General features: G+C 65.6%; 53 protein-coding genes (2 of these 53 running past the window's edge). 30 read left to right on the forward strand and 23 right to left on the reverse strand.

From position 1 onward, the window contains the following. The 6 genes from AC5P78_RS10810 to AC5P78_RS10835 all read left to right on the forward strand — a co-directional run. On the forward strand, positions 1–430 hold the 3' portion of the coding sequence (locus AC5P78_RS10810) for a hypothetical protein (protein WP_138969989.1). It extends 302 nt beyond the left edge of the window; only the last 430 of its 732 coding nucleotides appear in the window; its start codon lies off the left edge, out of view; the stop codon is at positions 428–430. Positions 431–698: 268 nt separating this feature from the next. Next, positions 699–1346, forward strand: a complete 648-nt coding sequence (paoA, locus tag AC5P78_RS10815; protein ID WP_188247414.1) for an aldehyde dehydrogenase iron-sulfur subunit PaoA — start codon at positions 699–701, stop codon at positions 1344–1346. Continuing rightward, positions 1343–2293: an FAD binding domain-containing protein gene (locus AC5P78_RS10820; RefSeq protein ID WP_071305195.1), complete on the forward strand. Its 951-nt coding sequence runs from the start codon at positions 1343–1345 to the stop codon at positions 2291–2293. The genes paoA and AC5P78_RS10820 overlap by 4 nt, the downstream gene beginning before the upstream one ends. Next, positions 2293–4497 (forward strand): aldehyde oxidoreductase molybdenum-binding subunit PaoC, encoded by a 2205-nt coding sequence (gene paoC / locus AC5P78_RS10825; protein ID WP_414498213.1) that lies wholly within the window; start codon positions 2293–2295, stop codon positions 4495–4497. The genes AC5P78_RS10820 and paoC overlap by 1 nt, the downstream gene beginning before the upstream one ends. 9 nt (positions 4498–4506) lie before the next feature. Next, on the forward strand, positions 4507–5568 hold the full coding sequence (locus tag AC5P78_RS10830) for an XdhC family protein (protein WP_099473262.1): 1062 nt from the start codon (positions 4507–4509) through the stop codon (positions 5566–5568). Next, the gene (locus AC5P78_RS10835; protein ID WP_099473264.1) at positions 5544–6170 is read left to right on the forward strand and encodes a nucleotidyltransferase family protein; all 627 of its coding nucleotides are present in this window, start codon (positions 5544–5546) and stop codon (positions 6168–6170) included. The genes AC5P78_RS10830 and AC5P78_RS10835 overlap by 25 nt, the downstream gene beginning before the upstream one ends. A gap of 104 nt (positions 6171–6274) precedes the next feature. On the opposite strand, the gene AC5P78_RS10840 is transcribed toward AC5P78_RS10835, so the two are convergent. Together AC5P78_RS10840 and AC5P78_RS10845 are read right to left on the reverse strand one after the other, a co-directional pair. Beyond that, entirely contained in the window at positions 6275–6745 is a 471-nt protein-coding gene (locus AC5P78_RS10840; RefSeq protein WP_099561590.1) for a hypothetical protein, read from the reverse strand. Beyond that, positions 6746–7102 carry a hypothetical protein gene (locus tag AC5P78_RS10845; protein ID WP_099473267.1) on the reverse strand — a complete coding sequence of 119 codons (357 nt, stop codon included), beginning with the start codon at positions 7100–7102 and terminating at the stop codon, positions 6746–6748. It lies immediately after the preceding gene. A 589-nt stretch (positions 7103–7691) separates the two neighbouring features. Here AC5P78_RS10845 and AC5P78_RS10850 point away from each other — a divergent pair. Continuing rightward, entirely contained in the window at positions 7692–8216 is a 525-nt protein-coding gene (locus AC5P78_RS10850) for a transporter (protein WP_099473269.1), read from the forward strand. A gap of 60 nt (positions 8217–8276) precedes the next feature. On the opposite strand, the gene AC5P78_RS10855 is transcribed toward AC5P78_RS10850, so the two are convergent. Further along, positions 8277–9032: a tetratricopeptide repeat protein gene (locus AC5P78_RS10855; RefSeq protein WP_133050534.1), complete on the reverse strand. Its 756-nt coding sequence runs from the start codon at positions 9030–9032 to the stop codon at positions 8277–8279. A gap of 166 nt (positions 9033–9198) precedes the next feature. Between AC5P78_RS10855 and AC5P78_RS10860 the strand changes: the two genes are divergently transcribed. The 3 genes from AC5P78_RS10860 to AC5P78_RS10870 all read left to right on the forward strand — a co-directional run bounded on the left by AC5P78_RS10860 (position 9199) and on the right by AC5P78_RS10870 (position 12709). Next, positions 9199–9915: a hypothetical protein gene (locus AC5P78_RS10860; protein WP_133050535.1), complete on the forward strand. Its 717-nt coding sequence runs from the start codon at positions 9199–9201 to the stop codon at positions 9913–9915. A 135-nt stretch (positions 9916–10050) separates the two neighbouring features. Beyond that, positions 10051–10647: a hypothetical protein gene (locus tag AC5P78_RS10865; RefSeq protein ID WP_208719682.1), complete on the forward strand. Its 597-nt coding sequence runs from the start codon at positions 10051–10053 to the stop codon at positions 10645–10647. Positions 10648–10966: 319 nt separating this feature from the next. After that, on the forward strand, positions 10967–12709 hold the full coding sequence (locus AC5P78_RS10870; RefSeq protein ID WP_414489412.1) for a hypothetical protein: 1743 nt from the start codon (positions 10967–10969) through the stop codon (positions 12707–12709). A 34-nt stretch (positions 12710–12743) separates the two neighbouring features. Here the strand turns inward: AC5P78_RS10870 and AC5P78_RS10875 are convergent, their stop codons facing one another. Then, complete coding sequence (locus tag AC5P78_RS10875) at positions 12744–12866, reverse strand: DUF3653 domain-containing protein (RefSeq protein WP_240791832.1); 123 nt, start codon at positions 12864–12866, stop codon at positions 12744–12746. 306 nt (positions 12867–13172) lie between these two features. Between AC5P78_RS10875 and AC5P78_RS10880 the strand changes: the two genes are divergently transcribed. Then, on the forward strand, positions 13173–14291 hold the full coding sequence (locus tag AC5P78_RS10880; protein WP_414498223.1) for an ATP-binding protein: 1119 nt from the start codon (positions 13173–13175) through the stop codon (positions 14289–14291). Between the two features lie 22 nt (positions 14292–14313). Here the strand turns inward: AC5P78_RS10880 and AC5P78_RS10885 are convergent, their stop codons facing one another. Further along, positions 14314–14793 (reverse strand): GNAT family N-acetyltransferase, encoded by a 480-nt coding sequence (locus AC5P78_RS10885; protein ID WP_049396943.1) that lies wholly within the window; start codon positions 14791–14793, stop codon positions 14314–14316. A 133-nt stretch (positions 14794–14926) separates the two neighbouring features. Here AC5P78_RS10885 and AC5P78_RS10890 point away from each other — a divergent pair, with 133 nt between their 5' ends. Continuing rightward, positions 14927–17122, forward strand: coding sequence for an AsmA family protein (locus AC5P78_RS10890; RefSeq protein WP_065183796.1), 2196 nt, complete (start codon positions 14927–14929; stop codon positions 17120–17122). An 84-nt stretch (positions 17123–17206) separates the two neighbouring features. After that, complete coding sequence (locus tag AC5P78_RS10895; protein WP_044571331.1) at positions 17207–17692, forward strand: TspO/MBR family protein; 486 nt, start codon at positions 17207–17209, stop codon at positions 17690–17692. A 10-nt stretch (positions 17693–17702) separates the two neighbouring features. On the opposite strand, the gene AC5P78_RS10900 is transcribed toward AC5P78_RS10895, so the two are convergent. Then, positions 17703–17996: a hypothetical protein gene (locus AC5P78_RS10900; protein WP_033835164.1), complete on the reverse strand. Its 294-nt coding sequence runs from the start codon at positions 17994–17996 to the stop codon at positions 17703–17705. A 250-nt stretch (positions 17997–18246) separates the two neighbouring features. On the opposite strand from AC5P78_RS10900, the gene AC5P78_RS10905 reads away from it, so the two are divergent. Genes AC5P78_RS10905 through AC5P78_RS10915 form a run of 3 tightly spaced genes read left to right on the forward strand, consistent with a single transcriptional unit; the run spans position 18247 to position 23343 of the window. Continuing rightward, positions 18247–20484 (forward strand): ATP-binding protein, encoded by a 2238-nt coding sequence (locus AC5P78_RS10905; RefSeq protein ID WP_138970002.1) that lies wholly within the window; start codon positions 18247–18249, stop codon positions 20482–20484. Continuing rightward, positions 20481–20951: a response regulator gene (locus AC5P78_RS10910; RefSeq protein ID WP_005409633.1), complete on the forward strand. Its 471-nt coding sequence runs from the start codon at positions 20481–20483 to the stop codon at positions 20949–20951. The genes AC5P78_RS10905 and AC5P78_RS10910 overlap by 4 nt, the downstream gene beginning before the upstream one ends. Further along, positions 20944–23343, forward strand: coding sequence for a hybrid sensor histidine kinase/response regulator (locus tag AC5P78_RS10915; RefSeq protein WP_138970003.1), 2400 nt, complete (start codon positions 20944–20946; stop codon positions 23341–23343). The genes AC5P78_RS10910 and AC5P78_RS10915 overlap by 8 nt, the downstream gene beginning before the upstream one ends. A gap of 2 nt (positions 23344–23345) precedes the next feature. Here the strand turns inward: AC5P78_RS10915 and AC5P78_RS10920 are convergent, their stop codons facing one another. From AC5P78_RS10920 to AC5P78_RS10930, 3 genes are read right to left on the reverse strand one after another with little or no spacing between them, the layout of a single operon-like run. Then, entirely contained in the window at positions 23346–24038 is a 693-nt protein-coding gene (locus AC5P78_RS10920) for a Rossmann-fold NAD(P)-binding domain-containing protein (RefSeq protein WP_099497880.1), read from the reverse strand. A gap of 11 nt (positions 24039–24049) precedes the next feature. Continuing rightward, positions 24050–24724 (reverse strand): ChrR family anti-sigma-E factor, encoded by a 675-nt coding sequence (locus AC5P78_RS10925; protein WP_005413310.1) that lies wholly within the window; start codon positions 24722–24724, stop codon positions 24050–24052. Then, complete coding sequence (locus AC5P78_RS10930) at positions 24721–25344, reverse strand: sigma-70 family RNA polymerase sigma factor (protein WP_005409629.1); 624 nt, start codon at positions 25342–25344, stop codon at positions 24721–24723. The genes AC5P78_RS10925 and AC5P78_RS10930 overlap by 4 nt, the downstream gene beginning before the upstream one ends. Positions 25345–25478: 134 nt before the next feature. Here AC5P78_RS10930 and AC5P78_RS10935 point away from each other — a divergent pair, with 134 nt between their 5' ends. The 11 genes from AC5P78_RS10935 to AC5P78_RS10985 all read left to right on the forward strand — a co-directional run bounded on the left by AC5P78_RS10935 (position 25479) and on the right by AC5P78_RS10985 (position 36606). After that, entirely contained in the window at positions 25479–26246 is a 768-nt protein-coding gene (locus tag AC5P78_RS10935) for a hypothetical protein (RefSeq protein ID WP_065183793.1), read from the forward strand. Between the two features lie 80 nt (positions 26247–26326). After that, entirely contained in the window at positions 26327–27277 is a 951-nt protein-coding gene (locus tag AC5P78_RS10940; protein WP_043033535.1) for an acyl-CoA desaturase, read from the forward strand. Position 27278: 1 nt separating this feature from the next. Beyond that, a complete protein-coding gene (locus tag AC5P78_RS10945) occupies positions 27279–28556 on the forward strand; it encodes an NAD(P)/FAD-dependent oxidoreductase (RefSeq protein ID WP_414498224.1) in 1278 nt (425 codons plus the stop codon). Further along, a complete protein-coding gene (locus AC5P78_RS10950) occupies positions 28553–29320 on the forward strand; it encodes a DUF1365 domain-containing protein (protein WP_049450233.1) in 768 nt (255 codons plus the stop codon). The genes AC5P78_RS10945 and AC5P78_RS10950 overlap by 4 nt, the downstream gene beginning before the upstream one ends. Then, the gene (locus tag AC5P78_RS10955; RefSeq protein WP_282253976.1) at positions 29317–30576 is read left to right on the forward strand and encodes an SAM-dependent methyltransferase; all 1260 of its coding nucleotides are present in this window, start codon (positions 29317–29319) and stop codon (positions 30574–30576) included. The genes AC5P78_RS10950 and AC5P78_RS10955 overlap by 4 nt, the downstream gene beginning before the upstream one ends. A gap of 1 nt (position 30577) precedes the next feature. Beyond that, positions 30578–31123, forward strand: a complete 546-nt coding sequence (locus tag AC5P78_RS10960; protein ID WP_414498225.1) for a DUF2878 domain-containing protein — start codon at positions 30578–30580, stop codon at positions 31121–31123. Next, positions 31120–31905 (forward strand): DUF1295 domain-containing protein, encoded by a 786-nt coding sequence (locus tag AC5P78_RS10965; protein ID WP_414498226.1) that lies wholly within the window; start codon positions 31120–31122, stop codon positions 31903–31905. Before AC5P78_RS10960 ends, AC5P78_RS10965 begins: the two co-directional genes overlap by 4 nt. After that, the gene (locus AC5P78_RS10970; RefSeq protein ID WP_111151186.1) at positions 31902–32975 is read left to right on the forward strand and encodes an SAM-dependent methyltransferase; all 1074 of its coding nucleotides are present in this window, start codon (positions 31902–31904) and stop codon (positions 32973–32975) included. Before AC5P78_RS10965 ends, AC5P78_RS10970 begins: the two co-directional genes overlap by 4 nt. Before the next feature lie 8 nt (positions 32976–32983). After that, entirely contained in the window at positions 32984–33517 is a 534-nt protein-coding gene (locus tag AC5P78_RS10975; protein ID WP_005413302.1) for a lipocalin family protein, read from the forward strand. Positions 33518–33550: 33 nt separating this feature from the next. Beyond that, the gene (locus AC5P78_RS10980; protein WP_414498227.1) at positions 33551–34297 is read left to right on the forward strand and encodes a LuxR C-terminal-related transcriptional regulator; all 747 of its coding nucleotides are present in this window, start codon (positions 33551–33553) and stop codon (positions 34295–34297) included. A 2-nt stretch (positions 34298–34299) separates the two neighbouring features. Beyond that, the gene (locus tag AC5P78_RS10985) at positions 34300–36606 is read left to right on the forward strand and encodes an ATP-binding protein (RefSeq protein ID WP_138970008.1); all 2307 of its coding nucleotides are present in this window, start codon (positions 34300–34302) and stop codon (positions 36604–36606) included. Here the strand turns inward: AC5P78_RS10985 and AC5P78_RS10990 are convergent, their stop codons facing one another. The 9 genes from AC5P78_RS10990 to AC5P78_RS11030 form a co-directional block, all read right to left on the reverse strand. Then, a complete protein-coding gene (locus tag AC5P78_RS10990) occupies positions 36607–37362 on the reverse strand; it encodes a SapC family protein (RefSeq protein ID WP_005409617.1) in 756 nt (251 codons plus the stop codon). It lies immediately after the preceding gene. 110 nt (positions 37363–37472) lie between these two features. Next, positions 37473–37745: a hypothetical protein gene (locus AC5P78_RS10995; RefSeq protein WP_005409616.1), complete on the reverse strand. Its 273-nt coding sequence runs from the start codon at positions 37743–37745 to the stop codon at positions 37473–37475. A gap of 252 nt (positions 37746–37997) precedes the next feature. Further along, complete coding sequence (gene fusA / locus AC5P78_RS11000; RefSeq protein WP_012480150.1) at positions 37998–40034, reverse strand: elongation factor G; 2037 nt, start codon at positions 40032–40034, stop codon at positions 37998–38000. 468 nt (positions 40035–40502) lie between these two features. Then, on the reverse strand, positions 40503–41252 hold the full coding sequence (locus AC5P78_RS11005) for a hypothetical protein (protein ID WP_076738928.1): 750 nt from the start codon (positions 41250–41252) through the stop codon (positions 40503–40505). Between the two features lie 64 nt (positions 41253–41316). After that, positions 41317–42078 carry a heme ABC transporter ATP-binding protein gene (locus AC5P78_RS11010; RefSeq protein WP_076738927.1) on the reverse strand — a complete coding sequence of 254 codons (762 nt, stop codon included), beginning with the start codon at positions 42076–42078 and terminating at the stop codon, positions 41317–41319. Then, a complete protein-coding gene (locus AC5P78_RS11015; protein ID WP_076738926.1) occupies positions 42075–43118 on the reverse strand; it encodes a FecCD family ABC transporter permease in 1044 nt (347 codons plus the stop codon). The genes AC5P78_RS11010 and AC5P78_RS11015 overlap by 4 nt, the downstream gene beginning before the upstream one ends. Then, entirely contained in the window at positions 43115–44164 is a 1050-nt protein-coding gene (locus tag AC5P78_RS11020; protein ID WP_060380375.1) for a heme/hemin ABC transporter substrate-binding protein, read from the reverse strand. The genes AC5P78_RS11015 and AC5P78_RS11020 overlap by 4 nt, the downstream gene beginning before the upstream one ends. A 51-nt stretch (positions 44165–44215) precedes the next feature. Continuing rightward, positions 44216–45592, reverse strand: a complete 1377-nt coding sequence (locus AC5P78_RS11025) for a YncE family protein (RefSeq protein ID WP_076738925.1) — start codon at positions 45590–45592, stop codon at positions 44216–44218. 122 nt (positions 45593–45714) lie between these two features. Beyond that, positions 45715–46743 (reverse strand): alpha/beta hydrolase, encoded by a 1029-nt coding sequence (locus AC5P78_RS11030; RefSeq protein WP_059034410.1) that lies wholly within the window; start codon positions 46741–46743, stop codon positions 45715–45717. Between the two features lie 321 nt (positions 46744–47064). Between AC5P78_RS11030 and AC5P78_RS11035 the strand changes: the two genes are divergently transcribed. Further along, positions 47065–47439 carry a hypothetical protein gene (locus AC5P78_RS11035; protein WP_049397465.1) on the forward strand — a complete coding sequence of 125 codons (375 nt, stop codon included), beginning with the start codon at positions 47065–47067 and terminating at the stop codon, positions 47437–47439. Positions 47440–47512: 73 nt separating this feature from the next. Here the strand turns inward: AC5P78_RS11035 and AC5P78_RS11040 are convergent, their stop codons facing one another. From AC5P78_RS11040 to AC5P78_RS11060, 5 genes are all read right to left on the reverse strand, one after another. Next, positions 47513–47902, reverse strand: a complete 390-nt coding sequence (locus AC5P78_RS11040) for a DUF805 domain-containing protein (protein ID WP_005413291.1) — start codon at positions 47900–47902, stop codon at positions 47513–47515. A gap of 144 nt (positions 47903–48046) precedes the next feature. Next, the gene (locus AC5P78_RS11045; protein WP_224481979.1) at positions 48047–49345 is read right to left on the reverse strand and encodes a replication-associated recombination protein A; all 1299 of its coding nucleotides are present in this window, start codon (positions 49343–49345) and stop codon (positions 48047–48049) included. Between the two features lie 364 nt (positions 49346–49709). Continuing rightward, complete coding sequence (lolA, locus tag AC5P78_RS11050) at positions 49710–50348, reverse strand: outer membrane lipoprotein periplasmic chaperone LolA (RefSeq protein ID WP_005413289.1); 639 nt, start codon at positions 50346–50348, stop codon at positions 49710–49712. A gap of 111 nt (positions 50349–50459) precedes the next feature. Next, on the reverse strand, positions 50460–52403 hold the full coding sequence (locus tag AC5P78_RS11055) for a DUF3857 domain-containing protein (protein ID WP_099562509.1): 1944 nt from the start codon (positions 52401–52403) through the stop codon (positions 50460–50462). A gap of 39 nt (positions 52404–52442) precedes the next feature. Next, positions 52443–54803, reverse strand: coding sequence for a DNA translocase FtsK (locus AC5P78_RS11060; RefSeq protein WP_005413288.1), 2361 nt, complete (start codon positions 54801–54803; stop codon positions 52443–52445). Positions 54804–55036: 233 nt separating this feature from the next. Between AC5P78_RS11060 and trxB the strand changes: the two genes are divergently transcribed. Next, positions 55037–56008, forward strand: a complete 972-nt coding sequence (trxB, locus tag AC5P78_RS11065) for a thioredoxin-disulfide reductase (RefSeq protein WP_005409600.1) — start codon at positions 55037–55039, stop codon at positions 56006–56008. Positions 56009–56110: 102 nt separating this feature from the next. Further along, on the forward strand, positions 56111–57017 hold the 5' portion of the coding sequence (locus tag AC5P78_RS11070) for a GNAT family N-acetyltransferase (RefSeq protein ID WP_138970229.1). It continues 218 nt past the right edge of the window; the window shows 907 of its 1125 coding nt (coding positions 1–907); its start codon is at positions 56111–56113; the stop codon falls past the right edge of the window.

Here is a 57017-nt window from a genome sequence, read left to right on the forward strand (position 1 = left end):
CATTCGCCAGTTCATCCAGCCGCGGCTCTCGCACGCCCGGGAGATGGATGAAGACTTCGCTCACTGGCAAGCGGTGGTGACCGAGCTTCGCGGATTCCCGCGCGTCCAGCGCGAGCGGCGACTCAAGTTCGTCAGCACCTTGCGCACAAACATGATTGAGCGCATGGGCATGATGTATGGCGGCCTGCAGCGGCTGGGACCATTCCCGCTGTTGATTGCCCTCTACCTGCAGTTCCGCGGATGGAAATGGGGCGACTGGGCGGGCGCTTTCGATGTTGGCCCGCTGGGTGCACTACTGATCTTCGCCATGGTGCTGCTGTACCTGCTGGGCTGGATGCTGATCGGCCTTCGCACCAGGCTTGATACCTACGTTGCCTTGTTGGAGGGCTCCATCCACGAACCCGAGCCCTCCCAGCGAACGCCTTTGTAGCGTCGGGCCATCATGTTCCTCATGCTGAGGGACAAACAGGACTGTGAGTCATCCAGTGAGGCATACGCATGGCTCAAGAGTGCCGCGCTGTGGCTGGATGCAGCCGATTTCTTCGGGCTTGCTGCATCATGTTCGTACATTTCGCCGACTTCACAGGCCTGTACCCCGCAGAGGGGCATAGTAGCCCTTCGGTAGTGTGAGCGCGTCCATCCAGCCACGGGGTTTCCCCGAACGCCAGGAGGTCACTGTGCCAAGTTGTGATGAAGGAATGAAGTTGACGCGTCGCCAGGTGATCGCCGGCGGCGTCACGACCGTGGCGATGTCCGCCGCACCGGGGGCGTCATCGCTCGCCGCCGAACTGGCGGCGCCCCCGCCGCCCAGGCCGCCGGTCATCAGCACGGTGGCCTTGACCGTCAACGGCAAGCGGCGGGAACTTGAACTCGACACCCGGACCACGCTGCTCGATGCCCTGCGCGAACATCTGAAGCTGACCGGGACCAAGAAGGGCTGCGACCACGGTCAATGCGGTGCCTGTACCGTGCTGGTCAACGGTGAGCGCATCAATGCCTGCCTCAGCCTGGCGGTACAGCACCAGGGCGATGCCATCACCACCATCGAAGGCCTCGGAACCCCCGATGACCTGCATCCGATGCAGGCTGCCTTCATCAAGCATGATGGCTACCAGTGCGGGTATTGCACGCCGGGGCAGATCTGTTCGGCGGTGGCGGTACTGGACGAGATCAAGCGGGGTGTCCCCAGCCATGTGCAGGCGGATGTCAGCGCACGGCCCCAGGCCACCAACATGGAAATGCGCGAACGCATGAGCGGCAACCTCTGCCGCTGCGGCGCCTATTCCAATATTGCCGAGGCGATGGCAGAGGTCGCTGGCGTAACCTCCGCAGGGAGGCGCTCATGAGGGCCTTCAGTTACGAACGCGCGAAATCCCCGGCCGAGGCCGCCAGGGCCGTCGCCGGTACCGAGGGCGCGAAATTCCTGGCTGGAGGGACCAATCTGCTCGACCTGATGAAGCTGGAGGTTGAGACGCCAGCGCACCTGGTCGATGTGCAGGACATCGGCCTGGACAGGATCGAACCCACCGACGAGGGCGGCCTGCGCATCGGCACGCTGGTCACCAATACCGCGCTGGCCTCGCATGAGCGCGTGCGCCGCGACTACGCGGTGCTGACCCGCGCGATCGTGGCAGGTGCCTCCGGGCAGTTGCGCAACAAAGCCACCACCGGCGGCAACCTGCTGCAGCGCACGCGCTGCCCGTATTTCTACGACCCCAATCTGCCTTGCAACAAGCGCCTGCCCGGATCCGGCTGCGGCGCACTCGAGGGGTTCTCCCGGCAAATGGGCGTGATCGGCACCTCGGACAGCTGCATCGCGACCTATCCGGGCGACATGGCGGTGGCCCTGCGGGTGCTGGACGCCTCGATCCAGACCGTCAGGGGTGACGGCAGTACGCGCAGCATCCCAATTGCCGATTTCCATCGTTCCCCCGGCGACAAGCCGCAGCAGGACAACGTGCTGCAGCGCGGCGAGCTGATCACCCACGTCACGCTGCCAGAACCCCTGGGCGGTCGGCACGTGTACCACAAGGTACGTGACCGCGCGTCCTATGCGTTCGCACTGGTGTCGGTCGCCGCGGTCGTGCAGCGTGACGGCTCGGCGCGGTTCGCCTTCGGTGGGGTCGCGCCGAAACCGTGGCGCGTCGAGGCAGCCGAAACGCTGCTGCGCGACGGCGTAAAGGCCGCGACCCGGCAGGTGTTCGCCGGTGCCCGTCCGACGCCGGAGAACGCGTTCAAGATCGCGCTCGCCGAGCGCACCCTCGCAGCGGTGCTGGTGGAAGGAGAGCGCTGATGCCCCTTGAATTCAACGCCCCCGCCGGCGACAACCTGTTCGACAAGGCCAAGGTCGTCGGCAAGTCGACGCCGCGCATCGACGGTCCACGCAAGACCACCGGCACCGCCCCCTATGCCTACGAGCGCCATGACGTGGCGCCGAACCAGGCCTACGGCTACATCGTCGGTGCGGGCATCAGCAAGGGGCGCATCATTTCGATGGATGCGTCCCGCGCACGTGCCGCGCCTGGCGTACTGGCGGTCATCACCGCACCGGAAACCAAGCCGGTCGGCACATCGAACTGGAACAATGCACCGTTGTTCGGCGGAGCCGAGGTGGCCCACTACCATCAGGCCATCGCCTGCGTGGTGGCAGAGACCTTCGAGCAGGCCCGCGCCGCCGCGGCGCTGATCCGCACCCGCTACGAGCGCGGCAAGGGCCGCTTCGATTTCCCGGCCCTGGCACCGTCCGCGCCGCTGGCAAAGGGGCGCGGCGGCAAGCCCGACCGGCAGACGCTCGGCGATTTCGACACCGCTTACGCGAGCGCGGCGGTCAAGCTCGACGAGACTTACCACACCTCCGACGAAAGTCATTCGATGATGGAGCCGCACGCCACCATCGCCGCCTGGGAGGGTGACACGCTCACGTTGTGGACGGCGAACCAGATGATCGACTGGGCCAAGCAGGGCATGGCGGCGATCCTCGGCATCGATCCTGCCAAGGTGCGTGTGGACTCGCCCTATATCGGCGGCGGCTTCGGCGGCAAGCTGTTCATCCGTGCCGACGCGGTGCTGGCCGCGTTGGCGGCCAAGCAGGTCGGGCGACCGGTGAAGATCGCGCTGCAGCGCCCGTTGATGCCCAACAACACCACGCACCGGCACGCCACCCTCCAGCGCGTGCGGATCGGCTGCGGAAAGGATGGCCGGATCTCCGCCATCGCCCATGAGAACTGGTCGGGCAACATCAACGGCGAGGACGGCGAAAACGGCACCCTGCAGACGCCCAAGCTCTATGCGGGCGCCAACCGCCTGGTGGCCAACTACATCGCCACGCTCGACATGCCCGAAGGCAATGCGATGCGCGCACCGGGCGAAGCACCGGGCCACATGGCGCTGGAAGTAGCGATGGACGAAATGGCCGAGAAGCTGGGCCTTGACCCGATCGCGTTCCGCATCCTCAACGAGCCCGAGGTCGTGCCCGGCGATCCGTCCAAGAAGTTCTCCGACCGCAACCTGGTGCGCTGCCTGCGCGAAGGCGCGGAGCGCTTCAACTGGAGCAAGCGCAACCCCAGGCCGGCGCAGGTCAGGGAAGGGGACTGGCTGGTCGGCATGGGCGTGTCTGCGGGCTATCGCGGCGCACCGACGATGAAGTCGGCGGCGCGGGTCCGGCTTGACGGCCAGGGCGGAGTGATTGTCGAGACCGACATGACCGACATCGGCACCGGCTCCTACACGATCATCGCGCAGACGGCAGCCGAGACCATGGGCGTGCCGCTGGACCGGGTCCAGGTGACCCTCGGTGACTCCCGTCATCCCGCCTCCGCCGGCTCCGGCGGCCAGTGGGGCGCGGCGAGCTCCACCGCAGGCGTGTACGCGGCGTGCGTCAGCCTGCGCCGCAAGGTGGGCGAGAAACTGGGCTTCGACGGCGACACCGCAGACTTCGCCAATGGCCGCATCCAGGCGGGTGGGCGGACGATCAAGCTGGCGGAGGCGGGCACACTGTCGGCGGAGGACGGCATTGCCTTCGGCGACTTCAAGCAAGGCTACGACGTCGGCACCTATGCAGGGCATTTCTGCGAGGTTGCCGTGCATGCCTACACGGGAGAGACGCGCATCCGCCGCATGCTTGCCGTATGCGATGGCGGCCGGATTCTCAATCCGCTGTCCGCACGCAGCCAGGTCATCGGCGGGATGGTGATGGGTGCGGGCGCGACCCTGATGGAGGAGCTGGTGGTCGACAAACGGCTTGGCTTGTTCATCAACCACGACCTGGCCGGCTACGAGGTTCCCGTGCATGCCGACATCCCGTACCAGGAAGTGGTCTTCCTCGACACGCTGGATCCGGTGATCTCGCCGATGAAGGCCAAGGGTGTGGGTGAACTGGGCATCTGCGGGGTCGGCGCCGCGATCGCCAATGCGGTCTACAACGCAACCGGCGTGCGCGTGCGCAACTATCCCATTACCCTGGACAAGCTGCTGCCCGGCTTGCCCGACGTGGGCTGACCCTTGCGCATGGACCGTCCCGCAGCCTCGACCACTCTGGAGGCCGCCGCCGCAGGCGGAGGGGAGCCCGGCGATCTTGCCGAGCACCTGTCCGCAGCGCCGGGTTTCCTCGCCGAAGGCAGCCCGCGCGGCGTACTCGAGACGGCCTTGACGCGCGTGCGCGCGGGGGAGCACGCCGTGCTCGCGCTGGTGCTGGAAACCGATGGCTCCACCTACGCCGGTGCCGGCGACATGGTGCTGTTCTGCAACGGCAGCCAGGTCGGCTGGCTGAGCGGCGGATGCCTGGAGCCCGAGCTCGCGCGACGCGCGGAGCAGGTGAGCGCTGCAGGCCGGGTCGACTGGATCGAGATCGACACCCGCAGTGACGACGATCTGTTGAGTGGGTCCGCGCTCGGGTGCCGCGGCCGTCTGCGGATTGCGCTCCTGCCATTGCGTGCCATGGCCGGCATCGACGTTGTCATCGAGGCATGGCTGCGCGAGGGTGTGCCACTACAGCGCGAGCTTCGTGCATCGGGGCAGATCGTTTTCCGCGCCAGCAATCGCGAGCAGGCATGGCAGCTGCGTCCGATGGACGGGGCGCAGTCCTTTGGCGAGGGCGCATGGCATTTGCCGTTGCTCCGGCTTCCGCGGGCCCTGGTGTTGGGGGGCGGTCCCGAAACGCCCTTCCTGGTTCCGTTGCTGCGGGGCCTGGGGTGGCGGGTCAGCGTGGCCGAACGGCGAGCGCGCTGGGCCTCAGCCGGGCAGTGCGCGGATGTGCATCTTCAGACCAACCCTGCAGAGGTCCTTCATGGCGACCCGTGCGACGCGGCACTGGTGATGCATCACGATTTCGAACTGGACCGGGAGGCGCTGGTGGCCCTGGCTGATACCAAAATTGCGTTCATTGGACTGCTGGGTCCGCGGCGAAGGCGTGAGGACCTGTTCAAGCTGCTGACACCGGATCAGCGCCACCACCTTTCCCCGAGACTTCGATCACCGGTCGGCCTGAACATCGGCGGTCGAGGGCCAGAGGCGATTTCGCTCAGCATCGCCGCGCAGCTGCAGCAATGGCGAAGCGCGCACGGCAGGTGACTGACGCGCATGCGGTCGTCGTGCTTGCTGCGGGCGGGAGCACCCGGCTCGGCCAGCCCAAGCAGCTTCTGACCCGGCAGGGCGAGACCCTGGTACATCGCGTGGTGCGGTTGGCGCGGGAGCTCGCGCCAGCGCAGGTCCTGGTCGTGGTGGGCGCGAACGCACAGGCCGTGACGTCCAGCATTGCCGGGCTGGAGGCCACCCCGGTAACCAACCACCACTGGGAACGCGGCCTGGCGAGCAGCCTGCAGGTTGCCGGCGCGCACCTGCTGCCCACGGTGACCGCGGTGATGGTCGTGGCATGCGACCAGCCCGCAATCGAGCGCTCCCATCTGCAGGCGCTGCTTTCGGGTGCCCGCGCCTCGGCGTCAGGGTGTGCGGGTACCCGTCATGGAGACGCGTTTGGCGTTCCTGCAGTGGTGCCGCGCGCATGGTTCAATCAGGTGGGTGCAAGCGGTGACCGCGGCTTCGGAGCGCGCTTGAGGCAACTTCCTGCCGATATGGTGCATGTCCTACAGGCACCGGAACTGGGCCTGGATGTCGATACGCCAGAAGACCTTGCGCGTGCGCGCGATGCGGGCTGGATCGATGCCGGGAGGTGACTCGCATGATCACTGAGCCAATGCCTGTGGCGCAGGTGACGAGCGGCAGGGCTGGAGCCCGAACCCTCGCTGCCCGCAGCCCTGTAGAGTCGGGCCATGCTCGGCTACGGCACGCCACATCGCGCCCCATCAGGCACATCACCAGCAAGACTCTGCAGCACGCGATCCAACAGAACAGGTTCCGGCACGCCGGCCAGTACCTGCTCCAGGTAATCCAACGGCTCCAACTGCCATTGGAGGAGCGCCCGCAACCGCACAACGGCGGGCGCCCGCTGCTCCGCGTCCAGTGAGACCTGCAACAGCAGATGTTGCGAGCGACTCTCCAGCCACAGCACTGGAACGCCTCCACAGTGAATCTGGAATCCGGCGTTTTGATGCCGCTCGACGAACTGGAAGCCCTGTCGTGGCCGAGCCTCCACGAACTGAACGGCTTGGCGGCGCAGTTGTGAGAAACGATCGTCGTTGATGCTTTGGAACGCGACAGGCGAGGGCACTTTTGGCGCCGACCACCAGGGTTGTGCCGCGACCACCGCCACGAGGCACAGCAGCGTGACCGCCCAGCAGTACCGCGCCACTCAGCCCTCCGGACGCACTCGATCGATGGCGTGCGCAGTGAGGCCCAGCCCAGCCATGATCAGCCCCTCCATCACGCGCGGGCCGACGTATTGCTCCAGCTCGCCGTTCTCGCGGGCGCGCTGTGCGGCCAGCAGGATCTCCAACACCACGCGAAGGCCCGCCAGCGAGCAATCGGTATCTGCCAGGGCGATGCGTCGGCCGGGCATCTGATGGCGTTCCGGCCACGGCTGGCCATCGGAGGCGGCGCCGGAGCCGATGCTGTGCAGCAGGGCGATGAGGGTGTTCGGGTCCAGCGCAGGGCCATTCGCAGGCACGTCGTGGATGGGGTGCGGGGCAGGGGAGTGGGGCTGGGTCATGGCTGGGCTCCTTGCGTGCATGCAGAAGCCGCCACCGATAAAGGTGGCGGACGGTGCGTGGTTCGAAACCCCGTGTGTGGATGACCGGGCAGGCGCAAGGCCTCCACGCACCGCCCGCCATAGCCGGCTGACGGATTGCCAGCCGGCACCGCGCGAAGCAGTGCCGGCTGGCAAGTGCGAGCAACATCCACACAACCGGGGTTTCGAATCCCGACCACCGATGCACGGTGGCAGGGCAAGGAATACGCGGACCTATGCGTGATGCCAATGCAGTAGGGCTGATGACGTCACTACTTTCAACATTTTCAGAATCGTTGCATACGACGAAACCAAGCTGGAGCCTTGCGCTGCAACGCTATCGACCATGTCGGTGGTGCAGCTCTGCGCGCTGTCGGCATCCGCCCGGTGGGGCTGTGAGCAAGGCGAATGCGACATGCCTGTCCAGCAATGCGCTTCCGATTGCGTGTGACGCGTCACGTTAATACGTGAAATCTGCGAAGCAAGGCGCTGCATGTCACCATGTGGCGGACGAATCATCTGCACAATGCCCCTTGGTACCTAATGGACGCACCCGCCCAAGAAGGTTTTCATGTCTGGCATGACTGACGGGCAGCAACTACGCAACGCGCAATGGGGCAAGGTGTCGCGCTTGTTCAAGCCTGCGATGATCATCAGCGCGGCGCTGGCCGCAAGCGCAGAAACGCTCTATCGCACAGGCGTATACCCGCGAGCCATCTTCGAGGCGGGCAGCGCTGATGCTCGAACCTGGTTGTATGTGGCATTGATGTACCTGATCGCCTTTCCAGTACTGTTTCTTTGGATGAGGCGACTGCTCGCAGGCTACCCCATGCCATGGAACCCGCCACTCAAGCGCTGGTTGCTGGGCGCGTTCTCCCTGATTCTCTGCAGCGGAATGATCATGCTGCCGGTCATTGTGCTGACTGTTGGAGGCGGCGCTGCAGGTCGCGGCAAAGGGCTGTATCAGCTGTTCACCGGCAGCCTCTTCGGCACATTCCTTGTGGGAACGGTGCTCGCCTACGGAGCGGCCCTGGGTGCATGGCTGCTGTTTATCGGAACCCCCAAGCTGCTCTTCCCCAAGCTGGGCTCGCGCTAGGCCGGCTGCGATAGTTTCCTGGAAGTGCAGGTGTTCGAGCCCACACCTGCTGCCGGGTCGTCAGTAGCCCTTCAACGCCGCCTTGGTTCGCTCCAGCCATGCGGCATTGTGGCTCCGCGCGTGGCGCGACCAGTGCTGGGCATCGTCGATGATGCTGGCGAACAGGCTGCGGGCCTGCTCGCGGTCGTCGGGTTGCGGCTGCGCCATCAGCCATTCGGCGTAGAGGCAGCGGGCAGCCGCATCGTTTCCGCATTCCAGGGCGCGCTCGAATGCGGCGCGGGCTCCGGGGGCTTGCGCGGTTGCCAGTGCCTGCGCGTACAGCAGGGTCTGTTCCGGCTTGCGGCGCACGTCCGGGTGGCTTGCGAACAGGCCGTCCAGCGTCTCCACCGCAAGCTCGGGCTGCCCGGAATCGAGGCGGGCACGGGCAAGGCCGGTCAGGATGTAGGGATCGTCGCCCAGCGGCGAGCTGGCTGCCTGCTCAAGCAAGGTTCTGGCTTCCTCGGCCCGGCCGGCATCCAGCAGCGTCATGCCCAGGCGAACCCGATTCTGCACGGTGGGCGTGCGCGCCAGTTCGGCACGGGCGTTGCGAAGGTCCTGGCCCGGGTCCATGAGCTGCTTGGCGGAGCGGACGACCTGCCGGGCGCCGCGCGAGTGACGGACTTCCGGGAAGTAGATCGCCAGGAAGTAGACGACGCTGCCGAGCAGTGGGAACGAGAAGAGCAGGATGAGCCAGTAGAGGCTCTGGCCCGAGCGGATGGCGTGCACCGCGAAGTAGATGGCGGCCAGTACGTGGAGTCCGATTCCGATATAGGGCATGTGTGCCGCCTCGTCCTTGTGAGGGGTGGAACTATAGTTGGGGAGGGGTGGGGCGCCAATGGGCGGGGTGATCGGGCGTGACGCGTCACGTTAATAGAGTGGATTCTGCAGAGCGGAGCGCAGCATGCCACTATGTGGCGGGGCTGCATCGATGGAAGGGGGGTACATGGAACGTACGAAAAAGACACTGACGATGGCCGATGTTGCTGGATGGAGTTCGGCGCTCGTCACCTTTGGATTGATTCAAGGGGCCTTCTATCTGAAGGCGTATTGGGGACACTTCGGCCTGGATCCCTTTCAGTTTGTTGCGGTGAGTGAGCTTGCGCTGGCAGGGCTTGCTGGGATCGGCATGGTGTTGTTCTTCATACTGATTGCGCTGCTGCTCGGAGGATGGGTCGAGGGGAAGGTGACAACGACGCCGTCCCAAGCCAATCTGCTGATGTGGCTGATCCTTGCTCTTTGTCTTGTTGGAATGGGTGCCTTGCTTTGGTGGTCCAATGCCTGGCCCGTTTTGATAGGTGTGGCGCTGACGGGCATATGTGCAATGGCAGTACGCCTGTCCCCAGTGTTGCCGGCCGCCGTGAAGGACTCGCCGTGGCTGGTCTATGCGCTCGAGATGATTGTCTATGTCCCGATCTCGTCAAACTGGCTTGGCTTCGAGCGCGCAAAGGCGATTACTTCTGGCGGCAGCAAGTACACGGTCAATGTGACTGTTGATGAGAGGGTGCAAGGTAGCATGGGCCTAGTGGGGCGTTTGGGTGACAGCTATGTGCTGTGGGACCCGGTACAGAAAGCTGCAGTTCTTATGCCAGTGGACGACGTGAGTAGGCTGGAGATTGCGCAAAAATCCGTTCTGCCTGCCAAATCAGTTCAGTCGCGATAAGGGATTTTATTGGGAGTGTCGAAGACATCATTTCCTTGTTTCAAGCCGACTGCGCTGGTACGGGGAATAGGCCAGAATCAAGGCTTGAGATCGCACTTGGCCGACGGCCCCACTGACTGATGGCATTTCCCGTTGATGAACTCTGCAATGGGTGACAATCTAGCTGGAACTACCTCAGGCCTCAAGCGGATGATCGAGTCAACTTGTTGGCGGCAAGAGCTGCGCGCAGAAGTGCTGTGGCTTAAGCGGCATCGAAATTATCGAAGATGGTCCGAGAAGCAGCTGGTCCTGTATGAACGCCGCCTAATGCTAGTAGCCTTCCAGGTCCGCTCCTTGCTTGAGCGCTCTAAGGTCAACGATTGTGCTCGAAGCGTTCGACTACCTGCAATTCGCTACAAGAAGATCGGCATCAAGCCATTCACATTTTTAGGCGCAGGATTCCCGGAAGATCAATTTGATATTGCGAACCCTGAGGCTGTTGACCTAGGCGTTCTCGACGTTTGCAATCAGCTTATTCACTACTATTGGATGCAGACATGGTCAGAGGGCACTGAATTCAAGGGCATGCTCGTCTTCTCCGACTACATGCGGCACAAGTGGGCCTACGAATTCTTGATCGAAGACCTTATATGCATCTTCAGCGTATTTGCTGATGAATCGTCTGCGGCCACCAGTATCAGCTTTGAGTGGAACGATAAGAGGCAAGACTACGTGACTCACTTCGCTCGTTGATGGCGAATGGCACGGAACCTAGCCATTGCTCCGCAGCATCTCTTCTTTACGCACCTTTAAGGCAATAGGCTCTTAGCTGGGCAGGGAAGTCCTGGCCGGGCAGGGGGTTAGCAATATCTATCGGGGCAGGTAAGGGGTTCTGCCGAACCGTAGCAGACAGGCCACTCTGGGGTCTCGAGGCGATCGGCGTTTTGGGGATGAGCGCCTATCGCGCCCTTGAGGAATTTATGGCGGCGCGTCCTGGCTATCTTTTGTTGCAATGAAGGCCTGACACGCGATAGTTCGACCGAAGGGTTACGTCATTCACAGAGAGGGGGCGATGATTAAATCTATAGCCATAGAGAACATTAGGGGCATCAAGGACTCCACGTTTCAACTCGACATTATTCCTAACAAGCCGTCACTCCTTGTCGCTCCAAATGGATTCGGCAAAAGCTCGCTTGCCGCGGCGTTCGCCGCGCTCAAGACCAAGAGGTTAGAGCTTCCAAAAGATCAGATCCACCTTGGAGATGAATCGCTCGCCCCAAAACTGACCCTCACAATTAGGAAGAATGGCGAAATTTCCACCTTCGTTGCAGATGGGGGCTGCAACGGAATTGCGGCATCCTTTGATGTCCATGTGATCGCCAGCCGCCTTCGGGCGAAGGTCACCAAGCACAACTTAGGCAGGTTCACGACCGCAACAGCGTCACTGGATATCAGCGACTTGGTGCTGGTCCAGACGATTCCCGCCAAGGCAAAACACGCCTACGACGTAATGGAGATGCGCACTCGCTTTGGGTCATCCGGCAAGGCCTTCCAAAACCTCAGCAAGACACTCGGGAACCCAGCGCTAGCCGACGGCTTGATTGATCTGTATGGCGTGATGGACAAGATGACGGGCGTTCGCATTCAAAAGGACATTGAAGAGGTGACTGCATTGCTTCAGGCTCAGGCCGGAACCGTCGACGAAATACGAGCATGGGCTAGTGATGCCCTCGCGCTCCGCCTTGAAGCGATTGACGCCGTCAAGGCGTTGGCTGATCTCTTGGCGATGGCTGCCGGCCCCGCCCAAGCCCGTATCGACGCTCTGCTCTCGGGCCTGCAAGTGGCGCTGACCTACCTGGGTAACAAGAAGGCGTTCAAGGAAGCGTGCAGGTATCTCTCGTATGTCAACGAAAAGGAGAGCTTTGACGACATCATCAAGGCGTTCGGTTCCACATGGAAGAGGGTCAGGCCTGCTGAGCGCAATGGGAGTCTCGTCGTCTCTTTCCCGCCAGCCCTGCATATATCTAATGGCCAGCGTGACTCTCTGTGCTTTGCGGCGGAGCTGAGGAAGATTGAACGATCCATCTCGTCGCGCGACATCATCCTCGTCATTGACGAGGTGTTTGACTACCTGGACGACGCCAATCTCGTAGCGGTCCAGTACTACATCACCAGGCTTATCAAGAAGGTTCGCGAGAAACAAAGGAACATGTATCCATTGATTCTTACGCACCTGAATCCTTACTACTTTAAGAACTTCACGTTCGCTAGTCAGAAGATCTATTTCCTAAAGAAGTCCAAGCCGACCATCAACAAGGACTTTCGCGCCCTTATCGCAAAGCGTGAAGATCCATCCATTAAAGAAGACATTAGTCGCCACTATCTGCACTATGATCCGTCGCCGGTTGACGTAACGGCACAGTTCCAGGCTCTCGGCCTGAAGGAGCTCTGGGGAGATTCGAGCGCATTTCATGCTTACACAGAAGCGGAGTGGAACAAGTACGTCAACGAATCGGACAACTATGATCCATTTGCGGTCTGCTGCTTTGTTCGTGTCAGAATTGAGAAGATTGCCCATGACGCGATCCAAGGTCAGGCTCAGAAATCGGATTTCATCGACAAGTCCATGACAAAGAAGAAGCTGGATTTTGCCGTCGAGAACGGTGTCGACGTTGACGACACGATCTACCTCCTGGGAATTATCTACAACGAAGGCATGCACATTCACGAAAACGTAGATGACAGTAGCCCCATTGTTTCTAAGCTGGAGAATCGGACCATTCGCCATATGCTCATCGAGAGCGTAAGGGAGTAAGCCGCTCTTGTGCCTGACAGGCGGCGAGCGACAGCTAGGCCAGATCTTCGGGAGGCAGCTCGCGGCCTTCGGGTGTGATCAGGCGATCACCGAGGAAAGAAAAACCGGCCCAAGGGCCGGTCAAGTTGATACGGTGGTGCGGGTCGAACTCAATCATGCCGCGATCTCATCCTTGGCCGGGGACTGAGGACGCAGGCAAGAGCCGAGCCAGAGGCTCAGCCATTGCCACGCCGAGGACACGAACGCGGCCGCAGCCCGGCACAGCATTTCGCATAATGTATATTATGTTATGAGGGGATCTGCCCATGCGAACCCCAGCCAGTCCAGTCCTGGCCGCAAGCTGTTCCCCTTCAAGCAACCCTCCCAACGCGCGCAGAACCAGGCTCCACGGCGCCAACCTTCTCACCCAGCATGCAGGCCCACCGGTGTAGGCTCGACGCACCATTTAAGGACGGGTTTGGCGATGCGCCTGGCTGATTTTATCGAACGGAATGCGCGGGAAATCCTGGAAGACGCGGTGGCATTCGCCGAGACGCAGGCACCCGATACTGTCGAGTTCAGCGCAAAGCAACTTCGGAATCATCTTCCCCAGATTCTTCAGGCCGTTGTAGACGATCTCAGATCGCCGCAGACAGCCTCCCAGCAGCTCGCAAAGTCCCACGGGCTTGCACCGTTGAAACCCGGCCCCGAGTCCGCCGCGTCCTATCATGGCCGAACCCGCGCCATCGCCGGCTTTGGTCTCAACCAGATGGTGGCCGAGGATCGAGCACTCCGGGCTTCGGTACTTCGGCGATGGGCATCCGACCAGCAGCTGATCACTTCATCGATCGATGACATCCTTCGTTTCAATGAGGCCATCGACCAGGCGGTCGCCGAATCCCTTGCTCAGTTCTCTGCCGAGGTCGAATCCTGGCGGCAGATCTTCCTGGCAGCGCTCGGGCATGATCTCCGAGGCCCTTTGGCAGCGGTCATGTTCTCGGCGGACACTCTGGCCAGTGGGCTGCAGGATCCGGCATTGTCCAGGCAGGCCGAGCGGATCATCAATGGCAGCATGCGCATGAACAAGCTGCTCGACGACCTGCTGGCTTACAGCCGCAGCAAGCTGGGCGACGGGATGGCCATTCATCCGGTGGACTGCGATCTTGCCCAATCGCTTGGCGAGGAAGTCGAATTGCTTCGCGCTGCCCTGCCCCACGTCCCCATCAAGTATGAGGCTGAAGGCGATGCCCGCGGTTGCTTCGATGCCTCTTCGTTGCGCGAGGCGGTTCACAACCTCACGACCAACGCTGCAAAGTACGGCGAACACGGCACCGATGTGCGGATCAGCCTTGAGGGCCTCGTCGACCAGATCATGATCACGGTGAGCAACACCGGCGCCGAACTATCGGACGAAGCGTTCAACAGTCTGTTCGATCCCTTGCGCAGAGGCTCGCACAACGCGTCACAAGGCGAACACGCGAGCTTGGGCCTCGGCCTGTTCCTGGTGCGGGAAATCTGCCACGCGCACCGCGGCACGGTCCATGGACGATGGCGGAATGGTCGCACTTCATTCGTCATCACGCCCCCAAAGAACGCTGATTGAGGCGACCGGCCCGGCGACGGCACTACAGGAACCTGTGCATCACCAAGACATCGACCAACCCCAACTGACCGTGCCGGAACGCCTTCGGTAACGTCCCGACCACATCGAACCCCAGCTTCCGGTACAGCGCCACCGCCGGGCCATTGGTACTGACCACGTAATTGAACTGCATGGCCAGGAATCCTTCCGCCCTCGCCCGCTCCAGGCTGTGTTCCACCAGCGCCCGGCCCACGCCTTGCCCTTGTGCCGGCGCATCCACCACATACGTGGCGCTGGCCACATGCGCCCCCAGATCAGGGAAGTTCGGGCCCATCTTGTACATGCCCACCACCCGGCCCTCCAGCACAGCTACATGAGGCGCCTGGGCCTGGAACCAATGCGCGCGAAACGTCTCGACGGCGAAAGAGCCGGCAAAGGGCAGCGCATCCTGCGTCGCAATGGCCGTCTTGAACATGCCCCACATCACGTCGAAATCGCCTGCGCGGGCGGGCCGGATCTCCATGCGTCTCCTGCAGATCTGTGGTCATGACCAGGCCGCACACTACCAGAATCGAGCTCCGGCCCCGTAGCTGCTTCACGCGCCACCGCCATCCGCTCCGTAATAGTTGAGGAAATTCCAACCTTTTGAGCAGTAGATGACCCCTGTTTCCGCGCACATCCCGCACCGGCTTCGTCGATGGCGCGTTCCTGCCTACGTCCTGCTGGGCATCTACCTGCTGTATCTGCTGGCCGGCAACATCTTCCTCAACACGCCCCTGTTCGACCAGGTCACCAACCGCAAGCCGCACAAGTTCGTAATGACCACTGGGCCGGCCATTACGCTGTTGCCCGGCCACGTGATCGCCTGGAACGTGCACATGCGCGGCCACGTGAACCACACCGTCTACGTGTTGCATGCAGACCGCGCCAGCGCCCGATTGGCGGTGCTGCCCCTGTTCCAGCGCGAGGTGCGGGTGCCAAGGCTGCAGGCCACCGGAGTTTCCGCCGAGATCAGCCGCGTCGAAGAAGCCATCCCTTCACCGCCGCGCAGCGACCAGGGCTGGACCTTGCGTTTCGACGCCATCCACAGCGACAGCATCCGCAGCGCACGCTTCGGCAAGCTGCTGATCATCGGCAAGGGCCAAGGTACTGTGGGGTTCCTAAAGCAGCTGCGTGGCGGCCCATCCGAACTGTTCGATTCCGAAGTCTCGTTCAGCAAGGCAGACACCAGCTATGACGGCGTGCAGCTGTTGGGCGACATGGATCTCACCGCGCGCTTCAGCTATCCGCGCCATTATCGGGACCAGGCGCCCGGCCTGGCCAAGTTGAAGCTGCTGCATGCCCAGCTCGAGGTGGAGGCCCGCAGCCAGGGCCTGCGCATGGACACCGATGCCACAACGCCGAAGATCTCCAGCGCGCCCGTGCCCGGGCGCCTGCAGCTGGCGCTCCACCTGATCGATAGCCAGCTGCAGCCCGGCGACCACGCGCTGTGGCAGGTGCCGCTCCATCTGGGCGATGGCGCCCCCGATCGCGGCGTGCTGGCACTGCAGCTCAATGTGGCCAAGGACCTGCGCCTGCAGGCCCGCCTGCCGCCAAAGCCCGGTACAGGGAGCGAGGTGGATGCCGATCTGCATATCAGTGGCCGGGACCTTCCCTTCCAGCAGCCCGCACAGCTGCTGGAACGCAGCTCTGGCACTGTGCGCGGCGAATGGACGTTCACCTCGCTCAACTGGATCCCTGCCCTGTTCGTCCGCAAGCCGTGGCTGCAACTGGACGGCGGCGGCACGCTGAAAGCCGATCTGCGCCTGCGCAATGGCGAACTGATCGAAGGCAGCACCGTGGACATCCCGGCTGCCGAGGCCGTGGCCGAAGTCGCCGGCGTACGCCTGGCGGGCACGGCCAGCGCCCATGGCGAGTTGAAGGCCGGCAGCCCCAGCCAGGCCCAGCTGGCCGTCCGGCTGCCGCGATTCACTGCGCGGCCAACCGATGCCAGGGACGTGCGCCTGTTCGACGGCCGGGATCTGGCCCTGGACCTGACCGGCGATGGCCGCCTGCAGGAACTGCGCAAAGGCGTCCGCGCGCAGCTGCGCTTCAGTGAAGCCACCATCCCTGATCTGACCGCCTACAACCGCTACCTCGGCTCACCGCAGGTGCGGCTGCTGCGTGGCACTGGCACCGTCAGCGGTGATGCGACCCTCGATACCGACGGGCGCGTCGGCCATGGCACGGCCCGGCTGTTGGGGCGCAACGCCAGTGCAAAGGTGGCAGGGTTGGACATGGGCGGCGATATCGACGTGAACGCAACGCTGCGCCGCGGTGACTTCAACCAGCGTCATTTCGATCTGTCCGGCACCACGGTCGAGCTGCGCAACGTGCAGGTGGCGGACACGCAGGGCTCGACGGCATGGAAAGGCCGCGTCGCCTTCAAGCGTGGCCGTATCGATGCGCAGTCTCCGTTTCAGGTGGATGCCACCACGGACCTGGATCTCAGCGATGCGCGACCGTTGCTGGCGCTGTTCGCAGAGCGCACCGACTATCCGCGCTGGACCTTGTCCCTGCTGGATTCCGGACAGGTACAGGCACAGGCGACGCTGCGCTGGCGCCCTGGCCATCTGGTCATCGATGGCCTGCAGGCCGAGAACGATCGGCTGTCGGTACGCGCGCGGCTGGATCTGCTGGAACAGCGCAAACGCGGTGATCTCTATCTCCGGTGGGGGCTGCTGGGTGCGGGCATCGAGCTGGACGGCGATCAGCGCCAATGGCATCTGGCCAAGGCGCGCGAGTGGTTTGATCAACGGCCTTCCCTGCTGCCAGCAAGCCAGGGATCGTCTGCCGCCGGATCTTCAGACTGAAGGCCCGCGACCTGCATCCATTCGCGGCCTCTGTGCGTACACGGGATCATGCGCATCAGGGAGCTGGACGGTATGAAGCGGAGTATGAAGCGGAGTTCGCAGGTTTTCGGGCTGCTGGGATGGGTGGCGATCACCTTCGTCGCGGCCGCCCTGGGCGCGTGGGCGTCCACATCCGCAGCCAGCTTCTACGCCACCCTCGATCTTCCCCCGTGGGCACCACCGGCCAGTGTCTTTGGTCCGGTGTGGACCCTGCTCTACGCCATGATGGCGATTGCCGCGTGGCTGGTGTGGCGCGAACGCGGCTGGCGCGGGGCACGACCGGCGCTGATGCTCTACCTGGTGCAGCTTGCCGTCAATGCGCTGTGGAGCTGGCTGTTCTTCGGCTGGAAGCTGGGCGCCCTGGCCTTCGTTGACATTCTTGTATTGATTGCGCTGGTTTGCGCAGCGATCGTCGCGTTTGCGCGCATCCGTCCGACTGCGGCGGCGCTGCTGCTTCCCTATCTGGCCTGGATCTCGTTCGCCTCGGCGCTCAACTTCGCGGTATGGCGAGCCAATCCCGGGCTGCTGTGATCTCCGCCGCTTACGCCTGGGCAACGGCCTGCGGGCGCCAGGTCCGCAGCAGGGCCGGCTTGAACGCCTGCTGCCCGCAGCCGGTAGGGCATCGCACCACCCGCGCCGCAGTATGGCTGACCAGGCCCTGCCCTTCTTCGGCCTTGAAGATCGTCTCGCAGGACAGGCAGCGGGCAACCAGCGAATACAGGTGCAGCAGCCGGCCACTGGCCGGGTCCTGCAGCGCGTCCACATCCAGCAGTTCAAACTGGCAGCTGTCAGCCAGCATGCGGTACGGGGACAGGGGCGCGGGCTGCAGGTTCACGGGGCGGTCGCTCAGGGAAGTGGATCCACTCTAGGCAATGACCTGTCGAGCTGATGTGCAGCGGAGATGTATTCTTCGCGAAAACCTCAAGTGCTCGACCTCGTCCCTACATGAAGAATTCAGCTTGGACAGAAGCACGCTTCATACGCATACACTGGTAGGCGAATGCACGATTTTGCTTCACCATTGATGGGTACCGGATGTACCACTGGGCCTTCCAGCCATCCACGAATGATGAGTCCCGCCCTTGATGCCTTCTGCTGAGTCCGCGCACGACACTGCCTTGTCCAGTTGCGCGCGCGAACCGATCCACACCCCCGGCGCGATCCAGCCCTATGGTGTGCTTCTGGTCGTTGAACCGCAGTCCCTGCAGGTGCGCGAACGCGCCATCAGCCAGCCCGGGCTGCTGCAGCAGTTCGGCGAACCGTTGATGCGGCACGTCAGTGAGGTGTTCGGCGGCGTGCTGGCGCCGTTCCAGGGCTTGTTCCAGCAGGCCGTGATCGGCAGCAGTGCCCATGTCGGTGCCGTGCATCTGGACGGCCACGGCCGGCATCAGCTGCTGGTGCACCGTTCCGCCACCGATCTGCTGGTCGAGCTGGAAGCACCGGTTCCGGGCCAGCCCGGCTCGCTGGAAGAGCTGTATCCGGCCATCCGCGAGCTGATGGCCGGCATCGAGTCGGCCAGCACCGTGGAAGACCTCTGCCAGCTGGCTGCCGCGCACATGCGCCGGCTGACCGGCTTTGACCGCACCCTGGTCTATCAGTTCGATGCCGGCTGGAATGGCATCGTGGTGGCCGAGGATGGCAACGGCCTGTTGCCGTCCTACCTTGACCTGCGCTTCCCCGAATCGGACATTCCTGCGCAGGCCCGCGAACTCTACCGCCGCAACCGGGTGCGCCTGATCGCGGACAACAACTACACCCCCGCGCCGTTGATGCGGGCCGACGACCATCGCGACGCACCAGCCACCGACCTGAGCCTGGCCGTGCTGCGCAGCGTCTCGCCGGTCCACCTGCAGTACATGCGCAACATGGGGACCGGCGCATCGATGTCGGTATCGCTGGTGCATGAAGGCCGCTTGTGGGGGCTGGTGTCTTGCCACACCGTGCAGCCACGGCGCCTGCCCTACCACGTGCGTACCGCCTGCGAGCTCATGGGCCAGATCCTGTCGCTGCAGATCGCGTTGAAGGAGCGGGCGCGTGCGGTCGAAGAGCGCGTCGCGCGGCGCTCGATACTGGTCAAGCTGCTGGGTCGCATGGCTGGCGACGAGGACTTCATGGCGGCCCTGCGCCAGGACGAGGCCAGCCTGCTGTCGCTGACCGGCGCGGCCGGCGCGGCGATCGTTCACAAAGGCGATTGCCTGCGTGTTGGCCAGTGCCCTTCCGCCAGCGACGTGCTGGCCCTGGCGAACTGGTTGGCCGCGCAGCAGGCCGGTCAGGAAACCTACTGCACCGATCACCTGGCAGCCGACTGGTCGCCTGCCGCGCACCTGGCCGATGTGGCCAGCGGCCTGCTGGCGGTGTCCATTTCGCAGTTGCATGACAGTTATTTGATGTGGTTCCGGCCGGAAGTGGTGCGTACCGTGCGCTGGGGTGGCGATCCCCGCAAGGAAGCCGCACCGGGCGTTGCGCTGTCCCCGCGCAACTCGTTCGAGGCCTGGAAGGAGACCGTGCAGCAGCGCAGCCTGCCGTGGAGCGACGCTGACTGCGAAGCGGCACACGAAATGCGCACGGCCATCGTCGATATCGTGTTGCGCAAGGCCGAGGAAATGGCCGAACTGAACGAGCAGCTGCTCCGCAGCAACAAGGAACTGGAAGCCTTCTCCTATTCGGTCAGCCACGACCTGCGCGCTCCGTTCCGTCACATTGTCGGCTATTCCGAGCTGCTGGGCAGCTCGGCGGGCGAGCGCCTGAACGATACCGAGCGCCGATTCCTGGACACGATCGTGGAATCGGCCAAGTCCGCCGGAACACTGGTGGATGACCTGCTCAGCTTCTCGCAGATGGGGCGCTCCACGCTGGGGCGTGTGCGGCTGGACATGAGCGCGCTGGCCGAGGATGTGCGCCGGAGCCTGGCCCTGGACTACGCCGGCCGCGACGTGCAGTGGACGCTCGCACCGCTGCCGGAGGTCGAGGCCGATCCCACAATGCTGCGCCTGGTATGGCAGAACCTGCTGGCCAACGCGATCAAGTTCACCCGCGAGCGCGAACACGCGGTGATCGAGGTTGGTCACGAGCGAAACGACGACGAAGACCACTTCTTCGTGCGCGACAACGGCTGCGGCTTCGACATGCGCTACGTGGACAAGCTGTTCGGCGTGTTCCAGCGCCTGCACCACGTCGAAGAGTTCGAAGGCACCGGCATCGGCCTGGCCAATGTCCGCCGCATCATCGGCCGCCATGGCGGCCGTACCTGGGCCGAGGGCGAGCCCGGCAAGGGCGCCACGATCCATTTCACCCTACCCCGCTTCACAGGAGAACACCCATGAGGGACCTGCGGCCGATCCTCCTGGTAGAGGACAGCCCCAAGGATGCAGAGCTGACGATGGCCGCGCTTGCGCGCTGCCAGCTGTTGAACGATGTCATCCATGTACGTGACGGCGCCGAAGCGCTGGATTACCTGCGCTGCGAAGGCAAGTTCGCCGGCGCCATGCACGGCGGCCCGGTGGTGGTGCTGCTGGACCTGAAGCTGCCCAAGGTCAATGGCCTGGAGGTGCTGGAACAGGTGCGTGGCGACCCGCAGCTGAGCAGCACGCCGGTGGTGATGTTGACCTCCTCGCGCGAAGAACAGGATCTCGTGCGCAGTTACGAACTGGGCGTGAATGCCTTCGTGGTCAAGCCGGTCGACTTCAAGGAATTCTTCGACGCCATCCAGGGGCTGGGCATGTTCTGGGGCATCACCAACCAGCCACCACCGCATCGGCCCAATGGCTCGGGGCAGCACAACAATGCGTGATGGATCGCGCCGCAGCGAGCGCCTGCGCATCCTCATGCTGGAGGACAGCGCGCTTGATGCGGAGCTGATCACCGCACAGCTGCGGCGTGCCGGCCTGGAATTCGAGGCCGAGCGCCTGTGGACCCGCAACGCGTTCATCGAGGCCATCGACAGCCGTGCGTTCGACGTGATCCTCGCCGACCACGTGCTGCCCGGATTCGATGGCGATGCGGCCCTCGCACTGGCACGCGAGCGGACTCCGCAGACCCCTTTCATCTTCGTCTCCGGCACGCTGACCGAAGAGCTGGCGGTGCAGGCGCTGACCCGTGGCGCGCGCGACTATGTAGTCAAGCAGCGCCTGCAGCGCCTGCCGGATGCGATTCGCCGCGCCCGCCAGGAAGCCCATGAGCGCAACCAGCTGCTTCATGCGCAGGCTGCGCTGAATGAGAGCCAGGCGCAGCTGCAGCAGGTGACGGATGCCGTACCCGCGCTGATCGCCCAGCTCGACAACGCGCATCGCTACCGGTTCGCCAACAAGGCGTTCCTGGACTGGCATGGATTCAGCCTGGCCGAGCTGCTGGGCCGGACAGCGCGCGAGGTCAGCGGCATTTCCGCCTTCGAACACGCCCTGCCGAGCCTGGAACGGGTACTGCAGGGCGAGCGCACCAGCTTCCAGGTCGAACTGGTGCACCGCAGCGGGCAATCACGATTCGTGCAGATGGACTGCGTGCCTGAGCATGCGGCCGACGGCAGCGTGGCCGGCTACATCTGCCTGGGTAGCGACGTCTCGCAGCTGAAACAGGCCGAGCTGGCCCTGCGCGAGGACAACCAGCTGCTCGAGCAGCAGGTGCAGGCGCGCACGGCCGAGTTGCGCGCCAGCAAACGGCGCCTGCAGGCGATCTTCGAATCCAGCTTCCAGCATCAGATGCTGCTGGATCTGTCCGGGCGCGTGGTGGATGCCAATGACGCGTCACTGGCCGCAGTGCTGGCGGAAAAGAAGGACGTGCTTGGCCAACGCTTCGGTGAATCGCTCTGGTTCGCCACAACCGATGGCATCGGCGCGCTGATCGATCGGGCCGTCGCTGCAGCCGTGCAGGGCCGGAGTTCGCTGCATTCATTGGAGCTGGAACTCCCGACCGGGCCGCGCAGCTTCGATTTTTCGTTCCGCCCGCTGCTCGATGCCGAAGGCGTGGTCACCGCCGTGGTCTCCGAGGCCGTGGAAACCACGGCGCGCCTCCAGGCCGAACATGCACTGCGCCAATCACAGAAGATCGAGGCGGTCGGCCAGCTCACCGGCGGCATCGCGCATGATTTCAACAACATCCTGACGGTCATCTCCGGCAACGTCGAGCACGCCATGCTGCTGAATGAGCGCGCGGGGGAAGCCGGGGCGATGGTCAGCCGGGCGCTGGACAACGCGCTGAAGGGTGTCGGGCGTGCCGCCAGCCTGACCCAGCGCCTGCTGGCGTTTGCCCGACGCCAGCCGCTGCACAGCCAGGCCGCCAACCTCCACGAGCGCCTGCTGGACATGCACGACATGCTGCAGCGTGCACTGGGTGAGCTGGTGCAGCTGGAGATCCGCAGCGCCGAGGACATCTGGTGCGTGGAGATCGACATCAGCCAGCTGGAGGCCTCCGTACTGAACCTGGCGGTGAATGCCCGCGATGCGATGCCGCACGGCGGGCGGTTGGTGATCGAGGTCGACAACAGCCACCTCGACCACGACTACGCCGCCCTGTTCCCGGATGCAACACCAGGCCAGTACGTGATGTTGCGGGTGCGCGACAACGGCCATGGCATGGACGCGGCCACCCTGGCCCGCGTGTTCGAACCGTTCTTCACCACCAAGCAGGTCGGCCGCGGCACCGGGCTGGGACTGTCGATGGTGCATGGGTTCGTCAAGCAGTCCGGCGGCCACGTGTTGATCGATTCGGTGGAAGGCGGCGGCACGAGCATTACCATGATGTTTCCGCGCTCGCCGCTGGCCCTGCCCCGCGAAACACGCATCCCGCAGACTGGCCTGGCCGGCTACTCGCCGCGCGAGGAAACCATTCTGGTGACCGAGGACAACGACGATGTCCGCGCCTACACGGTGGATTCGCTGCGGCTGCTCGGCTACCGCGTGCTGGAAGCCCACGATGGCCCCTCCGCGCTACGGTTGCTGGAGCGCCCCGACACCAGGGTGGACCTGCTGTTCTCGGACGTGGTGATGCCCGGCATGTTGGGCTGGGAGCTGGTCCGTCAAGTCCGCGAACGCTGGCCGGAAGTCGCCGTCCTGTTCACGTCGGGCTATCCACGTGACCACGATCAGGCGGGCAGCCAGGGACGCGCGGTTGCCCTGCTGCCGAAGCCGTTTACGCGAAGTGACCTGGCGCTGGCGGTACGCACTGCGCTGGAGGCCGCGCCGCACTGAGCTCAGGAGGCCGGATCGCCTAGGCCAGCGGCGATCCGGTTGATGTCCGCGCACTCCACCGTGGCCGGCGGATGCTCCCTGCCGGCCAGTGCAATCATCGCCTGACCGAGAGCCAGATTGCTGGTCATCAGCGATGGCGCAATCGCGCTGGCCAGCTTCATCAACGGCGCACCGCCCCAGTACAGGGGCTTCAACAGGGCATGACGGGTGCCGGTGCCCGGGACCGGCCTGACACCGCCCGGGCGCAGCATCACGGTGCGCACCGGCAGGCCCTGCAATGCGACCTCGGTCTCGCCCTTGATCCTCAACGGCATCAGCCGGCTCCGAGGGTCCGCGCCGGCACCGGATACATACAGAAAGCACCCTTCGGGATTCGCAGCCGCCCAGGCACGGGCCACCGCCAGAGTGGTGTCCAGGGTCACGCGTCGGTACTCGGCCTCTGCCGTGCCGACCGGTGGCGCCCCGGCACAGTAGAAGCAGGCATCGAACCCGGCCAGTTCATCCGACCGGTCCTGGATACGCAGGAAGTCCGGAACGATCAGTTCGCTGCCGGCGCCGCTCAGACTTCCTGGATGGCGGACCAGCGCTGTCAGGCCGGACACCTGCGGTGAGCGTTGGCAGGCCAGCGCCACACCCTGCCCGACCAGGCCTGCGGCACCGGTCAACAGAATCCGTAATGCGCCCGTCCCGGCCATCGTCATCCCCGCTAGAGTTTCACGAAACGCTGGATCTTCCGCGCCAGCCAGCCACTGAACACCAGCGGCGCATCCAGCGCTGACACGCAGATGCAGGGGACACCGGGCGCGGTCACCGGTTGATGTTCCACGTCTTCGTCCAGATCTGCCACGTCACCCGGTGCGAACAGCCCCAGCGCATCGTTGTACGAACCCCGCAGGATCTGGGTCAGTTCGCTGCGGCCATGGCTGTGCATGGGCAGGCATTTGCCCGGGGCGATCTTCAGCATGATCAGCGAAGGCATCTGCTCTGCACGGATGCAGTGCACGCCCGGCGCCATCCAGCGCCAGCGCAGGTCGCTGAGCGAGGCGCCGAAGTACGGATGCAGCGATGCAGGCAGATGGTCCGGATTGGCCTCAGGGCGCTCCTTCGGCACGGGGCGTGCGACCCCAGCCATGGGCACCGGCGCTTCCGTGGCCAGCTGCATCAGCATCGCCTCGCGCAGTTGTTCGCGTCGCGTCTCCGCTGCAGGTGGCTGGGTCTGCTCCAGCAGCACCGAGCCGATCGCTTCGGCGTCGCGCAGGCGCTGTCGGCAATGGGGGCACTGCTCCAGATGGGCACCGGCGACGATGCTCAACGGCGCCGGCAGCGCGCCGGCGGCATAGCTCATCAGGGTCGATTCGTGCAGATGGTGGTGCGGGTTCACAGCGCACCTCCCACTTTGGCCTGAAGCTGCAGAAAGGCGCGGCGCAGGTGCGATTTGACCGTTCCCAGCGGCATTCCCAGCGCCTCTGCGATCTCGCTGTGGCTCTTGGCCTCGAAATAGGACATCCGCACCAGCCGCGCCTGTACTGCGGGCAGTTCGTTGATGCGCTGGCGCAGACGCGCCTGGTCGGCGAACTGCTCGGCACTGCTGCGCTCGATCACATCCAGCGTTGCAGCGTCCTCCACCGCTGCCTGCACCTGCATCCAGCTGCGCTCGCGACGGATGCGATCGATATGCAGGTTTCGCGCAATCCGGTACAGCCACGTACTGAGGGCGCCTTGGGCTGCGTCGTAGTCGGCGGCCCGCAGCCACAGGCGCAGCAGGCATTCCTGGGCCAGTTCCTCGGCGACGCCGTCGGGTGCACCCAGGCCGCGCAGGTACACGCACAGCCGCGGCATGAAGTAGTCATAGATCCGCATGAAACAGTCGCGGTCGCGCAGGCGCGCCACGCCGTCCATGTCACCGGCCCAGTTCGTCGGCTCGCTGCTCGGCTGCTGGGAACTGGACACGGTGCGTGCGCTATCGAAGTTGAGGAGTGTGCTGGCGGCGTCAGGGTACATCCGGGTTCGCGGCGGGCGGGTGAAGGTCTGTCCTCTGTACGCGCAGGGGCAGCAATTGGATGCAGACGGCACGACGCATCCAACCGGCCGCCCCCGCCGTATGACCTGGGCCCTCCTCTTCCGGATGAAGACCCATGCGCACTGCCTGGCTGCTGCTGTGCCTGCCCCAAGCCGCGCTGGCGGCACCCTGGTTGCGAAGCGAGGGCGTGGCCACCTCCGCGCAGGGCGACCTCCTCTACCGTGAAGTGCACTGGCGACGCGAGGCAACGGAGGGCGCCGAGCGCTGGGTGCTGTACCAGTGCCCGGATGGCCAACCCTTCGCCCGCAAGCATCTGCCCGCCAGCGCCCGCCCACAGGCACGGGGATATTCGCTGGAGGACCGCCGCAGCGGCCAGACCGCCGAGGTCGACGCCGCCGGCGACTCGGTGTCGATTGCATGGAAGGAGGATGCCGCCAGTGAGCTGCGCAGGCGCCGGCTTGAACAGCCGCCGGACGCGGTGATCGATGCGGGGTTTGATGCCGCAGTACGCCTGCACTGGCCGGCGCTGCTGCGCGGCGAGCGCATCACACTGCCGTTCCTGGTGCCTGCACGCCAGCGCTACTTCCCGGTGCAGGTACGGCGCATCGGCCCGGTACGCTGGCAGGGCATCGACGCCCAGGCCATCGAGGTCAGCCTGGACACCTGGTACGGCGGCATCGCGCCGCGCCTGGCCCTGGTCTACGCCACGGCCGACCGTCGCCTGCTGGAGTTCCGCGGCACCAGCAACCTGCGCGATGCGCGCGGCACTTATCCGCAGGTGACGGTGCGCTTCCGCTCGCCAGCTGCCGAGCGACCGGCAGGTGACTGGCAACAGGCGTGGGCGCAGCCCCTGGCCGAGCGTTGCGCCGTGACGCCCAGGTGAAGCGAAATTCAGTTCGAAGTGGCGCATCCATTGCGCACCCTGCTGCGTAAAGGAAGACACGACACCCGCCGAGATCCGCCATGGCCTCTGTAGCGCCCCTCCCCCGTCGACGCTGGCGCCTGCTGCGTACGTTGCAGCGGTGGGTGGATACCAGCAACGCCACAGAGACCACCGGCGAACAGCCAGGACGCATCGACTGGGTGCGCGCGGTACCCTTTGCACTGATGCACCTGGCCTGCATCGCGGTGATCTGGGTGGGCGTGTCATGGACGGCGGTCGTCGTGGCCACGGCGCTCTACGCCGTGCGCATGTTCGCCATCACGGCGTTCTATCACCGCTACTTCTCGCACCGCACCTTCCAGGCATCGCGTCCGGTGCAGTTCGTGTTCGCAGTCATCGGCGCGTCCAGCGTGCAGCGCGGCCCGCTGTGGTGGGCCGCCCATCATCGCCACCACCATCGGCATGCCGACCAGCCACTGGACCCGCATTCGCCGCGCGAAGGCGGCTTCTGGCGCAGCCACATGGGCTGGTTCCTCACCCGCGAGGCATTCGCGACCGATCTGTCGCGGGTACCTGACCTGGCGCGCTTCCCCGAACTGCGCTGGCTCGACCGTTTCGATACCGCCATTCCCGTGCTGCTGGCCGTCGGACTGTATGCATTGGGTGCAGCACTGGAACGCTGGGCGCCCGGCCTGCACACCACGGGCCCGCAGTTGCTGGTGTGGGGCTTCTTCATCTCCACCATCGTGCTGTTCCATGCCACCGTCACCATCAATTCGCTGGCCCACCGTTTCGGCCGCCGCCGCTTCGAGACCCGCGACGACAGCCGCAACAACCTGTGGCTGGCGCTGCTCACCTTCGGTGAGGGCTGGCACAACAACCATCACTTTTTCCCCGGCACCGTGCGCCAGGGCTTCCGCTGGTGGGAGGTGGACCTGACGTGGTACGGACTGCGCGCGATGGCGGCGCTGGGCCTGGTCAAAGGGCTCAAGCCCATCCCCGAGTGGGTCCTGGCCAAGGCGAGGTACTGAGATGCGCATCGCGGTCATCGGCTCGGGTATCGCGGGGCTGGCCAGTGCCTGGTGGCTGGATGGCCAGCACGAGGTCACGCTGTTCGAGGCCAACGATTACCTCGGCGGCCACACCCATACCCACGACGTGCAGGTGGCGGGCCGAGGCATGGCGGTGGATACCGGTTTCATCGTCTTCAACCCCCAGCACTATCCCTTGCTGTCGGCGCTGTTCGACGAGTTGGGCGTGGCCTCGCAACCGACCACGATGAGTTTCTCCATGCACAGCGAGCGCAGCGGCGTGGAGTACAACGCCACCTCGCTGGATGGGCTGTTCTGCCAGCGCCGCAACCTGGTATCGCCGCGCTTCTGGGGCATGCTGGCCGATCTGCGCCGGTTCTATCGCGACGCGCCGTTGCTGCTGGCCGAAGAAGACGGTCCCACGCTCGGCGAGTACCTGCGCAGCCAGCGCTATGGCGAGGCGTTCATCGACGAGCACCTGCTGCCGATGGCCTCGGCGCTGTGGTCCTCGCCGACGGCCACCGTGCAGGCGTTCCCGGCGCGCTACCTGGCCCAGTTCATGGCCAACCACCAGATGCTGCAGATGACCGGGCGGCCAAGCTGGCGGGTGGTCAGCGGGGGATCGACGCGCTACGTGGATGCGCTGCGTCGCCGCTGGCGCGTGCATGAGCGGCTCCAATGTCCGGTCAGCAGGGTCGAGCGCATGCCCTGGGGTGCACGCGTGCACAGCAGCGCCGGCGTGGAGGCCTTCGACGAAGTGATCCTGGCCTGCCACAGCGACCAGGCACTGGCGTTGCTTGCCGACGCAGATGCCGTCGAGCGTGAGGTCCTCGGCGCCATCCGCTATCAGTCCAACGAAGCGGTGCTGCATACCGATGCGTCGTTGCTGCCGCGCAACCGCAAGGCGTGGGCGGCCTGGAACGCGCACGTACCACGGGATCGCGCGGCGCCCTGCACGGTCAGCTACTGCATGAACCTGCTGCAGGGCCTGCCGGGCGACATCCCCCTGGTAGTGACCCTCAACCGCAGCGAGGCAATCGATCCGGCCAAGGTGCTGCGGACCCTGCATTACGCGCACCCGGTACACGACCACGCTGCAGTGCGCGCACAGCAGCGCTGGGCGGAACTGCAGGGCCGCCGCCACACATGGTTTGCAGGCGCCTATTGGGGCTGGGGATTCCACGAGGATGGCATCCGCAGTGCCCGCCACGTGGTCGATGCCCTGCAGGCCTGCGCTCCACATCGGAACGTATCCGCCTCGGATGAGGTGGCGGCATGAGTGCCAGCGCGCTCTACATCGGGCAGGTGATGCATCGCCGGCATCATCCGCATCCGCATGCATTCCGTTACCCCATCGCGCAGCTGCTGCTCGACCTGGATGAACTCGACACGGTGTTCGCCGGGCGCTGGTTGTGGTCGGTCAATCGCCGCAACCTGGCCGAGTTCCGCCGCAGCGACTACTTCGGTGATCCCGCGCGGCCGCTGGCCGATGCGGTGCGCGACCACGCTGCAGGCACGCTTGGCTACCGGCCAGCCGGTCCGGTGCGCCTGCTCACCCACCTCCGCTTCGCCGGGCATGTCTTCAACCCGGTCAGCTTCTACTACTGCTACCAGGCCGACGGCAGCACGCTGGACTGCATCGTGGCCGAGATCACCAATACCCCCTGGAAGGAACGGCACGCCTATGTGCTGCCGGTCGCCACGGCCCTCCACGAAGGGGCGTCATTGCGCTGGCAGTTCGACAAGCGCTTCCATGTCTCGCCGTTCATGCCGATGGATTGCCGCTACGACTGGCGCTTCAACCGCCCGGACCAGGACCTGCGCGTACACATGCAGGTCTGGCGCGACGGGGTGCGCCAGTTTGATGCCACCCAGGCCATGCAGCGACATGCCTTGAACGGCCGTGGGCTGGCCCGGGTGCTGGCCTGCTATCCGCTGATGACCACCCAGGTGGTGGCCGCCATCCACTGGCATGCACTTCGGCTGTGGATGAAACGCAACCCCGTGCACGACCACCCTGCTCTTGCCGAGAAACCACGATGAACTCGATGACCCCTCTGGTCGCCCTGCCGCGCCCCGGCGCCCTGGATGCGTTCCTGCGCCGCCGCCTGCTGGCCCAGCTTGCCCCCATGCGCGACGGTCGCCTGTGCGTACGTGACGCATTGGGCGAGGTCTGGCTGGGCGATGCCTGTGGCGAACTGCATGTCACCGTCACCATCGATGACCCGGGGTTCTATCGCAAGGTTGCAGCGCAAGGCAGTGTGGGCGCAGGTGAAAGCTACATCCAGGGCGAATGGCACTGTGATGATCTGGTGGCACTGATCCGGCTGCTGGTACGCAATCGCGACCTGCTGGACGGCATGGAGCGTGGCCCGGCCCGCGTGGGTGGCTGGCTGCTGCGGGGCTGGAACCGCCTGCGCCGCAACAGCCGTGAGGGCAGCCGCCGCAACATCGCCGCGCACTATGATCTGGGCAACGATTTCTTTGCCCTGTTCCTGTCGCCGGACCTGATGTACTCGTCGGCGTTGTTCGCCAGTGAGTCCGAACCACTCGAATCGGCCTCGCGGCGCAAGCTGGACCGCATCTGCCAGCAGCTGCAGCTCAAACCCGGCGACCGCGTGCTGGAAATCGGCACCGGCTGGGGTGGTTTCGCGGTCCATGCCGCCCGGCACTACGGCTGCCATGTCACGACCACCACCATCTCTGCGGAACAGCATGCGCTGGCCGCCCGGCGCGTACGGGAGGCGGGCCTGCAGGACCAGGTCACGCTGCTGATGCAGGACTACCGCGACCTGCAGGGCCAGTTCGACAAGCTGGTGTCGATCGAGATGATCGAAGCGATCGGCGCCGAATACCTGGACACCTACATGGCCACGCTGCAGCGCCTGCTCAAGCCTGATGGCGTTGCCCTGCTGCAGGCCATCACCATCGAGGACCACCGCTACGAACAGGCCCGGCGCAGCGTCGATTACATCAAGCGCTATGTATTCCCGGGCAGCTTCATCCCATCGATCAACGCGATCATGGCCGCCAAAACGCGCTCCAGCGACCTGCAGCTGATCGCCCAGCAGGATTTCGGCCACTCCTACGCATTGACCCTTCGCGCCTGGCGCCAACGTTTCCTGGCCCAGCTGCCGGCAGTGCAGGCGCAGGGTTTTGACGCGCGCTTCTGCCGACTGTGGGAATTCTACCTGGCCTATTGCGAGGGTGGCTTCCTGGAACGTTCGATCGGCGTCTCGCATCTGTTGCTGGCCCGTCCGGACCACCGGCCCATTTTCGCTGCAACCGGCAGCCACTGACATGCATCGCTTCTGGGCCAATCTGCTCGGCAACCAGCTGGTCTGGCTGTGTGCCGTGGTCGGCGCGGGCCGCGGCTGGCAGTGGCCCGCGCTACTGGCCGCTTCGCTCTACATCGGCAGCCAGCTGTTGACCTCACCGCGCCCCCGGCTGGATCTGCGGCTGTTGATGTTGGCACTGGCCTGCGCATGGCTGGTCGACGCCAGTGCCGCCGCCAGCGGCACGGTGCGCTACGCGGCGGCCCCACTGGGTTGGGCGCCACCGCCGTGGATCATGGCGTTGTGGGCGGCGTTCGCGATGACGCTGACCACGTCGATGCGCTTCCTGCAGCACCACCCGGCCCTGCCGGCCCTGTTCGGCCTGCTGCTGGCACCGCTGGCCTATCTGTCTGCCGCACGCGGTTTCGACGCAGTGCGGTTCGCAGATCCCGTATGGCCAGGACTGCTGGTGCTGGGCGCGGGCTGGAGCATTGCGCTTTCCCTGCTGTGCCGGACCGCCCGTCGCGGCATGCACATCCCGAAGTCGCCCTTCGCAGGAGCGTCGTCATGATCAATCTGATGTGGGTCCTGCTGTACGCCGTACTGGTGATGAGCTGGGGCTGGGCCTGGCAGCGCCGCCACCACAACATCGGCGTGGTTGATGTGCTCTGGGCAAAGGGCGTGGGCGCCTCGGCGCTGTTGCTGGCGCTGCTCGGCGACGGTGCGGTGATGCCGCGGATCGCGCTGGGCGTGCTCGGCGGCCTGTGGGGCAGTCGACTCGCCCTGCACCTGTGGCACCGGGTCCGTCACGAAGAAGAGGACGGACGCTACCGCTACCTGCGCCAACACTGGCACGGCCACCAGGGCAAGATCTTCGGCTTCTTCATGGCGCAGGCGCTGCTGATCGTCCTGTTCGCCCTGCCCTTCGTGGCGGTGGCTGCCAATCCTCGGGCCGACCTGACCCTGTGGGTGGTGGCCGCAGCGCTGGTCTGGCTGCTGAGCGTCGGCGGCGAAAGCCTGGCCGACCGCCAGCTGGCGCGTTTCCGCGCCGACCCGGCGAACAGGGGCCGCACCTGCCGCGTCGGACTCTGGCGCTATTCCCGCCACCCCAACTACTTCTTCGAGTGGCTGCACTGGTTCACCTATGTCCTGCTCGCGGTCGGCTCGCCACTGTGGTGGCTGGCCTGGGCCGGCCCGCTGCTGATGTACGTGTTCCTGCGCTATCTGAGCGGCATTCCATTCACCGAGAAACAGGCGCTGCGCAGCCGCGGCGACGACTATCGCGCCTACCAGCGCAGTACACCGATGTTCTTTCCCTGGTTTCCCCGTTCTTCCAAGGAGCATGCCGCATGAGCGCGATCCCGTCACTGAACCCAGCCGAAGATGCGGAAACCGGGCTGATCGCCTGGGCCGAACGCGGGCTGGTCCCCGATGCGGCGCTGCGTGCGGGCATCCGCCGCTTGTGCGCGCAGCGCCTGCATGAGGAAAGCGAGGGTGGCATCGAAGGCCAATCGGCACGCTTCAGCCGGCGCATCGCCGAGCTGGCCGACAGCCCGCTCGCGTTGCATACCGACGCAGCCAACCGCCAACACTATGAAGTGCCGGCAGCCTTCTTCCAGGCCTGCCTGGGCAAGCGACTGAAGTACAGCAGCTGCTACTACCCCACCGGGCGCGAAACGCTGGACCAGGCGGAGGACGCCATGCTGGAACTGTACGGCCAGCGCGCCGGACTGGCCGATGGCCAGCAGATTCTTGAGCTGGGCTGCGGCTGGGGCTCACTGACCCTGTGGATGGCCGAACGCTACCCGCAGGCGCATATCACCGCCGTCTCCAACTCGCACAGCCAACGCCAGCACATCATGGCGCAGTGCCAGGCGCGCGGCCTGGACAACGTCGAGGTGCTGACCTGTGACGTCAACCAACTTGATCTGCCGACAGCCCGGTTCGACCGCTGTGTCTCGGTGGAGATGTTCGAGCACGTACGCAACTACGAGCGCCTGCTGGCAGGCATCGCACGGTGGCTGAAACCGGATGGCGCGTTGTTCGTGCACATCTTCGCCCATCGCACACTGATGTACCCGTTCGAGACAGACGGCGGCGACAACTGGATGGGCCGCCACTTCTTCACCGGCGGCCTGATGCCGGCCGCCGACACGCTGCTGCATTTCCAGCGCGACCTGCGCCTGGACCAACGCTGGTTGCTGGACGGCACCCACTACCAGCGCACGGCCGACCACTGGCTGGCCAACCAGGATGCCGCCCGCGAGCAGGTGATGCCGGTGCTGATCGCCACCTACGGCCAGGCTGCAGCGAAGGTCTGGTGGCAGCGCTGGCGGATGTTCTGGATGGCATGTGCCGAACTGTTCGGCTACGACGACGGCCAGCAGTGGCTGGTCGCCCACTATCTGTTCCGACCCCGCTGAGGTGCCCCATGCGCATGTTCTCGCTGCTTCCGCTGATCGCAGTCGGCCTGTTCGGCTCGGGCTGCTCCTCCAGCGACACCCGGCCGCTTCCGCGTGCGCCGTCGGTGGATGTGCCACGCTTCATGGGCGACTGGTACGTGATCGCCCATATTCCGTCCTGGCCCGAACGCGATGCCTACGATGCGGTGGAAAGTTATGCCTTGAAGCCCGACGGGCGCATCCAGACCACCTTCACCTATCGCAAGGGCAGCTTCGATGCACCGCAGAAGTCGATGCACCCCATTGGCCGTGTCGAGAAGGAAGGCAATGGCGCGATCTGGGGCATGCAGTTCATCTGGCCGATCCAGGCCGAGTACGTGATCGCCTGGCGGGATGACGACTACCGCCAGACCATCGTGGCGCGCAGCAAGCGCGACTATGTCTGGTACATGGCGCGTACGCCGCAGGTGTCCGACGGCGACTACCAGAAGGCCGTGCAGCGCATCGCCGAGATGGGCTACGACATCCGCCGACTGCGGCGTGTGCCGCAATCCGTCCGGTAGCATTCGATCCCATCAATTGACAGCTCCGAATCGATGGATGCAGCGAATCACTTCTTAGGAATATTCGCAAAAATCAAGCAATTTCGATGTTCGCCGCGACAGCAGCGCCAGAATGGTCATCACGCCCCATGGGCGCCGATCACCTCCCTGCGCATGAATGGACCTCCTGCCCCGCGCCCGCTGCGACTGGCACTACTGGACGACCACGAAGTCGTCCGTCGCGGCACTGCCCTGCACCTCTCCCGCGACGCCCGCTTCCGTATCGTCGCCAGCCACGCCCGCAGCGACGAACTCATCGACAGCCTCCAGCAGATGCGGGTGGATGTCGCGATCATCGATCTGACCCTGGCCCGCGACGATCGCAGCGCGGCCGAGCTGACCCCGCTGCTGCGCGAGCACTTTCCTCGCGTCACCCTGCTCGCTTTTGCGACCCTTTCACCCTCGATCCACATCAACCAGCTTATCGCCACTGGTGTCGGTGGCGTGGTCAGCAAGGCCGAACCACTGCCGATGCTCTCGGACGCAATCGTGCGCGTATCGCAGGGCCTTCCGCGACTGCCACCCGATTGCACGCTGCCGGGAGACTGCGAAGAGCTCAGCCGCAACGAGCGCGAAGTACTGGAGCTCCTGCTGGCGGGCCTGACCGTTTCGGAAATCGCGCTCCGCCGCCATCGCAGCATCAAGACCGTCAGCACACAGAAGGTTGCGGCCCTGCGCAAGCTCAGGCTGCGCAACGATGCCGAGATCTACGCCATGCGGCAGCAGCTGGAATCACCGTGAAGATGCGTGATCGAATGCGTACATCCACCCTCCTGCTGTTGGCGCTCATCCTGCTTCCCGCCGCGTCGGCCGAGGATGCGTCATCACTTGAATGGGGGCCCGGGCGCGAAGTCCGGGTGGCGACCACGCCGTCGCTGCACCCGGTACCCGCTGCACTCGCTGGCGGCACGACGTTGCCAAGTCTGGCCCATGGCTACGCCAATCTGGTTGCACGGCGTTCGCAGCTGCAGTTCCAGGAGCACCAGCATCCCAGCACCGGCGCATCGGTGGCTGCCGTCTGCAGACGCGAAGCGGATCTGGTACTGGTGATTGGCAACCACCTGCAGCCACCCTGCCCCGGCCTGGTGGCATCCAGCACGTTCCGCGGTGGCAAGACGATGCTCGCCGGCCGCAGCGGCGAACGCCTGCCACGCGATATCACGGAGCTGGACCACCAGGTCCTGGCCGTGCTCGAAGGGGGGCCGTATGCGGAATGGCTGGCCGCGCGCCATCCGCACGTCCGCCTGCTACACCTGGCCGATCGGCACGCCACGCTGGCAGCTGTTGAAAACGGCACCGCCGATCTGGCAATCGGCCTGGAAACGACCCTGCGGCCCCTGATCCGTCGGCATTTCGCCGGGCACCTGCACCTGCAGCCTTTCGACAGCGATTTCTCCACCGACCTGCACCTGCTTGCGCGCCACGAAGATCGCCAGCTGCTGGAGCGCATCGAGCGGGCATTGCACGACATTACGCTGGAGGAACATGCCGGCCTGTTGCAGCTATGGGCCCAACAGGCGGCCCCCGCCTCGCTGGAGCACGTCCTGGACTGGATGCGTCAGCTGCCCCCGCAGTGGCTGCCGGCCCTGGCTGCCGCATTGGCAGTCGCCCCGTTCCTGTGGCATGCCTGGCACAGGCGCCTGCGTGCTGAAGGCCGTGCCCGCGCCCGCGCGATTGGCATGTTGAGCCACGAGGTGCGCAATTCGGCCCAGGCAGTCCTTGCCTCGATCGACCTGCTCAGCCAGCCGTCGGCGCCCATGGGGCGGCGAGAAGCACTGGCGGCTGCACATGCCGCGGGCTCCTCGCTGCGCAACCTGCTCAACCGCTCGCTGGAGTTCTCACGCCTGGCCAGCGGCACCTTCAAGCCGCACGTAGAACCTTGCGACATTGCACGACTCTGCCGCCACTCGCTGGATGCAATTCGTCCCCAGGCTCGGCAGCGCGGGCTGGCGCTTCGCTTCGACTGCCTCCCCGAGCCCTGCCCCATTGTCGCCATCGATCCGGAAGGACTGCGCCAGATCATCGACAACCTGCTGGGAAACGCACTCAAGTTCACCGACGTCGGCGGCATCGAGCTGCGCCTTCAACTGACACCGGGCAACCACCCTCGTGAGCTCATGCTGGATGTGATCGACAGCGGTATCGGCATCACTGCAGAGCAACTCACCGTGCTGTTCCAGCCATTCCAGCAGGGCGAAGACGGCAAGGAGCGCGGAGGCAGCGGATTGGGACTGATGATCGCGCATGCGCTTGCCCGCGCAATGGGCGGCAACCTGTCAGTACACAGCGTCCCCGGGCGCGGCAGTCGCTTCACCCTGCGCCTGCCGGTACGCCCCGCCAAGGCCAAGGTGGGGTCAGCCGCCAGCGCCGGCGCGGGAACGCCGCTGGGCGGGGTTGAGCTGCTGCTGGTGGAGGACCACGCCCTCAATCGCCGGGTCATCAGCGAGCAGCTGCGCCGCCTGGGTGCCGATGTACACGCGTCTGGCGACGCCGCCAGCGCGCTTGCCGAGCAGGCCGTGAGACCGCGCAGCGTGATCCTGCTCGACATCGGGCTCGGGGACATGGATGGCTATGCGCTGGCCATGCAGTTGCGCAGGCAGGCGCGTGCCCCACTGCGACTGATCGCGCTGTCGGCACGCCGCGATCGTCGGCATGTGGCGCGCTGCCGGAAAGCAGGGTTCGACGCCACCCTGACCAAGCCACTACAGCTTGAGTCACTGCTGCGGGCGCTGGAGCTGCCGGCGACCGGACAGGCCATCGCAACGGGCACAGCCGCAGGCGACCCCGCCTACATCACGGACATCGGCCACGAGCTGCTGCGGATCGAACAGGCCATCGATGCCGCCAGTGCCACTGACCTATGCCATCACGCGCATCGGCTTCAGGGGGCCCTGCAGATATACGGGGCTGCCGCAGAGGCGGACACGGCGGGCGACCTGTGGGAGCTGGGTCGCGACGCCACACCCGACTGGGCCGATGCGCGACGCCTGTTGCGCGTCCTTCAGCAATGGCATGGCTCCCGCGCTGCGGAAGCCATGCCCGGGGCCTGATCAGGCCGCCAGACGCTCGACCTGGCGACGGGTCAGATCGTTGAAGCGACCCAGCGACATCAGATGCTGGTGGATCAGCGCCAGCCAACCACTGCGATGCCACTCGATCACAGTGGCTTCCGGCAGCGCGACGAACTTCTCGACGTCGACGACCTGGAAACCATTGAGATTGAACTCACGGCCATCCGGGGTACGCACGGTGGCGTTGCGCTCGACCAGCAGGCCGTTGTCGATCAGGGCCTTGGAGAAGGCCTGGGTCTGTTCGTGCTCACGGGTGAACTGGCCACAGAACTCCAGCGCCTGCTGCACCATGTCGGTGGCCTTGCCATCGACGAACAGCGGCTGGCCTTCGTCACCGCCCTTGACCACGCGCGAGCTCTCTTCGTCGATGCCCAGCAGGAAATCATTGTCCGAGCCGGTGTCGATGAAGATGAAGGGGTGGCGACGCAGGTAGGCCGGGATATAGGCCTCGTCTTCCCACAGGCCATCCTTGATGAACAGGTTCTGGTCGGATACACCAACGGCAGCCATCGGCACTGCGGTCGGGCCAGCGAAGAGGATCGGGAAGTGGTGCAGCGCCAGCGAGAACTCGCCGAGCACCAGCGGAATGGCGTTGTTGCCCGCGGCAAACTCGAGCCTGCCCGGCAGGATGCGCAGGTCGGCGTGCACATCGGCCTGCAGCGGCACCGGACGGGTGTAGAACAGGGGGGCGTTGCTCGGCGCCGCTTCGGTGGTGGTGTCGCTGGTGGTGGTCATCTTGGGAACCGTTCGATCATGCGCGCCTGCCATCCCGGGCGCGCCAGCGGGAACAACCTGAATCCCGCATTATCAACAAGCTCGATGACAACGGCCACCCCATCGTCGGCCTATTTCAGCTGCAGGGGGTACCGCTGCCAGAGCACATGGACCAGGAAACCGGCCAGTTCGGTGTCACGCGCGCTGACCGCTGCGCGGATCTTGTCCAGCAGCACCATGTCCGAACAGGAGCGCACATCCGCGTGGTTGGCCTGCCCTGCCCGGCGCGCGCGGTAGCGCGCGGCCCGTTGCGCGTCACTCATGGCGTACCCGAACTTGGGCGGACGGCCGCGCTTTCGCGGCAGGGTCAGCTCCAGGGTTCCGGGGTCTTTGTCATCACGCATGAGAAGGGTGCGGGCGGCGGCGAGCAACGGGGGGTGCGCAATTTATCGTGAGGCATCACTTTAATCCAGCCTTTTCTGCAGTTTTGTTGCGATGCAATGCAAAAAAATCGCATCCCGAGGGCCCCATCCACGCATGGCGTGGATCTACTGCAGAGCTCGCGACCCGATCACCCTGTAGATCACGCCATGCGTGGATGCGCGCCCCGAACACAAAAAAGGGGAGCCCGCGAACGGGCTCCCCCCCACGTTTCCTCATGCAGCGCGTACCGGCTCGTAGCCGTGCAGGTGCGCCTCGCTACTCGCCCGCCCCTGGCTGAGCGAACGCAGCGACGTGGTGTAACCCACCAGCTGCGCCAATGGCGCAAAACCACTGACCTCAGCGCGACCGTCCTGGTCCTCGATGCGGGCAATGCGACCGTGGCGCCGGTTGAGGTCGCCGACCACATCGCCCACCGACGCCGACGGCGAATGCACCGTCACCGCCATCACCGGTTCCAGCAGCTGCGTACCACCTTCGGCCAGCGCGGCCTTGATCGCCTCGGCACCCGCGCGATGGAACGCCATCTCCGAAGAGTCCTTGGCATGGGTCTGGCCATCGACAAGACTGACCTCGATGCCGACCACCGGATGACCCTGCGGCCCTTCCGACAGCGCAGCACGTACGCCCTTCTCCACCGCGGCGATGAAGCTGCGCGGCACCACGCCACCGACGATGCGGTCGTTGAACACCACCTGGCCGTCCTCACGCGGCGACACATCCAGCACCACGTGCGCGAACTGGCCCTGGCCACCGGTCTGCTTGACCAGCCGCCCGACGACGCCGGTCATCGCACGCAGCGGCGTCTCCTGGTAGGCCACGCGTGGCGCACCTACGCCCACGCCCACCTTCCATTCGCTGCGCAGGCGCTCGACCATCACCTCCAGGTGCAGCTCGCCCATGCCCCAGACCAGGGTTTCCGCCGTGTCGCGATCGGTTTCGACGCGGAACGACGGGTCTTCCTGGGCCAGGCTGGCCAGGCCCTGCGCCATCCTGATCAGGTCGGCCGCACGCGCCGGCTCCAGGCGCCACGCCAGCACCGGCGCCTGGGCCTGGATGTTCTCCAGGCGCAGCGGCTGCGCACGGCCGCTCAGCGTTTCGCCACTGACCGCATCCTTCCAGCCCAGCACCGCGACAATGTCACCGGCCACGGCCTGCTCGATGTCGTGGGTCTGGTCGGCCTGCACCCGCACCAGCCGGCTGACACGCCGTCCCTGTGGGTGCTGCGAGCTGGCCACCGCGTCGCCCACCTTCAAGGTCCCCGAGTACAGCCGCACGAAGCTCAGCGCGCCGTGTTGCTGGTGGGTGATCTTGAACAGCAGGCCCGCCAGCGGACCGTCCGGATCCGGCGGCAGCACCACCTCGCCGCTCTCGCTTTCGGCGGTCACGGCAGGGCGATCCAGCGGCGACGGCAGGTAATCGACCACGGCATCGAGCAGCGTCTCGATACCCTTGTCCTTGAACGCAGCACCGGCCAGCACGGGCACGCCCGCACCCGCCAGCGTCGCCCGGCGGATCGCCGCGCGCAGCTGTTCGGCATCGATCACGCGACCTTCCAGCCAGGCATCGGCCAGTTGTTCATCGTGATCGGCCACGGCCTCGACCAGCGCATCGCGCTGAGCCTGCCACTGCGCGCGTGCCGCGTCGTCCCACGGGGCCACCGTGGTTGCGGCGCCATCCTGCCACTGCAGCACGCGCTCATCGACCAGGTCGACCCAGCCATTGAAGCCGCTTTCGCTGCCCAACGGCACGCCCAACGCCCACGGTCGCGCCTGCAGTTTGTCCTGCAGCTGCTCCAGCACGCGCTCGAACGAAGCACCGACGCGGTCCATCTTGTTGACGAAGGCGATCAGCGGCACGCGATGGCGACGCGCCTGGCGCCATACCGTCTCGGACTGCGGCTGCACGCCGTCCACGGCCGAGAACACGGCCACGGCACCGTCGAGCACGCGCAGTGAACGTTCGACTTCGATGGCGAAGTCGATATGGCCGGGGGTGTCGATCAGGGTCAGCCGATGCGACGGCAGGTCACGTGGCGCCCACTGCGCCTGCACGGCGGCAGCGCCGATGGTGATGCCGCGTTCGCGCTCGATCGCCGAGAAATCGGTGGTCGCATTGCCGTCGTGCACTTCGCCGACGCGGTGGATCTCGCCGCTTTTCCACAGCAGGCGTTCGGTCAGCGTGGTCTTGCCGGCGTCGATGTGGGCAATGATGCCGAGGTTGCGACGGCGGGAAAGGACGTGGGTGTTCATAAAGAGGTTCCTGCAAAGCCAACTTCAGGGGCCGCACACCCCGGTTGGCGACAGGGTGCGCGGCTAGCGTTCGGTCTCGGCGATCTGGTGCATGGCACGTTCTCCTTCGCAGTACTGGGTAGAGTCGAGTAGGTAGCGTCGACTGGGTAGCGTCGACTGGGTAGAGTCGACTGTTAGTCGACTAATGAGAAACAAAAACAAAAAGAGCGCCCCGGAGGGCGCTCTGTCGAAGGTCCAGCGATGACCGCTTCAACGGCCTCGTGGGGCTCCAGGCAGACACGCCCGTTCCGCGCTTGCGCGGGTCAGGGTGAAAAACTTCAGGAGCGGCATCCGGTTCATGGGGCGCATTCTAGACCTGCCAATCTGGCGCGCAAGTGAATATTGCACACAATAATAGAACGATGAGGCCGACCGACATCGGGGTCGGATCCCTTTGCCCAAAGCAAAGGGCTCTGCCCCTGCCATGTCCTACTTGCAGTCGTGCAGCTTGCGCGCCTCACCCACGGTCGCCGCCTGGTCGTCGCCCATCGAGATCCACCCCTTCAGCGACGTCGCCGGGTCCATGTGCGGCAGCCGTGCGCCACCTTGGATCAGCACTTCGGTCCAGCTCCCCACCGGCGCCAGCTCGGACAGGCGTGCCGCCTGATCGTCCTCGGTACTGAACATGTCGTCCGGGCCCGCCGGAGGCGTGGTATTCACGGTTTCCGTCTTGTGGGTCCGGACCCGAAGTGCACCGTCCGGCAGCCGCTGGGTGATCACCTCGTATCGCTCAACACCATACGCCCAGCTGCTTTCGCCAACGCTGCGGGTCTCGCTGCCGTCATCGGCCACGGCCACCACCTCGCCGGCCGGCCCGATGACGCCCGCGACAGCCCCCAGGCCTGACATCAGCGCCTGATAGACGATCATCTGCCGCTGTTCGGAGGTCAACGCACCGGCCTTGAGCTTGGTCGCAGGAATCTTCAGGTACGCCGTCTCCCTGCACAGCACCAGCACCTGCTGGTCGTCCCAGCTCACCGACATTTCCTCGTTGGCGAAGTACTGCGTCTTCATCGACGTCACAGCGGCACCGTCGCTATTGGAATGTCGGGTCTCGATCAGCGAGGCGTTCTCGGCCGCGTCGGTCAGCGAAACCTGAGAGGTCGAAGCCGCATTGGCAGCGCAAGCGGAAGCAATCATTGCCGCGAGCAGCACGCTGCAGGTAACGGTGCGGAACATGGCATCAGTCCATTGAAGAAGACGAAGCAATCATGATACCCGGAGCAACCTGGCGGGCCCTCGCTCAGGTCACCACCACCAGCGGCACCCCGCGCCTTGGGTGCTCCAGCACCACCACATCCTGCTGGTAGACCCGCTGCAGGTTGTCTTCGGTCAGCACCTGCAGCGGCGTGCCATCGGCCGCCACCCTGCCCTGTTCCAGCAGCACGATGCGATCGGCGTAGCCAGCCGCCAGGTTCAGATCGTGCAGCACCACGATCACGCACGCACCAGCTTCGGCACTGGCACGCACGCTACGCAATGTGCGCTCCTGGTGGCGCAGGTCCAGCGCGGCGGTCGGCTCATCGAGCAGCAGCAGCGGCGTATCCTGCGCCAGCACACGCGCGAACGTGGTGCGGGCGGACTCGCCACCGGACAGCTGCTGCACCTCGCGCAGGCGCAGCGCCTGCAGTTCGGCGGCATCGATGGCCGCTTCCACCCGGGCTTCGTCCGTGACCGGGTCCGGCGGGTGTGGCAACCGGCCCATCGCCACCACCTCCTCTACGCTGAAGGCGAAACGAACGCCGTGCTCCTGCGGCATTACCGCGCGCTCGCGCGCCAGCGGCCCGGCCTTGTAGCTGGCCAGCGGTTTGCCCAACAGGCTCACCTCGCCCGCATCGGCGCGCAGGTCGCCGGCCGCTACCGCCAGCAAGGTGGACTTGCCTGCGCCGTTCGGGCCAACCAGCGCGGTCACCGTACCCGGCTCGAACGCGAGCGAGATGCCATGCAGGATCTCGCGCTGCTGGCGGCGCACCACCACCTCGTGCAGCTTCAGCAGTACGCTCATGGCGCCGCCTTGCGGCGCTGCTGCAGCACCAGCCAGAGGAAGAACGGCGCGCCCAGCGCGGCCGAGAACAAGCCCAGCGGAATCTCCGCCGGCGGATCGAGCGTGCGGGCCGCGGTGTCGGCCACCACGATCAGCAGCGCGCCCAGCAGGCCGGACAACGGCAGCAGCCAGCGATGCCCGGGGCCGACCAGCAGGCGCGCCACGTGCGGCACCACCAGGCCAACGAAACTGATCGAACCGGCAAAGGCCACCGCCGCGCCCACCAGCAGCGCACTGAACGCCACCAGGCGACGCCGCGTGCGGGTCACGTCCAGCCCGAGGTGCTGCGCCTGGCGTTCGCCCAGCGCCAGCATGTCCAGCGGCGTGGCCAACCGCTGCAACGCGAACACGCCGATGGCAAACAGGGGCACCACCGCCGCCACATCGGCCCAGTTGGCACGCGCCAGCGAGCCCATCTGCCAGAACACCAGCGACTGCAGTTCGCTTTCGCTGGCGATGTAGGTGAGGAAACCGATCAGCGCCGAGCAGAACGCGGCCATCGCGATGCCGACCAGCAGCAGCGTGGCATTGCCACTGCCTTTGCCGGGTCGCGCCAGCGCGTAGGTCAGGCCGATCGCCAGCGCACCGCCGGCGAATGCCGCTACAGGCACCAGCCAACCGGCTGCGCCCGCAGCGCCGAGAACAATGGCTGCGACTGCACCCAGCGCAGCACCCTGGCTGACACCGACGATGCCGGGGTCGGCCAGCGGATTGCCGAACAGGCCCTGCAGGCTGGCGCCGGCCATCGCCAATGACGCGCCGACCATCGCGCCCAACAGGGCACGCGGAATGCGCAGCTGCCAGACCACGGCCAGGTCGCGGCCGCTGACCGCCTGCGGATCGAGCAGCCCCAGCTTCACCGCCAACGCCTGCATCACCTCCAGCGGCGGCAGCCGCAGCGGGCCCACGGCGAACGAGGCCAGCACCGCACCCAGCAGTGCCAGCAACGCCACCAGCAACATCGTCCGCCCGCGACGGCGGCGCCGATCCGCTGGACTCATGCCTTCGGCAACGCCGCCAGGGCCTTGGCCAGCGCCAGCGCGCCCGCACCGGAACCGACACTGGTGTACTTCAGCTGCACGTCCGGCATCACCCAAACCCGATTGGCCTGCCCGGCCGGGGTCTGCTTCAGCGTCGGGTACGCCTTCCACAGGCCCTCGGCACCGCCGAACAGCTGCAGGTCATGCTCGGTCACCAGGATCACCTCCGGCGCTGCGGCGACCACGCCTTCATTGCTCAGCTGCGAGTAGTTCTTCACCCCCGCCTCGGTGCCGATGTTGACGCCGCCAGCCAGCGCGATCAGCTGCGCCGAGGCGCTGTCGGCACCGGCAACAGTCGGTGAGCCGCCAGCGCCGGTGGCCGACACGTGGATCAGTCGTGGCGCATGGCCCAGGCCCTTGCCAATCGCTGCAGCCTCGTCGAGCTGACGCTGCACCTGCGTGGCCAGTGCTTGCCCTGCCTCGGCCAGCCCTAGTGCAGCGGCGACCTTGCGCACCTTGTCCGGCGCCGGCTGCAGGTCATCGATGACCACCGCCGGCTCGCCCACTTCGCGCAGCTTCTTGGCCAGTTCGGTATGGCGGCGCAGGCTGTTGCCGAGGAACAGCGAGCCCTGCAGGCTCAGCACGCCCTCCACGCCAGTGGTTCGGTTGAACAGGAACTGGTGCGGCGCGGCCAGGCCGGCCTGGGTGGTGGTGTTGGTCGGCGCGGCAAATACCTGCTTGCCCAGCCCCAGTGCTTCGATCACCGCGATGACGTCGTCGCCACCGGCGATGATCCGGCTGGTGTCGGCCACTTCGATATCGGCGCCATCATCGGAATGCACCTTGGCCGGCAGCACCGCCTTCTGGCCGTGCACGGCCGGCATTTCGGCTCCTGCCACGCGCTGCCAGCCTACCGGCAGCACGGTTTCCGCAGCGGCCGCCGTTGCTGCGGGCGACTCGGCAGGCGTATTGGCATCAGAGGGAGCCGACGAGCCGCCACAGGCAGCCAACGCCAGCGAAACAGCGAACGGAAGCGCACACAGGCGCAGACGGGACGCGATGTTCATGCACATTCTCCTTGCTGGCAGGGCGACGCGCACGCCACCCTGCCCTGTGACTTACTGCTTCGGGGTGATGCGGGTGATGCGGTCACCCTTCGGGTCTTCAGCGCCGCGCGACTTGTTCACCGCGAACACGTTGCCCTTGCCATCGGCGCGGACGTGGTTCGGCAGCGTGCCGCCATCAAGATTGGCGACCACCTTGCCGTCACCGTTCACCACGGTGACCGTGCCAGCGCCACGGTTGCTGACGTAGGCGAGGCCGGAGGCATCATCGAAGGCGACGTTCAGCGCGCCGGCGCCGACCGGCACATCGTGCAGCACCTTGCCGGCGGCCACGTCGACGATCAGCAGGTTGTCGGTGCCCTGCGAGGCCACGTACAGGCGGTTGCGTGCCGCGTCGTAGGCCACGCCCGAGGCACTGATCGAATTGCCCAGATCGATGACCTTCTCGACCTTGCCGCTGGCCACATCGATCACCGCCGCTTCCGGGGTGCCGATGCTGACGGTGAACAGCTTGCCGCCCTTCTCATCCAGCACCAGGCTCATCGGGGTGAACTTGCCGTCGTCCACGCCGGATTCCAGCGTCACCTGCGGCAGTTCCTTGAAGGTCTTCGCATCGAACACCGACAGGTGGTCCTCGCCGGTGGCAGAAGCGAACACCTTGCCGCGCGTGCCGTCGACCACCACGTCGCGCGCGTGCGGCACGGCATCGACCGGGAACTGATGGACCAGCGACAGGTCCTTCTGGCGATAGACCGCGATGGAGTTCTGGCGGGTGTTGGTGACCCAGACATTGCCGTTGGCGTCATCCACGCCCACGCCGTAGACCGCGTACACCGCGCCATTGGTGCTGCCCGGCACTTGCGCCGGGGTGATCGCCTTGGTCACCTTCAGCGACTTCGGGTCCAGCTTCAGCAGCTGCGACTGGGTCACCGGCGGGCGACCCACCGCCGAGGTCACGAACACTGCGTTGCTGGCGGCGCTGTAGGCGGACTGGTACAGGCCCGGCACCAGCTTGTTGGACTGGGTGGCGAACTGCGCCTGGCCGGACAGCGGCAGCTGCGGCGAAACGCGCAGCTTCAGCACGGTGGCCGCAGCCGGTTGGCTGGCGCGCACCACCACCGGATGGGTGCCCGGCACCGCGTCGGCCGGAATGCTCAACTGGGCCTTGAAGTTGCCATCCGCGTCGACCACCAGCGGCTGCGCGTTGAGCACGCTGTCACCGCGCAGCAGGCTGACCTTCTGGCCCGGCACGAACCCACGGCCGACCACGTCGGCAGTGCTGCCGGGAACCACGTTCTCACCGCGTGAGACGACTTCACCCTTGAAGGTGGCGTTGGCCGGCTGGTCGAACACCGGCTGCGCGGTGGCGGTCACCGCCAGCAACAGGCCGGCGGCGAGAGAGGTGAGACGGAATGACGGACGGAACGACATGGAAGGCTCCTTGCACACGTAGGCCGCGCCACGTGACGCGGGATTCATCGGTTGCCTGGGCCGCTGCACGCCGGCAGCCTCGCCTGGGTAGTGGGGTCGCACGGCATCGCGTGCGAAGGGATTCACTCGGCGGCGTTGTCACCACCCGTGGGGGCACCGTCACCGGCGCTGCGGTCGGTCACGCCGTACAGTTCATGCAGCGCGGCATGGAACGAGGCCGGCAGCATCGGGCCGTGTCCCAGCCCCGGGAACTCGCGGTACTGCACGCTCATGCCCGGCACCTTGGCCAACCGTTCTGACAACTGCATCGCCGCATCCGGCGTGGCGCCACCGATGCGGCGCAGGTGCGCGACCACCCGTGGGTTGCTCATGTCACGCTTGCCACGATCGCCAACACGCTCGGCACCGCCCAGCATCAACCAGAGCTTTGCCGGCTGGCCATGCACGTTCTGCACGAACTGCTGTTCCGGATCACCCAGCGCCGCGCCCTGGCTCCACCACAGCGAGGGACTGGCCGCCAGATAGGACTGGAAGGCGGCGGGACGGGTGTACAGCGCATTGAGCACGAACAACCCACCCAGCGAGTGGCCCCACAGCGCTTGCTGCTGCGTATCGATGCGTGCGCGACGCTCGACTTCCGGCTTGATGCGGCGTTCGATCACATCCAGGAAGGCCGCAGCACCACCGCCGACCGCCTGGGTCGTACCGCTCTCATCGTCGGCGCGGTCGATCCACGCGGTGTAGTCGCGGGTGCGCGCCTTGGAATCGATGCGCAGGTCATTGTCGTAGCCGATCAGCACCAGCACCGGCGGCGCCTTGCGCGCGGCCAGTTCGGCCAGCAGCGGCTGGTCCAGCACCATGGCGACGGCATTGCCGTCCAGCGCGTAGAGCACCGGGGATGGCGTCTTGCCGGCCTTGGCCGGAATCGCCAGGTTCACCCGCCAGCGGCGTTGCTGGTCGGGACTGTCCACCACGAAATGCTCGAAGCGATAGCTGGCCGCCGGCTCGTCGAGTACGGTATGGCCGATCTTCTGCAGCGGATTGCGCTGCTGCGCATGGGCGTACGGGGTGGCCAGGAGCAGACCCATCATCAAGGCGGCCAGGCCGCGGGCCAGCGGACCACGGCGCGAAGGCGGGACGAAATGCATCATCAGCAGCGGCAGGAGCGACCAATGGCCGCCGGTTCATAGGGGACCGCAGTCTACCTTAAACGCGAATGATTATCACATCGATCAAACGTCACACTGTGTATCACGCGCGCGATACGTTCATTTTCCCGGTTGCACCGGAAACACTGAATCCACTATTTTGCCCGGCAGCGGGGCGCAGGAGCGCCCTACCCTCGCAGGGCTGCGGATGGATGGGTGATCGAGCCATCGGCCGCGCCCTGTCTATTGCCAAACCTATCCACGCATGGCGTGGATCTACTGACCACCACCCACGGGAATGGATCCCGTGACTGCGAGAACACCTTGAAGCGCACCACCCTGATCGCCCTTTCCCTTGGCCTGCTCGCACCGCTGGCCGCCCATGCCGCACAGGACCTGCCAACGCTCTACCAGGCCTTTGAAGAGGCCGGCAATTCGTCACTGGGCATGGACCAACTCAACCAGACGGTGACATTCACTGCCGTAGCACTGAGCGTTTCCAGCAACCTGGCGGGCGAGCCGCTGATCGAGGCCGGCGATGACCAGGGCAATGTCCTGGCCCGGCTGACCAGCGACGACGAACAGCAGGCGGCCAAGCTGGGCGCACTGGAAGAAGGCGCGACCTTCACCGCCAGCTGCACGCTGCAGTTCAGCTCGGGCACCGATTACCTGTCCTTCGGCGATTGCGCCATCAAGTAAAGATGAAGCCGGCAAAATGCCGGCTTCATTTCTTTGCCTCTGTAGCGTCGAGCCATGCTCGACTCATGCATCATCACGGCCCCGTAGGCACCGGACCATACACGTTCTCCTGCGGCGTGCCCGGCAGCAGCGAGAAGATCATGATCACGATCCCGCCACCCGGTACCAGCGCCAGCAGGAACAGCCAGCCCGACTGGTTGCAGTCATGCAGGCGGCGTACGGTCACTGCGATCAGCGGCACGATCGTGGCCAGCCACATCACACACAGCAGCACCACCATGCCGATCAGGATGCCGGCCAGCGCTTCGGCACTGTTGCGCAGGAGGATCGCCAGCACGCCGGCCAGCAGCATCACTGCCGTTGCGACCAGGAACAGGAACAGCTGGTACATCCAGTACTCGCGGCGGTTCGCGCGACCCTCGAACTGGGCGTAGCGCTTCAACGGCAGAATCATTTCCTGCACGGCATCGATCCTTGAAAAAGTAGCCGCGCAGTGTGCCAAATGAACGCGTGCAGGACAATGTAGAGCCAAGCCATGCTCGGCTGTCGGGAGCCGTGAAGTGCTGCGAAAAGCAGTCGAGCATGGCTCGACGCCACATGAACCGGGTCAGCGGCCCTTCGCGGCGCGCGCAGCCTCGCGCTCGGCGCGCAAACGATCCAGCTTTTCCTTCAACTTGATTTCCAACCCGCGCGGCACCGGGTTGTAGTACACCCGTTCGCCCATCGCATCCGGGAAACCGGTCTGGTCGAGCGCGATGCCACCCTCCGCATCGTGGTCATACTGGTACTCGGCGCCGTAGCCCAGTTCCTTCATCAGCTTGGTCGGCGCATTGCGCAGGTGCAGCGGCACTTCTTCGGTACCACTCTCGCGCACGTCGGCCTTGGCCTGGTTGAAGGCCGCATAGCCGGCGTTCGACTTGGCGGTGCTGGCCAGGTACAGCACCAGCTGGGCGAACGCGAGTTCGCCCTCCGGACTGCCCAGCCGCTCATAGATGTCCCACGCTTCCAGCGCCATGCTCTGCGCACGCGGGTCGGCCAGGCCGATATCCTCGATGGCCATGCGGGTCAGCCGGCGCGCCAGGTAAGACGGATCGCAGCCGCCATCGAGCATGCGGGTCAGCCAGTACAGCGCGGCGTCCGGGTTGGAGCTGCGCACGGATTTGTGCAGCGCCGAGATCTGGTCGTAGAACTGCTCGCCGCCCTTGTCGAAGCGGCGGGTACGATCGGCCAGCACCTGGGTCAGGGTCTGAGGCGTGATGCGACCGCCCTCCCCGCCCGCCAGCTCGGCGGCGATTTCCAGCAGGGTCAACGCACGGCGCACGTCGCCATCGGCGGCGGTGGCGATTTCCAGCAGCAGTTCGGGAGCGACCTCGATGCCCTCCTCGCCCAGGCCGCGTTCGCGGTCGCCCAGCGCACGTTCCAGCGCCTCGACGATGTCGGTCGGCGAAACGCCTTCCAGCACATGCACGCGGCAACGCGACAGCAGCGCCGAATTCAGCTCGAAGGATGGATTCTCGGTGGTGGCACCGACGAACAGGATGGTGCCGCGCTCGATATGCGGCAGGAACGCATCCTGCTGCGCCTTGTTGAAGCGGTGCACCTCATCCACGAACAGCACGGTGCGGCGGCCTTCGGCGAAGCGTTGCGCGGCCTCGGCCAGCACCTGGCGCACCTCCGGCAGGCCGGACAGCACGGCAGAGATGGCGCGGAATTCCGCATCAGCGTACTCGGCCAGCAGCAGCGCCAGCGTGGTCTTGCCGCAGCCCGGCGGCCCCCACAGGATCATCGAATGCACGCGACCGGATTCGACCGCGCGGCGCAGCGCACTGTCCGGCGCCAGCAGGCGCTTCTGCCCGACCATTTCATCCAGGGTGCGGGGGCGCATGCGCTCGGCCAGCGGGCGCATGTGTTCCCGATCGACGCTCAGCAGATCGGGTCCGGGGAATGAAGTGGAGCGATGTCTTGGCACCCGGTCATTGTACCGCGCCGCCCAACGGTAGCGCCGGGCCGTGCCCGGCGGGCGGGACGCGATGTCTGGTAGTGCCGGCCGCTGGCCGGCAGATCAACAGCGTGTCAACCAAGGTTGACACCCACCAAGGCGGTGCCGGTTGGCACCCACCAGAGCAGTTGGCGCCGGGCCACAGGATTCGGTAGTGCCGGCCGCTGGCCGGCAGATCAAAAGCATGTCAACCAAGGTTGACACCCACCAAGGCGGTGCCGGTTGGCACCCACCCGAGCAGGTAGGGCCAGGCCATGCCCGGCGTCCGCCATCAATTACCGATGACGTCGGTGCCCTTCGGCGGGGTGAAGCTGAAGGTGCCGGCCGCGAAGCCCGGATTGCGCTTCCAGCCACTGAAGCTGATCACGGTACGCTGGCCAACCGCATCGGTGATTTCCATCTTGGCCAGGCCTTGGGCGTTGAAGCCCAGCGCGGCGTACTGGAAACTGGCTTCGGTCTCGCGCTTCGGCGACAGCGACAGCCACTGCAGGCCGTCGCGCTGCGCGGCCTCTTCGCTGACGTCGTACTGCTGCTCCAGCAGCGCCGGGTTGATCAGCGCGGTCAGCGGGCTGTTCTGCTCTTCCTTGCCCTGCTCGCGCACGGTGGCCTGCTCCAGGTCCGGCTCGTACATCCAGACCTTCTTGCCGTCGGCCACGATCAGCTGTTCGTGCGGGCGCACGTATTCCCAACGGAACAGGCGCGGCGCCGACAGGGCCACGCGACCACTGGTCGATTCCTTCACCTTGCCGCGGCTGTCGAACACCTGCTGGCTGAACTGGCCATCCAGGCCCTTCAGGCCGCTGGTGAAGGTCTTCAGGTCATCGCGGGCGCCAGCCCAGGCGCTGCCGGCGGCGGCGCAGGCCACGGCCAGGGTGGTGGTGGCAAGGAAACGGCGGAAGCGGAAGTTCATGCGGGAATCCTGTGGGCGCGGGCGCCAGGAAAGGTGGTTGCCAGTGTGCCCGGGGAAAGATGAATGGGCGATCAGGGCGACATTATGCCGCCCTGAACGTCCATCGGCGATTCAGCCACCGGATCCCGGCAGCTTGCCGTACAGCACCTGGCCGCGGAAGCCACGCCGCACTTCGCGATACAGCGCGCGGAACGCCGGATAGTCCTGCGGCTGGCACAACGCCTCTGGCCCACGCACTGCATTCTGCTGCAAGCGGTGGTGCACGATCACCTCCTGACCCTCGCGACTCCAGTCCACCCGGTACTCGCCGGCGGCATTGGCGAAACGCTGGCTGGCCGGGATGGCGATGATCGGCGCATTGGCCGGGAACTGCAGGCGATAGGTTTCCTCGCGCAGGCTGGCATTGCAGTAGAACGGTGTCTCGTTGGCCGGCGCCGAGGCGGTGGCGTACAAGCCACGCACCGACTCGCCACCCGGCGGGTCCGGCACGGCCATGCCGCCGGCCACGCTGAAGTCGGCGTAGTCCTCGGCCTGGAACGCCATGCGATAGCCAAACGGCCGGGTCAGATCGACCGGCACGCCCTGGATCTGCAGCTGCCCTCGCCCATCGAAACCGGAGGCGGCCATGATCTGCTCTTCAGCGCGCGCACGGTTCTGCGCGTTGAGCTGGGAGAACTGGGCGCGCATGCCGATCTCGGCGTTCTCGCCCAGCTTCGGAATGGTCTCTCCACGCAGGTTGCCGTTGGCGTCGAAGGTGAAACGTACTTCCATCGAGGTGGCGTTACGCTCCGGCGTGTTGGCCGGGGTGCGTGCCAGCGTGGCGTCGCGGGTACGCATCACCGGCGCACCCAGATCACCTTCCGGCAGCTGACCGAAGCGCGCCCACGCGGTGGTCGAATCCAGGTACAGATCAAACTCGGGAATGTAGGTGATGGCGTGGTTGAAGCGGCCCAGCACCGGAATCTTCGGCAGCGTCGGGCCGCCGCCGGCGCCGATCAGCACCGGCGAGCTGGCGATGCCCTTGGCTGCCAGCAGCGCCTCCAGGATCGTCACATGGTCCTTGCAGTCACCATAGTGGTTGTCGAGGATGCTCTGCGCGCTGTTCGGCTCCAGCCCGCCATTGCCCAGGTACACCGCCACGTAGCGGATGTTCTGCGCAACCCAGCGATACAGCGCATCAGCCTGCTCGCGGCGGTCGCTGATACCCGCGGTGATCTCATCAGCCAACGCCTGCAGCGCCGGGGTCACCTCAGCCGCCGGGCCCGCCTTGAGCTGGTAGGCGCGACCCATCTGCGACCAGTCACGATAGGTACTGGCCATGATGTTCGGACCGAACTCCCAGCCCGCCGCCGACCAGTTCTGCGCCGACATCGCCTCGCGACGCTGGTAGCGCCAGCGCCACTGCGCCTGGCCATTCTTCACCGTCGGCCGATCGCTGCCCTGCACGCCGCGGCTGTCGATGAACATCGGCAGGTTGGCCGGCGCACTCAGGGTGACTTCGGCGTCCTCGTACTCGGTGAACACATTGAAGGTCTCCCACAGGCCGAAATAGCCCGGGAAGTGCGGCGTGGCCTGGGTGCGGCGCACCTGGTAGTACAGGCGGGTGCCCGGGGCCAGGTTCGGAAACACGATCACCCGCACCTTGCGGTCGGCATACATCGCCGCCGAGGCGCTGGAGTAGCTTTCCTGGGTGTAGATGCGGTCGGCCGGCACGTCACGGCGCTGGCCGTCGGCGGTGATGGTGTAGGCGCCAAGCACCTCCAGGGTTTCCATCTTCTCGCTGTAGCTCAGCCGCACCTGGCTGAACTGCTCGACCGAGGCCTTGGTCTTGAGCAGCACTTCGTAGGTTTCGGTCTGCACATTGCCGGCATCCGGCCGCACCTGGTAGTCGGCGCGGTAACGGACAATGCTGAAGTTATTGCTGGCTTCGGTATCGCCGCTGGTGGAAGGCGGCGCCGTGGCGGGCGCGGAGGTGGCGGTGTCTGCCAGTGCCGGGCCGGCAGCCAGGAAGGCTGCCAGCGCCAGTGCCAGCGCGCTTGGTACGGGGTGAAGCATGCGTCGGTTCCTTGGACGTCGTGGGGGATACGTCGGGTCCTACTTCGGCGGCGGCGGTGCCAGCACCGTGCGGTCGCCGTTGTGCTCGGGCGGGCTGACCACGCCGGCCGCTTCCATGGCCTCGATCAGTCGCGCTGCACGGTTGTAGCCGATCTTCAGCCGGCGCTGCACGCCGGAAATCGATGCACGGCGGGTCTCGGTGACCACCCGCAGCGCTTCGTCATACAACGGGTCGGACTCGTCGCCGGACGAACTGTTCTCGGGCAGGCCGGTGGCGCCGACGACCACGCCGTCGCCCATCGTCTGCACTTCGTCCAGCACGCCGTCGACATAGTCGGCAGGGCCCATCGCCTTGAGGTGCTCGACCACGCGATGCACTTCATCGTCGGACACGAACGCACCATGCACGCGCTCGGGCAGCGCGGTGCCCGGCGGCAGGTACAGCATGTCGCCGTGGCCCAGCAGTGTTTCCGCGCCGGACTGGTCGAGGATGGTGCGCGAGTCGATCTTGGAGCTGACCTGGAAGGCGATACGGGTCGGGATGTTGGCCTTGATCAGGCCGGTGATCACGTCCACCGACGGGCGCTGCGTGGCCAGGATCAGGTGGATGCCGGCCGCACGCGCCTTCTGCGCCAGGCGCGCGATCAGCTCTTCCACCTTCTTGCCGACGATCATCATCATGTCGGCGAATTCGTCGATGAAGATGACGATGAACGGCAGCGTTTCCAGCGGGCGCGGCGCCTCGCCCAGTTCCGGGTTCGGCTTGAACAGCGGGTCCATCAGCGGCTGTCCTGCGTCCTGGGCTTCCTTCACCTTCTTGTTGAAGCCGGCCAGATTGCGCACGCCCACTGCGCTCATCAGCTTGTACCGGCGCTCCATCTCGGCCACGCACCAGCGCAGGCCGTTCGCGGCCTCCTTCATGTCGGTGACCACAGGTGCCAGCAGGTGCGGGATGCCCTGGTAGACGCTCAGTTCGAGCATCTTCGGGTCGATCATCAGCATCCGCAGGTCTTTCGGCGAGGCCTTGAACAAGAGGCTCAGCACCATCGCGTTGACCGCCACCGACTTGCCCGAACCGGTGGTACCGGCCACCAGTAGATGGGGCATGCGTGCCAGGTCGGCCACGGTCGGGCGACCGGCGATGTCCTTGCCCAGCGCCAGGGTCAGCACACTGGCCGACTTGTCATATTCCTTCGAGCGCAGCAGCTCGGACAGGAAGATCATCTCGCGGGTGACGTTGGGGATTTCCAGGCCGATCACCGACTTGCCCGGAATGACGTCGACCACGCGCACCGACTTCACCGACAAGCCGCGCGCGATGTCCTTGTCCAGCGAACTGATCTGGCTGACCTTGATGCCCGGTGCCGGCTCGATCTCGAAGCGGGTGATGACCGGGCCGGGATTGGCGCCGACCACCTGCGCATCGATGCGGAAGTCCTTCAGCTTGAACTCGATCTGCCGCGACAGGGTCTCCAGCGTCTCTTCGTCGTAGCCCTTGGGCTGCGGCTTGGGATCATCCAGCAGCGCCAGCGGCGGCAGGTCCGAGCCATCACCGTTGACGCCGCGGAACATCGGAATCTGGGTGTCGCGCTTGGCCCGATCGCTCTTCTCGATCACCGGCTCCGGACGCGGCTCGATCTTCACCGGCTCGCGCTTGGCGCGCACCTCGGCGTCGGCCTTGCGCACTTCCTGGCGCTCCTCGCGCATCACCCGGGTCTGCTTCCACTCGGTGACTTCTTCCTTCTTGCGTTCCAGCAACGGCGCCAGCGACATTACGCCACGGCCGATCTTCTCCATCACCGTGAACCAGGACAGCCCGGTGGCCAGCGTGATCGAGGCCAGCAGCAGCACCAGCACGAACAGGTTGGCGCCCAGCGCGCCGAAGCCCACCGTGAGCGAATTGCCCACCAGCTTGCCGAGGATGCCGCCGGCGCTGGAGACGTCGCCACTGAACAGGCGCACGTGCAGGAAGCCGGTGCCGGCGATGAGGAAACCGACCAGGCCGACCAGGCGCAGCGCCGGGTCCAGGTCGTTCTCGCCCTTGCTCTCGCGCTTGAGCCCGAACATGGCGATCCACGCCAGCGCGCCGAGCACCACCGGCAGCAGGAAGGCGATGTAGCCGAACAGCTGCAGCAGCACGTCGGCGATCCAGGCCCCGGCGCGGCCACCCAGGTTGTGCACTGGCGCGACCACACTGCCGGTATGCGACCAGCCCGGATCAGTCGCTGAATACGTGAAAAGACTGGCCGCCAGGTACAGCAGGGCCGGCGCGATGGCGATCAGGCCCAGATCGCGCCAGAGACGCTGGCGGCGTGGATTGTCGGTCGTCGCCGCCGCGGCCGTGCGACGTGACGCCTTGCTGTCGTCGGACTTGGAGCGTTCGGGGACCTGCTTCGCCACCTTAGACCATACCTTTGGAATGCGCTGTTAGTGATTGATAATAAATGAGACGGCGTCAGTTTTCAGTTATGCGACGTCCGGCAGGCCAATCCGGGGGCCGAAACCACTGCTGGATGACGGCGTTCCGTTCATCGGCTTGAATCGCCCTGCCCCAGCCGCCACTCTATGACCAGCCAAGGATGCTGCGCAAACATCGCCAGCGCCTTGTCCCATCTACCTTTTCGCGAGTTTACATGAGCACCAGCCTGCCCTCCCGCCACCAGCGCCTCGTCATCCTCGGTTCCGGCCCGGCCGGTTGGACCGCCGCCGTCTACGCCGCCCGCGCCAACCTGAAGCCGGTCGTCATCACCGGCCTGCAGCAGGGCGGCCAGCTGATGACCACCACCGAGGTGGACAACTGGCCGGGTGACGCCCACGGCCTGATGGGCCCGGACCTGATGGCGCGCATGCAGGCCCATGCCGAACGCTTCGAGACCGAGGTCATTTTCGACCACATCCACACCGCCGACCTGTCGCAGCGCCCATTCAAGCTGATCGGCGACAGCCACGAGTACACCTGCGATGCGCTGATCATCGCCACCGGCGCCACCGCCAAGTACCTGGGCATCCCGACCGAAGACGAGTTCAAGGGCCGCGGTGTGTCCGCCTGCGCCACCTGTGACGGCTTCTTCTACCGCGACCAGGACGTGGTCGTGGTCGGCGGCGGCAACACCGCCGTGGAAGAGGCCCTGTACCTGTCCAACATCGCCCGCAAGGTCTACCTGGTCCACCGCCGCGACACCCTGAAGGCGGAAAAGATCATGCAGGACAAGCTGTTCAAGAAGGTGGCCGAAGGCAAGATCGAGACCGTCTGGCACCACCAGGTGGAGGAAGTGCTGGGCAACGACGCCGGCGTGACCGGTGTGCGCGTGAAGTCCACGCTGGACGGCAGCACCCGCGACATCGACGCCCACGGCTTCTTCGTGGCCATCGGCCACCACCCGAACACCACCCTGTTCGATGGCCAGCTGGCGATGAACAACGGCTACCTGGAAATCCGCTCGGGCCTGGGCGGCAATGCCACCCAGACCTCGGTGGAAGGCGTGTTCGCCGCCGGCGACGTGGCCGACCAGCACTACCGCCAGGCGATCACCTCGGCCGGCTTCGGCTGCATGGCCGCGCTGGATGCCGAGCGCTACCTGGACGCGCAGGGCAAGGCCAGCTGAGAGGCTGACCCGCTCCTGTAGGGCCGAGCCACGCCCGACTCCGGATGAAAGGCCGACGCCAGTGCGTCGGCCTTTCTGTTTCATCTGCCCTATCCTTCCCTCATGCCTTCCCCCCGCTTCCTCGACTCCCTGCAGTCCATCCCCGCCATCGACTGGGATGCCCTGCACGACGGGCAGAACCCCTTCGTCAGCCACGCCTTTCTCTCAGGCCTTGAACAGCACGGCTGCCTGCGCGAGGACTGGGGCTGGCAGCCCCGGCACTTCACGCTCTGGGAAGGCGACAGCTTGGTCGGCGCCATTCCGGGCTACCTGAAGACCAATTCGCACGGCGAGTTCGTGTTCGACCATGCGTGGGCCAACGCGTATGCCCGTCATGGCCGCGACTACTATCCGAAGTGGCTGGGCGCGGTGCCGTACTCACCGGTCACCGGCCCGCGGTTGCTGGCCCGTCACGATTCAGATCGCGCCACCTTGCTGTCGGCATTGCGCGAGGCGCTGCCGGCACTGGACGTGTCCTCGGCCCATATCAACTTCCACACCGCAGTGGACGAGGCGCTGTTCGGCGATGACTGGCTGCTGCGCGAAGACGTGCAGTTCCAGTGGCAGAACCCGGGTGACTGGGCGACATTCGACCAGTTCCTCGGTGCGATGAACCACAAGCATCGCAAGAACATCCGCCAGGAACGGGCCAAGGTCACCCGCCAGGGCATCACCTTCCGCGTGGTGCACGGCGATGAAGCCAGCCGTGCCGACCTGCAGGCGATGTATCGCTTCTACCTGCAGACGTTCCTCGAGTACGGCAACGCCCCGGCGCTCACCGAGGCCTTCCTGCGCCATCTGGCCATTTCATTGGGCCGCGGGCTGGTGCTGTTCCTGGCCGAACAGGACGGCGAGCCGATTGCCGGCGCGCTGTGCCTTCGCGGTGGCGACACCCTGTACGGCCGCTACTGGGGCGGCGCCACCCTGCCCGGCCTGCACTTCGAGGCCTGCTACTACCAGGGTATCGAGT

Source organism: Stenotrophomonas sp. YJH_SMC_133, from assembly GCF_059370655.1.

Excerpts from the sequence above, each read along its gene's own strand:
- AC5P78_RS10965 (WP_414498226.1), top strand. The coding sequence starts at position 31,120 with ATGATCAATCTGATGTGGGTCCTGCTGTACGCCGTACTGGTGATGAGC.
- AC5P78_RS10880 (WP_414498223.1), top strand. The coding sequence starts at position 13,173 with ATGCGCCTGGCTGATTTTATCGAACGGAATGCGCGGGAAATCCTGGAA.
- AC5P78_RS10910 (WP_005409633.1), top strand. The coding sequence starts at position 20,481 with ATGAGGGACCTGCGGCCGATCCTCCTGGTAGAGGACAGCCCCAAGGAT.
- AC5P78_RS10905 (WP_138970002.1), top strand. The coding sequence starts at position 18,247 with ATGCCTTCTGCTGAGTCCGCGCACGACACTGCCTTGTCCAGTTGCGCG.
- AC5P78_RS10820 (WP_071305195.1), top strand. The coding sequence starts at position 1,343 with ATGAGGGCCTTCAGTTACGAACGCGCGAAATCCCCGGCCGAGGCCGCC.
- AC5P78_RS10875 (WP_240791832.1), bottom strand. The coding sequence starts at position 12,866 with ATGATTGAGTTCGACCCGCACCACCGTATCAACTTGACCGGCCCTTGG.
- AC5P78_RS10940 (WP_043033535.1), top strand. The coding sequence starts at position 26,327 with ATGGCCTCTGTAGCGCCCCTCCCCCGTCGACGCTGGCGCCTGCTGCGT.
- AC5P78_RS11045 (WP_224481979.1), bottom strand. The coding sequence starts at position 49,345 with ATGCGCCCGCTGGCCGAGCGCATGCGCCCCCGCACCCTGGATGAAATG.
- AC5P78_RS10935 (WP_065183793.1), top strand. The coding sequence starts at position 25,479 with ATGCGCACTGCCTGGCTGCTGCTGTGCCTGCCCCAAGCCGCGCTGGCG.
- AC5P78_RS10855 (WP_133050534.1), bottom strand. The coding sequence starts at position 9,032 with ATGCCCTATATCGGAATCGGACTCCACGTACTGGCCGCCATCTACTTC.
- AC5P78_RS11005 (WP_076738928.1), bottom strand. The coding sequence starts at position 41,252 with ATGTTCCGCACCGTTACCTGCAGCGTGCTGCTCGCGGCAATGATTGCT.
- AC5P78_RS10865 (WP_208719682.1), top strand. The coding sequence starts at position 10,051 with ATGAACTCTGCAATGGGTGACAATCTAGCTGGAACTACCTCAGGCCTC.
- AC5P78_RS10850 (WP_099473269.1), top strand. The coding sequence starts at position 7,692 with ATGTCTGGCATGACTGACGGGCAGCAACTACGCAACGCGCAATGGGGC.
- AC5P78_RS10930 (WP_005409629.1), bottom strand. The coding sequence starts at position 25,344 with ATGTACCCTGACGCCGCCAGCACACTCCTCAACTTCGATAGCGCACGC.
- AC5P78_RS10960 (WP_414498225.1), top strand. The coding sequence starts at position 30,578 with ATGCATCGCTTCTGGGCCAATCTGCTCGGCAACCAGCTGGTCTGGCTG.
- AC5P78_RS11015 (WP_076738926.1), bottom strand. The coding sequence starts at position 43,118 with ATGAGTCCAGCGGATCGGCGCCGCCGTCGCGGGCGGACGATGTTGCTG.
- AC5P78_RS11030 (WP_059034410.1), bottom strand. The coding sequence starts at position 46,743 with ATGATGCATTTCGTCCCGCCTTCGCGCCGTGGTCCGCTGGCCCGCGGC.
- AC5P78_RS11025 (WP_076738925.1), bottom strand. The coding sequence starts at position 45,592 with ATGTCGTTCCGTCCGTCATTCCGTCTCACCTCTCTCGCCGCCGGCCTG.
- AC5P78_RS10895 (WP_044571331.1), top strand. The coding sequence starts at position 17,207 with ATGAAGCGGAGTTCGCAGGTTTTCGGGCTGCTGGGATGGGTGGCGATC.
- AC5P78_RS10870 (WP_414489412.1), top strand. The coding sequence starts at position 10,967 with ATGATTAAATCTATAGCCATAGAGAACATTAGGGGCATCAAGGACTCC.
- AC5P78_RS10950 (WP_049450233.1), top strand. The coding sequence starts at position 28,553 with ATGAGTGCCAGCGCGCTCTACATCGGGCAGGTGATGCATCGCCGGCAT.
- lolA (WP_005413289.1), bottom strand. The coding sequence starts at position 50,348 with ATGAACTTCCGCTTCCGCCGTTTCCTTGCCACCACCACCCTGGCCGTG.
- AC5P78_RS10945 (WP_414498224.1), top strand. The coding sequence starts at position 27,279 with ATGCGCATCGCGGTCATCGGCTCGGGTATCGCGGGGCTGGCCAGTGCC.
- AC5P78_RS10830 (WP_099473262.1), top strand. The coding sequence starts at position 4,507 with ATGGACCGTCCCGCAGCCTCGACCACTCTGGAGGCCGCCGCCGCAGGC.
- AC5P78_RS10985 (WP_138970008.1), top strand. The coding sequence starts at position 34,300 with ATGCGTGATCGAATGCGTACATCCACCCTCCTGCTGTTGGCGCTCATC.
- AC5P78_RS10980 (WP_414498227.1), top strand. The coding sequence starts at position 33,551 with ATGGATGCAGCGAATCACTTCTTAGGAATATTCGCAAAAATCAAGCAA.
- AC5P78_RS10860 (WP_133050535.1), top strand. The coding sequence starts at position 9,199 with ATGGAACGTACGAAAAAGACACTGACGATGGCCGATGTTGCTGGATGG.
- AC5P78_RS10995 (WP_005409616.1), bottom strand. The coding sequence starts at position 37,745 with ATGCGTGATGACAAAGACCCCGGAACCCTGGAGCTGACCCTGCCGCGA.
- AC5P78_RS10975 (WP_005413302.1), top strand. The coding sequence starts at position 32,984 with ATGCGCATGTTCTCGCTGCTTCCGCTGATCGCAGTCGGCCTGTTCGGC.
- AC5P78_RS11020 (WP_060380375.1), bottom strand. The coding sequence starts at position 44,164 with ATGAACATCGCGTCCCGTCTGCGCCTGTGTGCGCTTCCGTTCGCTGTT.
- AC5P78_RS11010 (WP_076738927.1), bottom strand. The coding sequence starts at position 42,078 with ATGAGCGTACTGCTGAAGCTGCACGAGGTGGTGGTGCGCCGCCAGCAG.
- AC5P78_RS10970 (WP_111151186.1), top strand. The coding sequence starts at position 31,902 with ATGAGCGCGATCCCGTCACTGAACCCAGCCGAAGATGCGGAAACCGGG.
- paoC (WP_414498213.1), top strand. The coding sequence starts at position 2,293 with ATGCCCCTTGAATTCAACGCCCCCGCCGGCGACAACCTGTTCGACAAG.
- AC5P78_RS10915 (WP_138970003.1), top strand. The coding sequence starts at position 20,944 with ATGCGTGATGGATCGCGCCGCAGCGAGCGCCTGCGCATCCTCATGCTG.
- trxB (WP_005409600.1), top strand. The coding sequence starts at position 55,037 with ATGAGCACCAGCCTGCCCTCCCGCCACCAGCGCCTCGTCATCCTCGGT.
- AC5P78_RS10920 (WP_099497880.1), bottom strand. The coding sequence starts at position 24,038 with ATGGCCGGGACGGGCGCATTACGGATTCTGTTGACCGGTGCCGCAGGC.
- AC5P78_RS10990 (WP_005409617.1), bottom strand. The coding sequence starts at position 37,362 with ATGACCACCACCAGCGACACCACCACCGAAGCGGCGCCGAGCAACGCC.
- AC5P78_RS11055 (WP_099562509.1), bottom strand. The coding sequence starts at position 52,403 with ATGCTTCACCCCGTACCAAGCGCGCTGGCACTGGCGCTGGCAGCCTTC.
- AC5P78_RS10835 (WP_099473264.1), top strand. The coding sequence starts at position 5,544 with ATGGCGAAGCGCGCACGGCAGGTGACTGACGCGCATGCGGTCGTCGTG.
- AC5P78_RS10955 (WP_282253976.1), top strand. The coding sequence starts at position 29,317 with ATGAACTCGATGACCCCTCTGGTCGCCCTGCCGCGCCCCGGCGCCCTG.
- AC5P78_RS10885 (WP_049396943.1), bottom strand. The coding sequence starts at position 14,793 with ATGGAGATCCGGCCCGCCCGCGCAGGCGATTTCGACGTGATGTGGGGC.
- paoA (WP_188247414.1), top strand. The coding sequence starts at position 699 with ATGAAGTTGACGCGTCGCCAGGTGATCGCCGGCGGCGTCACGACCGTG.
- fusA (WP_012480150.1), bottom strand. The coding sequence starts at position 40,034 with ATGAACACCCACGTCCTTTCCCGCCGTCGCAACCTCGGCATCATTGCC.
- AC5P78_RS10845 (WP_099473267.1), bottom strand. The coding sequence starts at position 7,102 with ATGACCCAGCCCCACTCCCCTGCCCCGCACCCCATCCACGACGTGCCT.
- AC5P78_RS10890 (WP_065183796.1), top strand. The coding sequence starts at position 14,927 with ATGACCCCTGTTTCCGCGCACATCCCGCACCGGCTTCGTCGATGGCGC.